The sequence below is a fragment of the Streptomyces sp. NPDC005811 genome, from assembly GCF_040630405.1.
In the GTDB taxonomy this organism is placed as follows: domain Bacteria; phylum Actinomycetota; class Actinomycetes; order Streptomycetales; family Streptomycetaceae; genus Streptomyces.
The window spans coordinates 1-57,671 of record NZ_JBEXXK010000029.1 but is presented as its reverse complement, the minus strand read 5'-3'; the positions used below and the strand labels follow the sequence as shown (position 1 = coordinate 57,671).

General features: G+C 72.2%; 40 protein-coding genes (1 of these 40 running past the window's edge). 14 read left to right on the top strand and 26 right to left on the bottom strand.

Annotated elements, in window-relative coordinates:
- The 3 genes from tilS to dacB all read right to left on the bottom strand — a co-directional run.
- Positions 1-541, bottom strand: the 5' portion of a protein-coding gene (tilS, locus tag ABZ490_RS28895) for a tRNA lysidine(34) synthetase TilS (RefSeq protein ID WP_358995997.1). The gene continues 503 nt to the left of window position 1, outside the view; the window shows 541 of its 1,044 coding nt (coding positions 1-541); its start codon is at positions 539-541; the stop codon falls past the left edge of the window.
- Between the two features lie 205 nt (positions 542-746).
- The gene (locus ABZ490_RS28890) at positions 747-1,880 is read right to left on the bottom strand and encodes a zinc-dependent metalloprotease (RefSeq protein ID WP_358995994.1); all 1,134 of its coding nucleotides are present in this window, start codon (positions 1,878-1,880) and stop codon (positions 747-749) included.
- A gap of 79 nt (positions 1,881-1,959) precedes the next feature.
- Complete coding sequence (gene dacB, locus ABZ490_RS28885) at positions 1,960-3,576, bottom strand: D-alanyl-D-alanine carboxypeptidase/D-alanyl-D-alanine-endopeptidase (RefSeq protein WP_358996207.1); 1,617 nt, start codon at positions 3,574-3,576, stop codon at positions 1,960-1,962.
- Positions 3,577-3,700: 124 nt separating this feature from the next.
- Here dacB and ABZ490_RS28880 point away from each other — a divergent pair, with 124 nt between their 5' ends.
- Entirely contained in the window at positions 3,701-4,192 is a 492-nt protein-coding gene (locus ABZ490_RS28880; RefSeq protein WP_055637912.1) for an inorganic diphosphatase, read from the top strand.
- Between the two features lie 125 nt (positions 4,193-4,317).
- On the top strand, positions 4,318-5,910 hold the full coding sequence (locus ABZ490_RS28875; RefSeq protein ID WP_358995990.1) for a threonine/serine exporter family protein: 1,593 nt from the start codon (positions 4,318-4,320) through the stop codon (positions 5,908-5,910).
- A gap of 122 nt (positions 5,911-6,032) precedes the next feature.
- On the opposite strand, the gene ABZ490_RS28870 is transcribed toward ABZ490_RS28875, so the two are convergent.
- On the bottom strand, positions 6,033-6,848 hold the full coding sequence (locus ABZ490_RS28870) for a VTT domain-containing protein (protein ID WP_358995987.1): 816 nt from the start codon (positions 6,846-6,848) through the stop codon (positions 6,033-6,035).
- Between the two features lie 138 nt (positions 6,849-6,986).
- Here ABZ490_RS28870 and ABZ490_RS28865 point away from each other — a divergent pair, with 138 nt between their 5' ends.
- Entirely contained in the window at positions 6,987-7,352 is a 366-nt protein-coding gene (locus ABZ490_RS28865) for a YbjQ family protein (protein WP_358995984.1), read from the top strand.
- A 21-nt stretch (positions 7,353-7,373) separates the two neighbouring features.
- Here the strand turns inward: ABZ490_RS28865 and ABZ490_RS28860 are convergent, their stop codons facing one another.
- On the bottom strand, positions 7,374-8,144 hold the full coding sequence (locus ABZ490_RS28860; protein ID WP_358995981.1) for a MerR family transcriptional regulator: 771 nt from the start codon (positions 8,142-8,144) through the stop codon (positions 7,374-7,376).
- A 263-nt stretch (positions 8,145-8,407) separates the two neighbouring features.
- Between ABZ490_RS28860 and ABZ490_RS28855 the strand changes: the two genes are divergently transcribed.
- On the top strand, positions 8,408-9,808 hold the full coding sequence (locus ABZ490_RS28855; protein ID WP_358995978.1) for a glutamate decarboxylase: 1,401 nt from the start codon (positions 8,408-8,410) through the stop codon (positions 9,806-9,808).
- A 15-nt stretch (positions 9,809-9,823) separates the two neighbouring features.
- Here the strand turns inward: ABZ490_RS28855 and ABZ490_RS28850 are convergent, their stop codons facing one another.
- Entirely contained in the window at positions 9,824-10,402 is a 579-nt protein-coding gene (locus ABZ490_RS28850) for a TetR/AcrR family transcriptional regulator (RefSeq protein ID WP_358995975.1), read from the bottom strand.
- An 89-nt stretch (positions 10,403-10,491) separates the two neighbouring features.
- On the opposite strand from ABZ490_RS28850, the gene ABZ490_RS28845 reads away from it, so the two are divergent.
- Positions 10,492-10,938, top strand: a complete 447-nt coding sequence (locus ABZ490_RS28845) for a DUF1772 domain-containing protein (RefSeq protein WP_358995971.1) — start codon at positions 10,492-10,494, stop codon at positions 10,936-10,938.
- A 174-nt stretch (positions 10,939-11,112) separates the two neighbouring features.
- Here ABZ490_RS28845 and ABZ490_RS28840 read toward each other — a convergent pair whose 3' ends face one another.
- From ABZ490_RS28840 to ABZ490_RS28830, 3 genes are all read right to left on the bottom strand, one after another.
- Positions 11,113-11,712 (bottom strand): PadR family transcriptional regulator, encoded by a 600-nt coding sequence (locus ABZ490_RS28840; protein WP_358995968.1) that lies wholly within the window; start codon positions 11,710-11,712, stop codon positions 11,113-11,115.
- A gap of 94 nt (positions 11,713-11,806) precedes the next feature.
- Positions 11,807-13,267, bottom strand: a complete 1,461-nt coding sequence (locus ABZ490_RS28835; RefSeq protein ID WP_358995965.1) for an aldehyde dehydrogenase family protein — start codon at positions 13,265-13,267, stop codon at positions 11,807-11,809.
- A gap of 132 nt (positions 13,268-13,399) precedes the next feature.
- Complete coding sequence (locus ABZ490_RS28830; protein ID WP_358996204.1) at positions 13,400-14,224, bottom strand: helix-turn-helix transcriptional regulator; 825 nt, start codon at positions 14,222-14,224, stop codon at positions 13,400-13,402.
- A gap of 375 nt (positions 14,225-14,599) precedes the next feature.
- Between ABZ490_RS28830 and ABZ490_RS28825 the strand changes: the two genes are divergently transcribed.
- The gene (locus tag ABZ490_RS28825; RefSeq protein ID WP_358995962.1) at positions 14,600-15,079 is read left to right on the top strand and encodes an ATP-binding protein; all 480 of its coding nucleotides are present in this window, start codon (positions 14,600-14,602) and stop codon (positions 15,077-15,079) included.
- Between the two features lie 117 nt (positions 15,080-15,196).
- Here ABZ490_RS28825 and ABZ490_RS28820 read toward each other — a convergent pair whose 3' ends face one another.
- The 5 genes from ABZ490_RS28820 to rpmG form a co-directional block, all read right to left on the bottom strand.
- The gene (locus ABZ490_RS28820; RefSeq protein WP_052183895.1) at positions 15,197-15,415 is read right to left on the bottom strand and encodes a DUF397 domain-containing protein; all 219 of its coding nucleotides are present in this window, start codon (positions 15,413-15,415) and stop codon (positions 15,197-15,199) included.
- Between the two features lie 597 nt (positions 15,416-16,012).
- Positions 16,013-16,246 (bottom strand): 30S ribosomal protein S18, encoded by a 234-nt coding sequence (gene rpsR / locus ABZ490_RS28815; protein ID WP_358995959.1) that lies wholly within the window; start codon positions 16,244-16,246, stop codon positions 16,013-16,015.
- A gap of 3 nt (positions 16,247-16,249) precedes the next feature.
- Positions 16,250-17,437: a GTP-binding protein gene (locus ABZ490_RS28810; protein WP_358995956.1), complete on the bottom strand. Its 1,188-nt coding sequence runs from the start codon at positions 17,435-17,437 to the stop codon at positions 16,250-16,252.
- Complete coding sequence (locus tag ABZ490_RS28805) at positions 17,434-17,697, bottom strand: type B 50S ribosomal protein L31 (RefSeq protein WP_358995951.1); 264 nt, start codon at positions 17,695-17,697, stop codon at positions 17,434-17,436. Before ABZ490_RS28805 ends, ABZ490_RS28810 begins: the two co-directional genes overlap by 4 nt.
- A gap of 2 nt (positions 17,698-17,699) precedes the next feature.
- Entirely contained in the window at positions 17,700-17,864 is a 165-nt protein-coding gene (rpmG, locus tag ABZ490_RS28800; RefSeq protein WP_037717627.1) for a 50S ribosomal protein L33, read from the bottom strand.
- Positions 17,865-17,926: 62 nt separating this feature from the next.
- Between rpmG and rpmB the strand changes: the two genes are divergently transcribed.
- The 4 genes from rpmB (at position 17,927) to ABZ490_RS28780 (ending at position 19,830) form a co-directional block, all read left to right on the top strand.
- Positions 17,927-18,163, top strand: coding sequence for a 50S ribosomal protein L28 (rpmB, locus tag ABZ490_RS28795; RefSeq protein ID WP_358995948.1), 237 nt, complete (start codon positions 17,927-17,929; stop codon positions 18,161-18,163).
- A gap of 16 nt (positions 18,164-18,179) precedes the next feature.
- On the top strand, positions 18,180-18,485 hold the full coding sequence (rpsN, locus tag ABZ490_RS28790; protein WP_358995945.1) for a 30S ribosomal protein S14: 306 nt from the start codon (positions 18,180-18,182) through the stop codon (positions 18,483-18,485).
- A 191-nt stretch (positions 18,486-18,676) separates the two neighbouring features.
- Complete coding sequence (locus tag ABZ490_RS28785; RefSeq protein WP_358995941.1) at positions 18,677-19,189, top strand: hypothetical protein; 513 nt, start codon at positions 18,677-18,679, stop codon at positions 19,187-19,189.
- A gap of 98 nt (positions 19,190-19,287) precedes the next feature.
- Positions 19,288-19,830 carry a DUF4232 domain-containing protein gene (locus tag ABZ490_RS28780; protein WP_358995938.1) on the top strand — a complete coding sequence of 181 codons (543 nt, stop codon included), beginning with the start codon at positions 19,288-19,290 and terminating at the stop codon, positions 19,828-19,830.
- A 6-nt stretch (positions 19,831-19,836) separates the two neighbouring features.
- Here the strand turns inward: ABZ490_RS28780 and ABZ490_RS28775 are convergent, their stop codons facing one another.
- Positions 19,837-20,946, bottom strand: coding sequence for a DUF2786 domain-containing protein (locus tag ABZ490_RS28775; RefSeq protein WP_358995935.1), 1,110 nt, complete (start codon positions 20,944-20,946; stop codon positions 19,837-19,839).
- Positions 20,947-21,043: 97 nt separating this feature from the next.
- On the opposite strand from ABZ490_RS28775, the gene ABZ490_RS28770 reads away from it, so the two are divergent.
- On the top strand, positions 21,044-21,778 hold the full coding sequence (locus ABZ490_RS28770) for a Clp protease N-terminal domain-containing protein (RefSeq protein ID WP_358995932.1): 735 nt from the start codon (positions 21,044-21,046) through the stop codon (positions 21,776-21,778).
- Between the two features lie 80 nt (positions 21,779-21,858).
- Positions 21,859-23,580: a bifunctional 3'-5' exonuclease/DNA polymerase gene (locus ABZ490_RS28765; protein ID WP_358995929.1), complete on the top strand. Its 1,722-nt coding sequence runs from the start codon at positions 21,859-21,861 to the stop codon at positions 23,578-23,580.
- Here ABZ490_RS28765 and ABZ490_RS28760 read toward each other — a convergent pair whose 3' ends face one another.
- From ABZ490_RS28760 to ABZ490_RS28745, 4 genes are all read right to left on the bottom strand, one after another.
- Entirely contained in the window at positions 23,581-27,375 is a 3,795-nt protein-coding gene (locus tag ABZ490_RS28760; RefSeq protein WP_358996199.1) for a BTAD domain-containing putative transcriptional regulator, read from the bottom strand.
- A gap of 276 nt (positions 27,376-27,651) precedes the next feature.
- The gene (locus ABZ490_RS28755) at positions 27,652-28,545 is read right to left on the bottom strand and encodes a glycosyltransferase (RefSeq protein ID WP_358996195.1); all 894 of its coding nucleotides are present in this window, start codon (positions 28,543-28,545) and stop codon (positions 27,652-27,654) included.
- A gap of 118 nt (positions 28,546-28,663) precedes the next feature.
- Positions 28,664-29,107 carry a DUF3052 domain-containing protein gene (locus tag ABZ490_RS28750; protein ID WP_358995926.1) on the bottom strand — a complete coding sequence of 148 codons (444 nt, stop codon included), beginning with the start codon at positions 29,105-29,107 and terminating at the stop codon, positions 28,664-28,666.
- 299 nt (positions 29,108-29,406) lie between these two features.
- Positions 29,407-30,444 (bottom strand): LuxR C-terminal-related transcriptional regulator, encoded by a 1,038-nt coding sequence (locus ABZ490_RS28745; protein WP_358995923.1) that lies wholly within the window; start codon positions 30,442-30,444, stop codon positions 29,407-29,409.
- Positions 30,445-30,683: 239 nt separating this feature from the next.
- On the opposite strand from ABZ490_RS28745, the gene ABZ490_RS28740 reads away from it, so the two are divergent.
- Both ABZ490_RS28740 and ABZ490_RS28735 read left to right on the top strand, forming a co-directional pair.
- Complete coding sequence (locus ABZ490_RS28740) at positions 30,684-30,878, top strand: hypothetical protein (RefSeq protein ID WP_358995920.1); 195 nt, start codon at positions 30,684-30,686, stop codon at positions 30,876-30,878.
- Between the two features lie 29 nt (positions 30,879-30,907).
- Positions 30,908-32,800: a BTAD domain-containing putative transcriptional regulator gene (locus ABZ490_RS28735; protein ID WP_358995917.1), complete on the top strand. Its 1,893-nt coding sequence runs from the start codon at positions 30,908-30,910 to the stop codon at positions 32,798-32,800.
- 43 nt (positions 32,801-32,843) lie between these two features.
- Here ABZ490_RS28735 and ABZ490_RS28730 read toward each other — a convergent pair whose 3' ends face one another.
- The 7 genes from ABZ490_RS28730 to ABZ490_RS28700 form a co-directional block, all read right to left on the bottom strand.
- Positions 32,844-33,767, bottom strand: coding sequence for a TauD/TfdA family dioxygenase (locus tag ABZ490_RS28730; RefSeq protein ID WP_358995914.1), 924 nt, complete (start codon positions 33,765-33,767; stop codon positions 32,844-32,846).
- Positions 33,768-33,835: 68 nt separating this feature from the next.
- A complete protein-coding gene (locus tag ABZ490_RS28725) occupies positions 33,836-34,771 on the bottom strand; it encodes a TauD/TfdA family dioxygenase (RefSeq protein WP_358995911.1) in 936 nt (311 codons plus the stop codon).
- Between the two features lie 55 nt (positions 34,772-34,826).
- A complete protein-coding gene (locus ABZ490_RS28720) occupies positions 34,827-35,627 on the bottom strand; it encodes an alpha/beta fold hydrolase (RefSeq protein WP_358995908.1) in 801 nt (266 codons plus the stop codon).
- Positions 35,624-36,397, bottom strand: a complete 774-nt coding sequence (locus ABZ490_RS28715) for a class II aldolase/adducin family protein (protein ID WP_358995905.1) — start codon at positions 36,395-36,397, stop codon at positions 35,624-35,626. The genes ABZ490_RS28720 and ABZ490_RS28715 overlap by 4 nt, the downstream gene beginning before the upstream one ends.
- Complete coding sequence (locus tag ABZ490_RS28710; RefSeq protein WP_358995902.1) at positions 36,394-38,076, bottom strand: MFS transporter; 1,683 nt, start codon at positions 38,074-38,076, stop codon at positions 36,394-36,396. The genes ABZ490_RS28715 and ABZ490_RS28710 overlap by 4 nt, the downstream gene beginning before the upstream one ends.
- Positions 38,073-39,053 (bottom strand): ornithine carbamoyltransferase, encoded by a 981-nt coding sequence (locus ABZ490_RS28705; protein WP_358995899.1) that lies wholly within the window; start codon positions 39,051-39,053, stop codon positions 38,073-38,075. The genes ABZ490_RS28710 and ABZ490_RS28705 overlap by 4 nt, the downstream gene beginning before the upstream one ends.
- A 120-nt stretch (positions 39,054-39,173) precedes the next feature.
- Entirely contained in the window at positions 39,174-57,665 is an 18,492-nt protein-coding gene (locus ABZ490_RS28700; protein WP_358995896.1) for an amino acid adenylation domain-containing protein, read from the bottom strand.
- Positions 57,666-57,671: the final 6 nt, after the last annotated feature.

Genomic DNA, 57,671 nt, shown 5'->3' with positions numbered 1-57,671 from the left:
CGGCCCCCGAGACCGCGGCCATTCCGGACAGGGAGCGGATGCCGGAGCCGCGGGCGAGTCCGAGGAGGACCGTCTCGGCCTGGTCGTCGCGGGTGTGGCCGAGGAGGACCGCGGCGGCGCCGTGGCGTTCGCTGGCGGCGTCGAGGGCGGCGTAGCGGGCGTCGCGGGCCGCGGCCTCGGGTCCGCCGTCGCGGCCGACGGTCACGGCGGTGGACTCGACGGGGTCGAGGCCGAGTTCGCGCAGGCGCAGGACGACTTCCGCGGCGCGCAGGTCGGAGCCGTGCTGGAGGCCGTGGTCGACGGTGACGCCGCCGGCGCGGATGCCGAGCCGGGGGGCCTCGAAGGCGAGTGCGGAGGCGAGCGCCATGGAGTCGGCGCCGCCGGAGCACGCCACGAGGACGAGGGGCGCGGTCGGGTGGGTGTACGGCGCCGGTACGAGGGCGCCGGTGGCCGGGCCCGCGGGCCGGTGGTCGTTGAGGATGTCGTGGAGGACGCGGCGGACCGCCAGGCGTATCGCCGCGACCGCTGGATGGGGACCCATGTCCGGTTCCCTTCAAGAAGAGTTCGGGGGGTGAGCCCGAGGTCGGTCACGCAGAGTGTGTAGATGGTGACAGAACCGGGCCGCTCCCCGAGCATCGCACGCCTGTCGAGGGCTCACGGTCCCTCGGACGGGTGATTGAAGGGGCGTTTGCCTGCCATGGGCCGCGTCCGGCCCCCGGTGGTCCGCCGGGGCGCGCGGTACGGGGTCAGGAATCGGCCTTGCGGTGCACCCGGGAGACCCAGTCCGCGGGTTTGGCGATCTCGGCCTTGGTGGGGAGGGTGTTGGGGGAGGTCCACACGCGGTTGAAGCCGTCCATGCCGACCTGGTCGACGACGGACCGGACGAACCGCTCGCCGTCCTTGTACTGGCGGAGCTTGGCGTCAAGGCCGAGCAGTTTGCGCAGGGCGATGTCGAGGCGGGAGGCGCCCTTGGCGCGGCGCTGCTGGAACTTCTCGCGGATCTCGGAGACGGTCGGCACGACGTCGGGGCCGACGCCGTCCATGACGAAGTCGGCGTGGCCCTCCAGGAGGGACATCACGGCGGTGAGGCGGGCGAGGATCTCCCGCTGGGCCGGGGTCTGCACGAGTTCGACGAGGGAGCGGCCGCCGTCGTCCTCCTCGCCCTCGGGGCGTCCGCCGGCGAGGGACTGGGCGGCCTCGCGGATGCGCTCCAGGAAGGTCGTGGGGTCGACGTCGGTCTCCCCGAGGAAGGCCTGGATCTCGCCCTCCAGGTGGTCGCGCAGCCAGGGCACGGCGGAGAACTGGGTGCGGTGCGTCTCCTCGTGCAGGCAGACCCAGAGGCGGAAGTCGTGGGGGGCGACGTCGAGTTCGCGCTCGACGTGGACGATGTTGGGCGCGACGAGCAGCAGCCGGCCGCCGTTCTTGGCGCCGGCGGGGAGTTCGCGGGTGGCGGGGGCGAAGGTCTCGTACTGGCCGAGGACGCGGGAGGCGAGGAACGACAGCAGCATGCCGAGTTCGACGCCGGTGACCTTGCCGCCGACGGCGCCGAGGACCGCGCCGCCCGCGCTGGTGCCGCGGCGCTCCTGCATCTTGTCGAGGAGGGGCTTGAGGATCTCCCGGAAGCCGGCGACGTTGGCCCGGACCCAGCCTGGACGGTCGACGACGAGGATCGGCGTGTCGTGGGTGTCCTCGGTGCCCATGCGGGTGAAGCCGCGGACGTGGTGCTCCGAGGCCTTGGCGTGCCGGCGCAGTTCCGCGACGACGGTCCGGGCCTCGTCCCGGCTGACCTCGGGGCCCGGTCGCACGAGCCGGGTCGCGGTCGCGACCGCGAGATTCCAGTCGACCATCCCAGCAGAAGCAGCACCACCGATGCTCGTCATGCGTCAACCGTACGTGCTCTGTCCCGGTTGGGGCAGGCCGCGAGGGGTGGATCAGGGATACGTCAGGGTCGGGCGGCGCTCAGCGGCAGCCGCAGCCCGCGAGGGCCGTCGCGGCCTTGTCCAGGGCGGTCTGGGCCGCGGTCGGGTCGGTGGTGTCGGAGGTGAGCAGGGCGAAGGCGAGGAGGCGGCCGTCCTGGTCGACGACGGTGCCGGCGAGGGTGTTCACGCCGGTCAGGGTGCCGGTCTTGGCCCGTACGACCCCGGCGGCGCCGTCGGTGTAGCGGGTGGCGAGGGTGCCGGTGAAGCCGGCGACGGGCAGTCCGGTGAGGACGGGGCGCAGGGCGGGCAGGCCGGGGTCGCCGGCCTTGGCGAGGAGGGCGGTGAGCAGGTTCGCGGTGAGGCGGTCCGCGCGGTCGAGCCCGCTGCCGTCCTTGAAGACGGCTCCGGTGACGGGCAGGCCGAGCTTGTCGAGGCGGGCGCGGACGGCCTTGCCACCGCCGGCGAAGTCGGCGCGGAGGCCGGTCGCGACGGCGGTCTGGCGGGCGAGGGCCTCGGCGATGTCGTTGTCGCTGTTGGTGAGCATGCGTTCGATCACCGTGGACAGCGGGGGCGAGGAGACGGTGGCGAGTGTCTGCGCGCGCGTGGTGGCCTTCGAGGGGCCGGGGGCCGAGGACTTGACGCCGGCGGCCGCCAGGAACGCGGCGAACCTGCGGGTGGCGTCGGCGGCCGGGTCGTCCACCCGGGCCACGGGTCCGCTGGTGGAGTCGTCGGTGCGGCCCTCGTCGGCGCTCAGCGCGGTGACGGGCGCGAGGTTGGGGTTGACCCCGATGGGGTGAATCTGCGCGCCGGCGAAGAGGGTCGTGTCGTACGAGAGGGTCACCTGGGTGATGCCGCGTGCCTTGAGGGTCTTGGCGGTGGCCGTGGCGAGGGTGCGCAGGCTGGCCCAGCCCTGGGCGTCCGCGCGGGCGGTGAGGGTGGGGTCGCCGCCGCCGACCAGGACGAGTTCCCTGGTGTCGGGTTCGAGGGCGGTGCGGGTGGTGAGGCGGTGGTCGGGGCCCATCGCGGAGAGCGCGGCGACGGCGGTGGCGATCTTGGTGGTGGAGGCCGGGGTGAGTGCCGTGTCGGCCCCGGAGCCGTACAGGCGCCTGCCGGTGGCCACGTCGACGACGGCGGCGGTGTGCCGGGCGCCGAGGGCCGGGTCGGCCAGCAGGCGGTCCAGGACGGTCTTGAGGCCGGTGGTGGTGGGCAGGGCGTCCGGGGCGGACTGCACGGTGCCCGCGGCTCCGCCGAGGCCGGCGAGGACGGCGGCGGCGCTGGGGGCGGGCTTCGGCGCCCCGGCGGCGGAGGAGGACTTACCGGACGAATCATCCTTACGGCCGTGATCTGCGCCACCCGTGCGGTCCAGGGCGACTGCCCGGTCCCGCTCGGCCGTACGCTGACCGGTGCCGTCCCAGGGGCCGGCGGCGGTCACCACGCCCGCGGCCAGCGCCAGACCGGCGGTCGCCGCACCCGCGGTGTAGCGCCAGGAACCGGCGTGCGGTCCGGCCTTCGTGATCCGCGCGAGCCGGGGACCGGCCAGCCGCGTCAGCCGTGCGACCTGCGGCGCGGTGGCCCCCGCGACGCGCGCGAGTGAGGGTCGTACGATCCCTGCGGCACGTGCCAGACGCGGTCGTACGGCGTCCGTGATCCGCACCACATGCGGTCTCGCGGCTCGCCAAGGCCTCAGCTCCGGCACGACCACCAGCCCCTTTCGCGATCACACACCGGCGTGAGGGACACTTAATCACCAGAACTATGTGCTGATCATGGAGGAGCCACCGGTGGAGTTCGACGTCACGATCGAGATCCCGAAGGGTTCGCGCAACAAGTACGAGGTGGACCACGAGACGGGTCGGATCCGCCTGGACCGTCGACTCTTCACCTCGACCGCGTACCCGACCGACTACGGCTTCGTCGAGAACACCCTCGGCGAGGACGGCGACCCGCTGGACGCGCTCGTCATCCTGGACGAGCCCACCTTCCCGGGCTGTCTGATCCGCTGCCGCGCGATCGGCATGTTCCGGATGACGGACGAGGCCGGCGGCGACGACAAGCTGCTGTGCGTCCCGGCGACGGACCCGCGCGTGGAGCACCTGCGCGACATCCACCACGTGTCGGAGTTCGACCGCCTGGAGATCCAGCACTTCTTCGAGGTCTACAAGGACCTGGAGCCCGGCAAGTCCGTCGAGGGCGCCGACTGGGTCGGCCGTACCGACGCCGAGGCCGAGATCGAGCGGTCGTACAAGCGCTTCAAGGACCAGGGCGGTCACTGACCCGGCCTGATCCACCCCGCGTCGAGGGGCCGCACGCGCATGCGTGCGGCCCCTTCGCGTGTCCGTGCGGCTGCCCATGCGCATACTGAGGCACACGGAAGGCGTCGTTCAGGGAGCGTTTCGCAGTGACGGAGGCGGAGGACCGCAAGCCGCAGTCGGACGAGGCGAGGGGGTCCCACGACCCCGAGGTGACCTCCGAGTTCGCCGTACCGGCGGGGGTGGAGGTGCCGCCCGCCCCGGAGGCGGAGGGCTCGGCGTTCAGCCGCCCGAGCACGTACAGCGCGCGCGGTGCGCCGCCCGCGTTCACACCGCCGGGCGGGATGCCGACGGTGAGTCTCGCCAAGGACGTGCCCTGGCAGGACCGGATGCGCACGATGCTGCGGATGCCCGTGACGGAGCGGCCCGCGCCGGAGCCGGTCGGCAAGGCCGAGGAGGGCGGTCCGGCCGTCCCGCGCGTGCTCGACCTGACGCTGCGCATCGGTGAGCTGCTGCTGGCGGGCGGGGAGGGCGCGGAGGACGTGGAGGCCGCGATGTTCGCGGTGTGCCGCTCCTACGGCCTGGACCGCTGCGAGCCGACCGTCACCTTCACGCTGCTGTCGATCTCGTACCAGCCCTCGCTGGTGGAGGACCCGGTCACGGCGTCCCGGACGGTGCGCCGCCGGGGGACCGACTACACACGGCTGGCGGCCGTGTTCCGGCTCGTGGACGATCTGAGCGACCCGGAGACCCAGGTCTCCCTGGAGGAGGCCTACCGGCGGCTCGCGGAGATACGGCGCAACCGGCACCCGTATCCGACCTGGGTGCTGACCGGGGCGAGCGGGCTGCTCGCGGGGGCGGCCTCGGTGCTGGTCGGCGGTGACGCCGTGGTGTTCGTGGCGGCCCTGGTGGGCGCGATGCTCGGCGACCGGCTGGCCTGGCTGTGCGCGGGGCGCGGGCTGCCGGAGTTCTACCAGTTCCTGGTCGCCGCGATGCCGTCGGTCGCGATGGGCATCGTGCTGACGCTGACGCACGTCGATGTGAAGGCGTCGGCGGTCATCACCGGCGGGCTGTTCGCGCTGCTGCCGGGGCGCGCGCTGGTGGCGGGCGTCCAGGACGGGCTGACGGGCTTCTACATCACCGCCGCGGCCCGCCTCCTGGAGGTCATGTACCTGTTCGTGGGGATCGTCGTCGGGGTGCTGGTGATGCTCTACGTCGGCGTCCAGCTCAACGCCCGGCTCAACCCGGACGCGGTCCTGGGCGGCAGCGACCGGCCGCTGTGGCAGATCGGTTCCTCGATGCTGCTGTCGCTCACCTTCGCCGTCCTGCTCCAGCAGGAACGATCCACCGTCATGGCCGTCACCCTGAACGGGGGTGTGGCCTGGTGCGTGTACGGCGCCATGCGCTACACCGGCGAGATCTCGCCCGTGGCGTCCACGGCCGTCGCGGCGGGCGTGGTCGGCCTGTTCGGGCAGCTCCTCGCGCGGTACCGGTTCGCCTCCGCGCTGCCGTACACCACCGCCGCGATCGGGCCCCTGCTGCCGGGGTCGGCCGTCTACTTCGGGCTGCTGGCGATCGCTCAGAACGAGGTGGACACCGGGCTCGCCTCGCTGACCAAGGCGGCGGCGCTGGCGATGGCGATCGCGATCGGGGTGAACCTGGGGGCGGAGGTGTCGCGCCTGTTCCTGCGGATCGGCTCCGCCGAGAAGCGGCGGGCCGCCAAGAGGACGCGGGGGTTCTAGTGCCGGGCGCCTACTCATTCGGTGCGTCCGGCACGTCGGCGGGTGCGGGTGCGATGTGGCTTGTCGCGCCCACGCGGCGGAGCCGCATATCGATGCAGCCCCGCGCCCCTTTGGGGGCGCTGTCAGTAGCCCTGGTTCTGGTTGTGCGGGTACTGCTGCTGGCCGCCGTAGTAGTCGTTGCCGTAGGGCTGCTGCTGGGAGTAGTAGTCCTGGTTCGGCTCGATGCGGCGGAGCTGGGTCGTCGCGTCGTCCATGACCGGGTACGAGGGCTGCTGCTGCTGGTACTGCTGCTGCTCGGGGGCCTGGGGCGGGTTCTTCTTGGCCTGGGAGCGGGCCCGCAGGAACTCGATGACGATCGGGATCACCGAGATGAGGACGATCAGGATGAGGATCGCCTCGATGTTCTTCTTGACGAACTCGATGTTGCCGAGCCAGGAACCGAGGAGGGTCACGCCCGCGCCCCACAGGACGCCGCCGATGATGTTGAAGACCAGGAACGAGCGGTACTTCATGCCGCTGACGCCGGCGATGATCGGCGTGAACGTCCGCACGATGGGCACGAAGCGGGCCAGGATCAGGGACTTCGGGCCGTGCTTCTCGAAGAACTCGTGCGCCTTGGTGACGTTCTCCTGCTTGAACAGGCGGGAGTCGGGGCGGCTGAAGAGGGACGGGCCCACCTTCTTGCCGAACATGTAGCCCGCCTGGTCGCCCAGGATCGCGGCGACGCAGATCAGCGCGACCGCGCCCCACAGCGGGAAGTCCAGCTGGTCCGAGGTGATCAGCAGACCGGCGGTGAACAGCAGGGAGTCGCCCGGCAGGAAGAACCCGATGAGCAGACCGGACTCCGCGAAGACGATGAGCAGCAGGCCCCAGATGCCGAAGTTGTCGAGCAGGGTGTTGGGGTCCAGCCAGCTCGGTCCGAGGGCAAGGGTCGTCACGGTTCCGGGCTCCTGAGGGGTGAGGGCGGTCGGTGCGGCGGCGGGACCGCCCCAAACTATCAACGCAGCGCCACAGGACCAGGTTCCCAGGGCTTCCCCCAGGATGCACTGTGCCCCTCCTCGGTCAAAGCTGTGAACATGGGCATCGATGATTTCGGCGGCGGCCAGGGGCCCGAGCCGGACGTACTGGTCGTCACCACCAACGATGTGCCCGGGTTCCGGGTGCAGGAGGTCCTCGGCGAGGTCTTCGGGCTGACCGTGCGCTCACGGCACATCGGCAGCCAGATCGGCGCCGGTCTGAAGTCGATGATCGGCGGCGAGCTCAAGGGGCTGACCAAGACGCTGGTGCAGACCCGCAACCAGGCCATGGAACGGCTCGTCGAGCAGGCACGCGCGCGGGGCGCCAACGCGGTGCTGATGTTCCGCTTCGACGTGACCGAGGCGGCGGACGTGGGCACCGAGGTGTGCGCGTACGGGACCGCGGTGGTCCTGGCCCGGGACTGAGGCCCCGGGCCGGGACGGGCGTCAGCCGCGCGGGCCGCCGTTGCGGTCCGCGTTCGCCCGGATGGCCTGCTCCAGGTGCTCGGCGAGACCGGGCCGCAGGGAGTCGTAGAACGCCTTGAACCGCGCGTCGGAGACGTACATCTCCCCCAGTCCGCGGTGCATCTCGTACGGGCAGTCGAAGTACCAGGTGCCGATGTGGCGCCGGTGCTCCTCGGCCAGGTCCATCGCCGCCTCCCCGGTGGGCGGCTCACCGGCGGCCATCAGGGCGGCGTACCGCTCGTTCCAGGCCTCGACCTCGGCCTGGATGCGTTTCCAGTCGTCCTTGGTGTAGCGGGCGGCGCGGCGCTGCGACTCGGCGTAGGTCGCGGTGCCGCCCCAGCGTGCCTCCGCCTCCTCGGCGTACTGCTCGGGGTCCTTGTCGCCGAAGACCTCGAACTTCTCCTCGGGTGTGAGGTTGATGCCCATCGTGCGTGCCTCCATGGCGTGTTCGACGGCCGCCGCCATCTGCTGGAGCTTCTCGATCCGGGCGGTCAGCAGGGCGTGCTGCCGGCGCAGGTGCGCGCGGGGGTCCGCGGCCGGGTCGTCGAGCAGGGCGGCGACCTCTTCGAGCGGGAAGCCGAGCTCGCGGTAGAACATGATCTGCTGGAGCCGGTCGAGGTCGGCGTCGTCGTAGCGCCGGTGGCCCGCGTGGCTGCGGTCGCCGGGCACGAGCAGGCCGATCTCGTCGTAGTGGTGCAGGGTGCGCACCGTGATGCCGGCGAATCCGGCGACCTGTCCCACGGAGTAGCTCACGTCCTCCGCTCCTTCCGTTCCTTCCGTGTGCGTCCGTACGGGTTCCACGGTGGGTCCTCACGTCGCGTGAGGTGCAAGCCCGGGGCACGCGGGCCGGGCGGGCGTCCCGTCACAGCCTGTCACCCGTCCGGATGTCGCGTCCGTTTCGTCCGCTTATCGTGGGCCCGTGGCCCCGGGCCGCCCGGGCGCCGCCGGGGCGCCGATGTCCGGTGCGGACGGAACTCCGGTCCACCGCCACCCGTTCGACCTTTCAGGAGGCCCCCATGGCGTTGCACAAAGGTCCCGAGAAGCCCGACGAGCGCCCGCTGTCCGTGAACCCCTTCTACGGCGAGGCCAATCCGGTCAGCGGTATGACCGAGGCCCCGCCCAAGCACCGGCTGCCCGACAACCCGCTGGCGCCGATGGCGGCGTACCAGCTGGTGCACGACGAGCTGATGCTGGACGGCAACTCCCGGCTCAACCTGGCGACCTTCGTCACCACCTGGATGGAGCCGCAGGCCGGGGTGCTGATGGCGGAGTGCCGCGACAAGAACATGATCGACAAGGACGAGTACCCGCGCACCGCCGAGCTGGAGCGCCGCTGTGTGGCGATGCTCGCCGATCTGTGGAACGCGCCGGACCCGTCCGCGGCCGTGGGGTGTTCGACGACCGGGTCGAGCGAGGCGTGCATGCTGGCCGGAATGGCGCTCAAGCGCCGCTGGAGCAGGCGCCGTCCGGACTCCGGGGTCCGGCCCAACCTGGTGATGGGGGTCAACGTCCAGGTGTGCTGGGAGAAGTTCTGCAACTTCTGGGAGGTCGAGCCCCGGCTGATCCCCATGGAGGGCGAGCGCTACCACCTCGACCCGCAGGCCGCCGCCGACCGGTGCGACGAGAACACCATCGGGGTCGTCGGCATCCTGGGCTCCACCTTCGACGGGTCCTACGAGCCGATCGCCGAGCTGTGCGCGGCCCTGGACGCCCTCCAGGAGCGCACCGGTCTCGACATCCCGGTGCATGTGGACGGCGCGTCCGGCGCGATGGTCGCGCCCTTCCTCGACGAGGACCTGGTGTGGGACTTCCGCCTCCCGCGCGTGGCGTCGATCAACACCTCCGGGCACAAGTACGGGCTGGTGTACCCCGGGGTCGGCTGGGCGCTGTGGCGCGACAAGGAGGCGCTGCCCGAGGAACTGGTGTTCCGGGTCAACTACCTGGGCGGCGACATGCCGACGTTCGCGCTGAACTTCTCCCGGCCCGGCGCCCAGGTGGTCGCCCAGTACTACACGCTGGTGCGGCTGGGCCGTGAGGGCTTCAGGACGGTGCAGCAGACCACCCGGGACGTGGCCCGGAGCATCGCCGACAAGGTGGAGGCCCTCGGCGACTTCCGGTTGCTCACCCGCGGCGACGAGCTGCCCGTCTTCGCCTTCACGACGGCGCCGGACATCACGTCGTACGACGTGTTCGACGTGTCGCGGCGGATGCGGGAGAGCGGCTGGCTGCTCCCGGCGTACACCTTCCCGCCGAACCGGGAGGACCTGTCCGTGCTGCGGGTGGTGTGCCGCAACGGCTTCTCGGAGGACCTCGCGGACCTGTTCGTGGAGGACCTCACCCGGCTGCTGCCGGAGCTGCGCCGCCAGTCGGGTCCGCTGGACCGGGACAAGACCGCGGCGACCAGCTTCCACCACTAGAACGCGGAGAGCCGGTCAGTACACGGCGAGCCGGTCCACCAGCAGCTCCACCCTCGGTCCGGTGTCCTGGGGCGGCAGCCGGCCCGCCCGGGTCAGGGTGGCCAGCCCGTGCAGGGAGGCCCAGAACGTCTCGGTGAACAGCCCCGGGGGGACGCCTTCCCCGGCGACCTCGCCGAGGCACTCCAGCAGCGCGGCGAAGGCGTCCTTGAGGGGTTCCGGGGTGTCCTCCCGCGCGTACGCCAGACCGCCGTCGAGCTGGAAGATGGCGTCGTAGACCGCCGGGTTGCGTTCGGCGAAGTCGAGGTAGGCGCGGGCGAGGGCGTACACCCGGGCGCGCGGGCCGTCCGCGGCGGCGGTCGCGGCCCGCACCGCCGCGGCCATCTCGGTGGCGCCCTGGAGGGCGACGGCGCCGATGATCTCCCGTTTGCCGCGGAAGTGGCTGTAGAGGACGGGCTGGCTGTACTCGATGCTCTCGGCGAGCCGGCGGGTGGTGACCGCGTCCCAGCCCTGCTGCTCGGCGAGTTCGCGGGCCGTCGCCACGATGAGGCGCTCGCGCTCCGCCCGTTCCCGCCGCTTGCGTTCCTGTACCGACATGTTGCGATCCTAGCACCGCTAGACAAAAGAGCGGCAGTAGAACTAGCGTTGCCTCAACATCTAGCAACACTAGATATCAGGGGGTCGTCATGCTCAACGCACTCGAGATCGTCACCACCGTGGTCGTCGGCCTGATGGTGGGCGTGGAGTTCTCCGTCGCCTTCGTCATGAGCCGGATCCTCAACGCACTCCCCGGCGACGCCGGCCAGCTCGGCCACGCCCACGGGGGCCGGATGCTCGGCGCCGTCATGCCGGTCTGGTACATCGGCTCGCTCGTCCTCGCCGGGGCCTGGGCCGTCGCCGGAGGGGACCGGCACGGCGCCGGTCTCGTCGTCACCGCCGCCGGGCTGCTGATCCTCAGCGTGGTCATGTCGGTCCTGCTGCTCGTCCCGATCAACGACCGGAACAAGACGTGGACCCCCGAGAACCGGCCCGCCGACTGGAAGGAACAGCTGAACCGCTGGGAGCGCTGGCACTACGTCCGCGTCGCGCTCATCATCGCCGCGTTCACCCTGCTGGTCACCGCCCTCGCCTGAACCGTCCCGGCCGGGGCGCCCGGGGCCGGTCCGGCGGATCCGGTCGGGCGTCGCGGCGACGGGGGTCCCTCCCGCGCGGGCGCGGCCGAGCGTGGGGCGAGTCGGCAACCGGCGGCAGCGCGGCAGACGGGCGCTCCCGGCCCCGGGGCTGCGGCGTGGGCCGCCGGGGCGGTCCTATGCGGGTCGGTCCGGCAGGACGTCGGCGAACGGTTCGCCCTCGCCCGCGAAGGTGTAGGCGCCGGTCTCGATGCGGTCGATCAGACCGTGGGTCCACTCGGCCTCCGCGTCGGCCGTGTGGACCCAGAGGTTCATGATCTCGCCGATGTGGCCGAGCTGCTGGGGGCCGCCCTCGGGGTCGTAGTGCTCGACGACGGTGGAGCGCCACCGTTCGATCCGGCGGATCCGCTCCTTGAGCAGGGTCACGGCCTCGGCGCGGGGCAGGTCGACGACGAAGCCGATGGCCGCCGACTTGACGTCGGTCTTCTGGTCGTACGACGTCAGCGCCTCGCGCAGCAGCCGGAAGTACTCCTCGTTGCCCGCCCCGGTGATCTCGTACTCGGTGCGGGGCGGGCCGCCGGCCGTGGAGGGGGCCGTCTCGTGCTCGTGCAGCATCCCCTGTTTCGCCAGTTGCCGCAGGGCGTGGTAGATCGAGCCCGGCTTGGCGTTGGACCACTCGTGGGCGCCCCAGTACTCCAGGTCGCCGCGGACCTGGTAGCCGTGGGCCCGCCCGTGCAGACGCACCGCGCCCAGCACGAGAAGACGGATTGCTGACATGGGCCCCAGGTTATGACCCGGGGCCCATGGACCGGGACTCGGCTCTGGCCGGCGACCGGCTCAGGCCGGCACGCGGCTCAGAAGGGGAAGCGGCTCAGAAGGGGAAGCGGCTGCGGCCGTGCTGCACGGAGATCCACTTGGTGGTGGTGAAGGCCTCCAGGGTCGTCTCGCCGTTCAGACGGCCGACTCCGGAGTTCTTCTCGCCGCCGAAGGGCACGATCGGCTCGTCGTGGACGGTGCCGTCGTTCACATGGAACATGCCGCTGTCGACCTGCTTGGCGAAGGCGACGCCCCGCTCGACGTTCCCGGTGTGGACGGCGCCGCTGAGGCCGTACGGGGTGTCGTTGACCAGGCGCAGCGCCTCCTCCTCGCCGTCGAAGGGGACGAGGAAGACGACGGGGCCGAAGACCTCCTGCTGGAGCAGGGCGGAACCGGCGGGGACGCCGGTCAGGACGGACGGCTCGACGAGGTTGCCCTCGGTCGTGCCGTGCAGCAGGGCCGTCGCGCCCTCGGCGATCGCCTGCTCGACGACCGAGGTGAGCGACTCCGCCTGCTGGGAGTTGATCACCGGGCCGATGACGGTCTCCGGGTCGCGCGGGTCGCCGGCCTTGAGGCCGCGCACCTTGGCGACGAACTTCTCGGTGAACTCGTCGGCGAGCGAACGGTCGACCAGGACGCGGTTGGCGGCCATGCAGACCTGGCCCTGGTGGACGTAGCGGCTGAAGACGGCCGCGTCGACGGCGTAGTCGACGTCCGCGTCGTCGAGGACCACGATCGCGCTGTTGCCGCCCAGTTCGAGGATGGAGCGCTTGAAGTGCGCGGCGCAGACGGTGGCCACGTGGCGGCCGACCTTGTCGGAGCCGGTGAAGGAGATCACGCGCGGGATCGGGTGCTCGATGAAGGCGTCGCCGATCTCCGCGATGTCGGTGACGACGACGTTCAGCAGACCGGCGGGCAGCCCCGCGTCCTCGAACAGCTTGGCGACCAGGGTGCCGCCGACGATCGGGGTGTTCTGGTGCGGCTTGAGCACCACGGCGTTGCCGACCGCCAGGGCCGGGGCGACCGACTTCACGGACAGCAGGAACGGGAAGTTGAAGGGGCTGATCACACCCACGACGCCGACCGGCACCCGGTAGAGGCGGTTCTCCTTGCCGTCGACCGGCGACGGGATGATCTTGCCCTCGGGGCGCAGCGCCAGGCTGACCGATTCCCGCAGGAACTCCTTGACGAGGTGGAGTTCGAAGGCGGCCTTCAGCCGGGTGCCGCCCAGCTCGGCGATGATGACGTCGGCTATCTCCTGCTCGCGCTCCTCGACCAGGCGCAGCGCCTTCTCGAATATCGCGCGGCGGGCGTAGGCGTTGGTCTCGGCCCACTCCTTCTGGGCGCGGGCGGCGGCACGGTAGGCCTCGTCGACCTCGTCGACCGTGGCGATGGTGATCGAGGCGAGCTTCTCGCCGTCGTAGGGGTTGAAGTCGATGATGTCCCAGGACCCCGTCCCTGGACGCCACTTCCCGTCGATGTACTGCTGCGCCAGGTCCGTGAAGTAGGACGACATGTGATCCCTCAATCCCCTGCTGCGATCGACGTCACGATCTGATCACGCGTCATCGTACGTGTGTTTCAAAGGGGTTGGGGTCTTCCCCGGTTTCTCGAGGGGAAACCCTCAGGAACCGGCCACGGGAGCGGGCTACGACAGCTGGATCAGGCCGCGGAGCAGGTCCCGGCTCTCGTCGGGTCCGGGGCTGTCCTGCTGGAGCTCCTTCAGCGCGTGCTCGTACTGCGCGACGTCCTCGTGCTTGTCGAGGTAGAGGGCGCTGGTGAGCTGCTCCAGGTAGACGACCTCCTTGAGGTCGGACTCCGGGAAGCCGAGGATGGTGAAGGAGCCGGACTCGCCGGAGTGCCCGCCGAAGCTGAACGGCATGATCTGCAGCCGTACGTTGGGCCGCTCGGAGATCTCGATCAGATGCTGGAGCTGACCGCGCATCACCTCGCGGTCGCCGTAGGGCCGGCGCAGGGCGGCCTCGTCGAGGACGATGTGGAAGTCGGGGGCGTTCTCGGCGACCAGGTACTTCTGCCGCTCCAGGCGCAGTGCCACGCGCCGGTCGATGTCGGCGACGCTCGCGCCCTTCATGCCGCGGGAGACGACGGCGTGGGCGTAGGCCTCGGTCTGGAGCAGACCGTGCACGAACTGCACCTCGTAGACGCGGATCAGCGAGGCCGCGCCCTCCAGGCCGACGTAGGTGGGGAACCAGTTGGGCAGGACGTCCGAGTAACTGTGCCACCAGCCCGCCACATTGGCCTCGCGGGCGAGTCCGACCAGGGCCTGGCGCTCGATGTCGTCCGTGATGCCGTACAGCGTCAGCAGGTCCTCGACGTCGCGCGTCTTGAAGCTCACCCGGCCCAGTTCCATCCGGCTGATCTTCGACTCCGACGCCCGGATGTGGTAACCCGCCGCCTCCCGCGTGATGCCGCGCGCCTCACGCAGTCGCCGTAGTTGCGAGCCGAGCAGCATCCGCCGCACCACCGATCCGGGCTCTCCCGCGCTCACGTTCGCCAGCCTCCCCAACGGTCCTCTGGGCCCGCAGTCTGCCACTAAAACACTTCGAGCAGTACTCGTCCGATTACAGAGATGGAAAGAAGCCAAAGGATACGCACAGAGCTACGCGAGGGAAGGGTGAGGAGAAAGGAAGGAAACGGGCCCCGAACGACGAGAAGATGGCGGAAAAAATGGCCAAGAAGCGGTACGGGCGGGTCCATTTCGGTCACGTGCACGTGCATCTGCCCTTGCATCCGCCGTGCGCATCGGAAACCATGGTCTCGCGCCACCGCTGCATCGCAACGACCGCGAATCCCGGGAGTGCCTCGCATGGGGACGAATGGATCGACCATGCTCGAGCCGTTACGGCAGGGCCTTCCGCCGCTTGATCCCGCGGCCGTGTCCAACGCCGCGTCCTGCGCACTGCCCGCCCGCTTCGAAGCGGTGCGCGAGGCCCGCCAGTTCACCAGAAGAACCCTGGGCCAGTGGGACGTGGGCGACCGCTTCGACGACATCTGTCTGGTCGTCTCGGAACTGGTGACCAACGCGCTGCGGCACGGACTGCCCGAGACGGGCCCGCTCCCGGCGGACGGGAGCCCGTCGGTGCGGCTGCATCTGATGCGGTGGACCGAGCGACTGGTGTGCGCGGTGCGCGACCCCAGTCACGACAGCCCGCTGCCCCAGGAGAGCGAGGACTTCTCGGCGGAGTCGGGCCGCGGCCTGTTCCTCGTCGACTCCTTCGCCGACGGCTGGGGCTGGCACCCGCTGTCGGGCAGCCTCGGCGGCAAGGTGGTCTGGGCGCTGTTCCGGCTGCACACGCCCACCGAATGACGCACCGCGGCGCACTTCGGCGCCGCGGTTCTACGCGCGTTGTGACCCCATTGATACGGTTTTGACCCCGCGAGTGCGGGTGAGGTGACCGACCCCGTGGCGTGGGCGGCCGGGGCGTCAGCTCGCGATGAGGTGGTCGAACTCCCCGTCCTTGATGCCCAGCAGCATCGCCTCGATCTCGGCCCGCGTGTAGACGAGCGCGGGGCCGTCCGGGAAGCGCGAGTTGCGCACGGCCACGTCTCCGCCGGGCAGTCGCGCGAACTCCACGCAGGATCCCTGCGAGTTGCTGTGCCGGCTCTTCTGCCAGGCAACCCCGTACAGCTGTGTGGCCGTCATGCCGTTGTACACGTCGTGCCCCCCGTCAACGTGGTGGTCCACAGGTCGCTCCCTGGTGGTGCACTGGCTCGTGTGGCCATTGGTGCCGTGGTCAACTGTCCCGGATCATAACCCCGTTCATGTGCAGTTGCATGAGCAGATGCACGTGCACGCCGGGTGGTGACGCGGTTACAGCTTTGACGCGCGCTTTACCCGGCCGGAAAGTAGTCCGGATCGAACCACTCGTGCACTAGGAACAGACGCTCGGCACGCCCGTCATGTTCCATCGGCACCCCTGACCAGCACCGTTTTCCTCCGTTTCGGGCGGTCCTGGAAGGCGGACGCCCGCGCTCCGGTCCATCCGGTGGACGTACCTCCGGACGTGTGGGTTCCGCGGGTCCCGCCCGGAGGATCCGGAAATGGCCCTGCCGTGCGCCGAGCGGGCACGGAAAGCGCTCGCCCCCGTGTACGACCCTGACGGTCGTACACGGGGGCGAATCCGGCCGGACCACAGGGGCGGGCCGTCTCGGCCGTCCGGCCGAGGCGCGGGAGGAGCGATGTCCAGACATCCTGGACAGGTCGACCGGTTTCCCTCGTACGGCTGCGAGCGCCTCCGGCTCAGCGGCTGCCGTACGGCAGCAGGGCCATCTCGCGGGCGTTCTTGATCGCGCGGGCCAGCAGCCGCTGCTGCTGGGCGGAGACCCGGGTGACCCGCCGGCTGCGGATCTTGCCCCGGTCGGACAGGAACGTCCGCAGCAGGTCGGTGTCCTTGTAGTCGATGTACTCGACACCGGCCCGGTCGAGCGGGTTGGGGCGGGCCTTGGCGGGCTTGCGGTCGGCCTTGCGGGGCACGGGTCAGACCTCCAGGAGGGTGTCGAAGGCGGGCGGCAGCCGCTTCCAGGCGTCGCGGCCGCCGGCGTACTCGGCGTCGGTGAGCAGACAGGTCTCCAGCAGCCGTTCGAGCCCGTCGCGGTCGAGGCCGGGGGAGGTGAAGACCAGGTGCTGGCAGCAGTCGCCGTGCTCGGGGTGCCAGTCCAGCGCGGCGGCGGCGCGGCGGACCGGCGGCACCAGCTCCCAGGCCGCGTCCGGGAGCGCGGCGAGCCACGGGCCGGCCGACTCCACGCAGAGGGCGCCGCCGGCCGCGTCCCAGTGCAGCAGCACATCGGGCCGGTCGGCGAGCCAGAACCGGCCCCGGCTGCGGGCGGCGGCGCAGGTCAGGTCCTCCAGCGCCGCGTACAGCCGCTCCGGGTGGAAGGGGCGGTTCCGGTGCCAGACGAAGGTGGCGACCCCGTGCGCGTCAGCCTCGGCGGGGAGCAGGGCGCAGGCGGGGTGCTGTGCGGCGGCGGCCGCCTCGACGTCGAAACCGGCGAGGGCGGCCGCCGTCAGCCCGCACGGACGAGAAGAAGTGCCGGACGCATATGCACGTGCGGATGCATCCGCTGCGGGGTGGCCGTCCGGGACGGGGATCCGGCGGGCGGTCGGATGCAGCTGGGCGAGCAGCTCCCGGTCCTCGTCGTCGGCCTCCGGGGAGTCGACGACGGCCAGCACGGGGGCGTACTCCAGCTGCCGGGCGAAGGTGTCGGCGACGGTCCGCCGGTCGGTCGCCGCCGCGGCGAGGCCCACGTCGGCGAGATCGTCGCCGTTGCCGAGGTACGGCAGCAGGAGCGCGGGGTCGACGGCGGTGATCACCGCGGTGACGGTGAGGCCGCCGGCCACGACCACCTCGGTCATGGCCTTGGGCTCCACGGAGTCCCACAGCTCGACGATCGCGAGCCGGGTGGTGCCGTCCTGCGCCAGCCGGCGCAGCTCGGGGACCAGGTCCTCGCGCAGCGCGCAGCAGGCGCAGTCGTCGATCAGGGGCGTCTCGCCCGCGGAGCGGACTCCGCGGGCGTCGCGGACGGTCCGTACGACCGTGCCGGCGGCGGCCGTCGCGAGGTCGTGGTGGAGTACGACGCCGTCCGGGACGTCGGCGAGCAGGTGCGCCACCGTCGCCCGGCGGGCGTCGGCGTGCAGCCCGCCGACGATCACGACGGACAGGCTCACGAACCGCCCCGCTTCCCGTACCGGCGCTCGAAGCGCTCGACGCGGCCGGCGGTGTCCAGGACGCGGGCGGTGCCGGTGTAGAAGGGGTGGCTGACGTTCGAGATCTCGACGTCGACGACCGGGTAGGTGCGGCCGTCCTCCCACGCGATCGTCCTGCCGCCGGCCGTGGCCGACAGGGTGGAACGGGTGAGGAAGGTGTAGTCCGCGGCACGGTCACGGAAGACGACCGGGCCGTAGGCCGGGTGGATCGACTCGCGCATGGTCAGCGCTCCTCTCGGAAGTCGACGTGGCGGCCGGCGACGGGGTCGTACTTCCTGAGGGTCATACGGTCCGGGTCGTTGCGGCGGTTCTTGCGGGTGACGTACGTGAAGCCGGTCCCCGCCGTGGACCGGAGCTTGACGACCGGGCGGAGTTCGTTGCGTGCCATGCTGGTATCTTACTGAAAATGACATCCATTAGCGATAGCTGGCAGAGAGAGGTACGTCACCCATGTCCGCGCACTGCATGCTGACCGGTGCCCAGCCCGGGTTCGGCAACCGGATCTCGCACTCCCACCGGCGGACGTCCCGCCGTTTCGACCCCAACGTCCAGTCCAAGCGGTACTGGCTGCCCGGCGAGGGGCGACGGGTACGGCTGCGGCTGAGCGCGCGGGGGATCAGGACGGTCGACGCGATCGGCGTCGAGGCGGCGGTGGCGCGGATCCGCGCCCGTGGCATCCGGGTCTGAAAGGGGCTGAGGCTCGATGGCGAAGAAGAGCAAGATCGCGAAGAACGACGGACGGCGGGAGACCGTCGCGCGGTACGCCGAGCGGCGGGCCGAACTGAAGGAGATCCTCCGGCACCCCTCGTCCACGGAGGCCGAACGACTGGCCGCCGCACGGGAACTGCGCCGCCAGCCGAGAGACGCGAGCGCGACACGCGTACGCAACCGCGACCAGGTGGACGGCCGCCCCCGCGGCTACCTCCGAACCTTCGGCCTGTCCCGCCTGGGCCTACGGGAGCAGGCACACGCGGGGTATCTGCCGGGGGTGCGGAAGGCTTCCTGGTAGGGGGATGGATTCCGCGGTGGGCCTGCGATGGGTTCAGCCGCGGGTCCCCGTCCAACCCGTCGTGAGGCCTCCGGCGTTTCTGTGGTCACAGGTGGGGGCTTGGAGGTCACAGGTGGGCCTCAGGGTTTTTGGTGGGGGTGCTGGTAGCTTGCTGCGGTCCTTGTCGTTCGGCTTCAGTTGGGGAGCTTGCAGTGGCTTCGGCGATCTACTCGCGCGGTGTGTCCCGACGGGCCGTGGCGGCCGTGGCGGTGCTGGCGGGCGCGCTCGCGCTCGCCGGGTGCGGCGGCGGGTCCGACGACGACGGTTCCTCGGCGATCCCGTCCGCCAACGCCGCCACGGCGAGCGCCGGGACCGCCGAGGCCTCGGACGGTGCCACCGAGGCCGCGTCGAACGAGCTGGAGGGGAACTGGCTGGCCACGGCCGACGGCGACTCCGTCGCGCTGATCGTCACCGGGAAGCAGGCCGCCCTGTTCGCCACCGGCGGGACCGTGTGCAGCGGGACCGCCAGCGCGTCCGCGGGCATGAGGATGATCTACCTCAAGTGCCCCACCGGCTCCAAGGACCGCACGACCGGCATGGTCGACTCCCTCGACGGCGACACCATGAAGGTGACCTGGTCGGGCGCGGCGGGCAAGGAGACGTTCACCAAGGCGGAGGACGGCAAGCTGCCCTCGGGGCTGCCGACGGCCGGGACGGGCTCCTGACCCCGGGGAGCACGGGCACGGGTGGGGGCGCGCGGCGAGGTGCCGTGCGCGTACGTGATGATCCTTCCAGCACCGCCACACACCTCAGGGGACCCCTCATGCGCGCCGTTCCGATCACCGTCACCGCCCTCGCCGCGGCCCTGCTGCTCACCGCCTGTTCCAGCGACGACAGCGGCTCCGACGACGGCGGGAGCAAGGCCTCCGCGTCCGCCGGCACGGCCGCCGGTGCCGCCTGTTCCTTCGACGGTCTGGGCCAGGAGGTCGGCCCGGTCGACGCCGCCCCCGCCGCCGGGGACACCGGCAACGTCACCGTCACCCTCACCAACAAGGGCGCCGAGTGCACCCTGGACGGCTTCCCCACCGTCGGCCTCTCCACCGGCGGCGACTCCGTGAGCGTGCCGCAGGACCCGGCCGCCCAGAAGCAGAAGGTGACCGTCCCGGAGCAGGGCACGGTCACCTTCACGATCACCTACGTGCGCGGCGAGAGCGGCGACAAGAGCCTCGCCGTGAAGACGGCGGAGTTCGGCCTGCCGGGCTCCGAGAAGACCGAGAGCTTCCCCTGGTCCTACGGCGACGTCTCGCTGAAGAGCGCGGGCAAGCCGGACGCGTCGGTGGGCTCCTTCACGCAGGCCGGCGACTGACCCGTCTCACGGGAGCCGCGGCCGGGCGGCGACCTGCGCCCGGTCGGCGGCCTCGGCCCCCTCGGTCCAGCCCGCCTCGTCGGTGACGCCGCGCAGCCTCGTGGTGACCGTGTCCGGGAACATCCGGTCGGTGGCGGCCGTGACGGCGACCTCCCGGGTGGCGAGGACCGGGAGCAGATCCCGGCCCGCCGCGCTCTCGGTGGCGGCCGCGACCTCGGCGAGCCGCGCCCCCACCCGATGGGCGTACGCGGCGAGGAAGGACTGCCGGAAGGTCTTGGTCCGCCTGCGTCCGCCGGCCCGCTGCGCGGCCTCCGCCTTCACCATCGCCGACTGCGCCTGCACCAGCAGCGAGGTGTGGAGCAGCTCCACCGCCACCAGATCGGCCTCGAAGCCGACGACCGTGGAGAAGCAGAAGGGCTCGTTCCACACGGCGCGGCAGTGGTTGGCGGACGCGACCGCGTCCAGCAGCATCGCCTTGGCCTGCTCGTACGGCGGCTCGACCCCGATCCGGCAGGCGGCGGGCGCGTCCGGGTCGGGGGCCCCGGCGTCGAGCAGCGCCTCGTCGACGCTGTGCCGGGCCATCAGTTCCTGCGCCTTCGCCGTGAGCGCCTCCGCCTCCTCCGGATAGCCGGTGGCCTCCGCCTTGGCGAGCAGCGCGCGGATCCGGGTGAGCATGCGGGAGTCGGAGCGCCGGCCAGGACCCGGCCGGGGCTCCTGGAGGGGTTCGAGGGAGGGCAGGCGCAGCAGCAGGCGGTAGAGCTCCAGGACCGTGGTGGCGTACGAGAAGCGGTCGGCGCGGGCCGGGACCTCGGCGGGCAGTTCGGTGAGCTGGCCGGTCCAGCGGGGGCCGCGTGTCTTGTCGTCCGGTGCCTGGGCGCGGATCAGCGCGGCCAGCACGCGTACGTGGACGTCCTCCAGCTCCCGCCGCACGAACCGTACGAGATCGGCGGGCTGCCAGCCGCGCTGCCAGGCCGCCGCCACGAACTCCCGGCCGCGCCGGTCGAGTTCGGCGTCCGCGGCGGGGTCGGCGGCGAGGAGGGAGGCGCCTGCGTCGAGGGCGGTGTCCACGGTGTCGTAGAGGGCGGTGCGGAAGGCGGTGTCGACGGTGCTGCTCACCGTTCGATCGTGTCACGCGCGCGGGGAGGACGAACACACCCCCACCTACTGACAACCCGAGGTTGACACTCGGGGAGTGTCAACTTATGGTTGACGCATGACGACGAACCCCAACATCACGTCATCCGTACGGCTCGACGAACTCATCGCGGCCATCAAGAAGGTCCACCCCGAACCCCTCGACCAGCTCGAGGACGCGGTGATCGCCGCCGATCACCTCGGTGAAGTGGCCGACCATCTGATCGGGCACTTCGTCGACCAGGCGCGGCGCTCGGGCGCCTCCTGGACGGACATCGGCCGGAGCATGGGAGTCACCCGGCAGGCCGCGCAGAAGCGGTTCGTGCCCAAGGAGTCGGCCGATCTCGACCCCAGCCAGGGTTTCAGCCGCTACACCCCGCGGGCCCGCAACGTCGTGATGGCCGCCCACAACGAGGCCGTCGCCGCCCGCAACACCGAGGGCCGCCCGGAGCACCTGGTGCTCGGCCTGCTGGCCGAACCGGAGGGACTGGCCGCCAAGGCGATCACCGCACAGGGGGTCCTCCTGGACACCGTCCGCCAGACCGCGGGCGCCGCGCTGCCGCCCGCCGCCGAGGAGATCCCGGAGCTGCTCCCCTACGGCTCCGACGCCAAGAAGGTCCTGGAACTCACCTTCCGCGAGGCGCTCCGCCTCGGCCACAACTACGTCGGCACCGAGCACATCCTGCTGGCGCTGCTGGAGTTCGAGAACGGCACGGGCGTCCTGTCGGACCTCGGCATCCGCAAGTCCGCCGTCGAAGGGTGGGTCGCCGAGGCCCTGGCCCTGCTCACGGTGGAGCTGCCGGAACAGGACTGAGGGACCTGCCGAGGGGTGGTGCGGGGGCGGCGCCAGGGCGGCGCGAGGGCGTTGTCAGACCCTGCTGCGACACTCGCCGTATGACCGACCGGTGGGCCCTCGCCCCGGCCGAGGACGGCGGCGCCGAGCTCGCCCCCCTCGGTCCGGACGGGCTGCCCGCCGGGCCGGTGCTGCGGGAGGACGATCTCGCGCGGGCCGTCCGCGAGCGGCCCGGCGTCACCCGCTGGGTCTGGCGCTCCACGGCCGAGGTGTACCCGCGCCTGCTCGCCACGGGGGTGCGGGTCGAGCGGTGCTACGACGTCGAGGACGCCGAGACCCTCCTCCTCGGCCACGAGGGGCGGTACGGCGAACCCCGCTCGGCCGCCGCCGCCCTGGCGCGGCTGCGCGGCGGCCCCGTACCGCCGGACCCGCCGCAGCGCTCCGCCTCGCCCGGCGCCCAGGCCCAGCCCTCGCTGTTCGAACCGCGGTCCGTCCAGGCCGCCGCCCTGCCGCTGGCCGACCTCGCCGAGGTCTACGCCGAGCAGCAGCGGCGGCACACGCGCGCGGAACACCCCGAGCGGATGCGGCTGCTGACGGCGGCCGAGTCGGCGGGCATGCTGGTCGCCGCCGAGATGAACCGCGCGGGCCTGCCGTGGAGCGCCGAGACGCACCGCGCGGTGCTGCACGACCTCCTCGGGGAGCGGTACGCGGGCGGTGGCGAGCCCCGCCGGCTGGCCGAACTGGCCGGCGAGGTGTCCGCCGCGTTCGGCCGCCGGGTCCGCCCCGATCTGCCCGCCGATGTGATCAAGGCGTTCGGGCAGGCCGGGATCCGGGTGAGGTCGACCCGCCGCTGGGAGCTGCAGTCCCTCGACCATCCGGCGGTGGAACCGCTCATCGCGTACAAGAAGCTGTACCGCATCTGGGTCGCGCACGGCTGGTCCTGGCTGCACGACTGGGTGCGCGAGGGCCGCTTCCGCCCCGAGTTCCTGCCGCACGGCACGGTCACCGGCCGCTGGGTCACCAACGGCGGGGGCGCCCTCCAGATCCCCAAGGTCATCCGGCGGGCCGTGGTCGCCGACCCCGGCTGGCGGCTGGTCGTCGCCGATGCCGACCAGATGGAACCCCGGGTCCTCGCCGCGATCTCCCGCGACCCCGGTCTGATGGAGGTCGCCGGCCAGGAGGACGACCTCTACCAGTCCGTCTCCGACCGCGCCTTTTCCGGCGACCGCGACCAGGCCAAGCTCGCCGTGCTCGGCGCGGTCTACGGCCAGACCTCCGGCGACGGCCTGAAGCACCTCGCCGCGCTCCGCCGCCGCTTCCCGCGCGCGGTGGCCTACGTCGACGAGGCGGCCAAGGCGGGCGAGGAGGGCCGGCTCGTACGGACCTGGCTGGGCCGGACCTGCCCCCCGGCGGCCGGCGCGGGCGAGACGGGCACGGACGAGGCCGGCATCCCGGTCGACCCCGTCGCCCCGGCCGAGGACACGGAACCGGAGGAGGGCCGGCCGTGGGTGCCGGGGTACGCCTCCTCCGACGCCCGTGCGCGGGGCCGCTTCGCCCGCAACTTCGTCGTCCAGGGCAGCGCCGCCGACTGGGCGCTGCTGATGCTCGCCGCACTGCGCCGGACCTGCGCGGACATGGCCGCCGAACTGGTCTTCTTCCAGCACGACGAGGTGATCGTGCACTGTCCCGAGGAGGAGGCGGAAGCGGTCGTCGCCGCGATCCGGGAGGCGGCCGGCCTCGCGGGGCGGCTGACCTTCGGGGAGACGCCGGTGCGGTTCCCGTTCACGACGGCGGTGGTGGAGTGCTATGCCGACGCGAAGTGATCACCCGGACGGGCCGAGCAGCCCCTCGATCTCGGCCACGACGGCGGTCTCGTCCGTCCCGGCCAGTGCCTCCAGGGCCGCCCTCCACTGGGCGCGCGCCTCGTCGGCGCGTCCCTGCTCGCGCAGCAGCAGACCGTGCTGGTGCCGGGCGAGGCCGCCGGTGTAGCGGTCGGCGCGGGCGTCGGCGCGGCGCAGCAGTTCGGCGCACTCCCCCGCGGCGCGTCCGGTCCGGCCCAGCAGCCGCAGCGCACGGACCAGCCCCAGCCGGGTCTGCGACTCACCGTGCCAGTCGCTGTGGCCGCCGAGGACGCGCAGGCTCTCCTCGAAGTGCGGGAGGGCGGCGGCCGGTTCACCGAGGGTGAGTTGGGCGTAGCCGATGTTGCAGTGCGCCGAGTGCTGCACGATCACGGCGCCGGTCCGGTCCCCGAGGGCCAGTGAGAGGCGGTGCTGCTCGATGGCGGCGCGCGGGTCGGTGTGCTCGTACAGGTTGCCGAGGTGGCTGTGGGTGACGGCCTCGCCGTGCGGGTCGTTCAGCTGGCGCGAGTACGCGAGGCTCTCGCGCAGGGCGTCGCCGGACTCCTCGTAGCGGCCGAGACTCTCCAGCAGCAGCCCGCGGTTGTTGAGGCAGCGGCGGATCCACGACAGCCGGTCGAGCCGCCGCCAGATGGTCAGGGCACGGCCGTTGAGGGCGAGCGCGTCCTGGAGCCGGCCGGTCAGGAAGTGCAGACCGGCCAGGTCGCCGAGGGCGTACGCCTCCGCCGTCGCGTCCCCGAGCCGGCGGGCCGTGCGCAGCGCGACCCGCCCGAGCACCTCCATCTCGGCGACCCGCCCCCGGCGCTGGAGGCAGGGGAAGAGGAGCCGCAGGAGGGTGGAGACGAGCGCGGCCTCGACGTCCGCGTCACCGCCCTCCGCCGAGGCCGGCCCGGCCAGGGCCACGATGTTCTCCAGCTGCGTCTCGGCCCAGGCGAAGGCCTCCTCCGGCCCCGGGAAGGCCGGTACGTCCCGGACGTACGCCGCGTGGGCCGCCGCCGGCTGGGCGGAGGTGGGCCGGCGCCGGTCGTCCTGGTCCAGCCCGGGTTCGAGCACGGCGACGAGGGCCTGCTCGGCTACGGCGGCGTACCAGTGCAGGGCGGTTGTCCGGGGGGTGGCTGTCGGGCCGGTGGGAACGGGTGGGTCAGTCCTGGTCGGCGAGCCCGCGCCCGTCCGCGGGGCGGCGGTCGTCGGCGGGGCGGTGCGGCTCGCCAGTTCGCGGGCGAAGTCCCGTACCAGGTCGTGGGGGGTGTAGCGGCCGTAGGTGGTCTCCTCGAGGAGGGCCACGTCGACGAGCCGGTCCAGGGCGGTCTCGGCGCGACGCTCGTCGGTGCCGGTGAGGCGGGCGAGCAGCGGGGCGCCGTACGAGGGCAGGTCCAGGGCGCCGACCCGGCGCAGGGCGAGGGCGGCGTCCCGGTCGGCCTCGCGCTCGGAGGCGGCGAGCGCGTCATGGGCGACGGCGAGGGAGCGGCGCACGCTCAGATCGTCGTACTCGAGGTGGTGCAGCCTGCCCTGAGTCGCGGTCAGCTGCCCGGCGAGCGCGTCCGGGGTGAGGGCCCGGCGGGCGGCGAGGCGGGCGGCGACGATCCGCAGGGCCAGCGGCAGGCGGCCGGTGAGGTCGACCAGGGGGTGGCGCGCGTCGAGGCGGTCGCCGTCGTCCGCGTCGTCCCGGCCGGAGAGCGCGCGCAGCAGGGCCGCGCTGTCCTCGGCGGACAGGGGCGCGAGCGGGAAGCGGTGGGCGCCGTCCAGGGCGGTGAGCGGGGAACGGCTGGTGACGAGCACCGCGCAACCGGGTCCGGCCGGCAGGAGCGGGCGGATCTGGGCGGCGGAGGCGGCGTCGTCCAGGACGAGGAGGGTGCGGGTGGGCGCGAGGAGGGTCCGCATCAACGCAGCCGCCGCGTCCGGGTGTTCGGGGATACGGCGGGGCTCGGTGCCGAGGTCGCGGAGGAGCGCGGCGAGTGCCTGCGGCGCGGGGAGCGGGGTCATGCCGGGGGTCGCGCCGTGCAGGTTGAAGTAGAGCTGGCCGTCGGGGAAACGTTCCCGCAGGATATGGGCCAGGTGCAGGGCGAGGGCGCTCTTGCCGACGCCGGCCATGCCGGTGATGACGGCGAGCGCGGGGCGGCCGTCCGACGAGGGGACCGAGAGGAGGTCGGCGAGACGACGGAGGGTGCGGTCGCGGCCGGTGAAGTGGGCCGGAGGTGGAGGGAGTTGGGCAGGCCCGGGGAAGGGTGGGGTGGTGGCGGTGTCGGGGATACCGGGGTCGGGGATGCCGGGGTCGGGGGCAGAGGCGGGGGTGCGGGCGTCGCGGGGCTCGCCGCCGTTCGGGGCCAGCCCGTGGGCATGCCCTTGGGCATCTCCGCTCGCCTGCCCTCGGACCTGCCCGCTCGCCTGCCCGTAGGCCTGCCCTTGGGCCTCCCCGCGGGCCTGCCCGCTCGCCTCCCCTCGGACCTGCCCGCTCGCCTGCCCTCGGACCTGCCCGTAGGCCTCCCCTTGGGCCTCCCTGCGGGCCTGCCCGCGGGCCTGCCCGTAGGCCTCCCTGCGGGCCTCCCCGCTTGCCTCCCCGCGGGCCTCCCCGCTCGCCTCCCCGCGGGCCTGCCCGCTCGCCTGCCCTTGGACCTCCCCGCGGGCGTCTCCAAGGGCCTCCCCCCGGGCCTCTCCCCGGGCTTGTCCATCGTCCCCTCCCCGGGTCGGCGCATGGCCCCGTCCCCGGGTCGGCGCATCGCCCTCTCCCCGGGTCGGCGCATGGGCCCCTCCCCGAGTCGGCGCATCGCCCTCTCCCCGAGTCGGCGCATGGGCCCCTCCCCGAGTCGGCGCATCGCCCCCTCCCCGAGTCGGCGCATGGGCCCCTCTCCGGCTGGGCCCATCAGTCCCTCTCCGGCTGGGCCCATCAGCCCTTCCCCGGGTCGCCCCATCAGCCCCTCCCCGGACCTGGCCGTCCGCCTCCGTCTCCGCCTCAAGTACCCCGCGCAGCACCTCCACATGGGCCTCGCGGACCGCCGGGCCCGGTTCGGCGCCGAGTTCCTCCACCAGGTGGGTGCGCAGGTCGCGGTGGACGGCGAGGGCCTCCGCCTGGCGGCCCGTGCGGTGCAGGGCCAGCATCAGCTGACGGTGGTACGCCTCGCGCAGCGGATGCTCGGCGGCCAGTGCCGTCAGTTCCGGCACGATCCGGGCCACCCGGGTCACCCCGTCCGACCCGTGCACCCCACTCCCTTCGTCCATTCCTCCTCCGCCGAGGGCGAGTTCGGCGTCGTAGCGCCACTCCAGCAGGAGCAGCCGGGCCTCCCGCAGGCGTCGTACCAAGGCATAGCCGCCCAGGTCGGCCGGGAGACCGGTGAGCGGGGTGCCGCGCCACAGCGCGAGCGCGGCGGCGCACTCGGCGATGACGCGCTCCCAGTTACGGGCGGCGTGTGCCCCGCGCGCGGTGGCGAGGTGCCGTTCGAAGACATGGACGTCGAGTTCGCCCTGTTCGACGCGGAGCCGGTAGCCGGGCGGCTCGGCCCGCAGCCGCTCCGGGTCGTCGAGGAGCCGGCGCAGCCGGGTGACGTGGTTGTGCAGGGAGGCGTGCGCGGAGGCCGGGGGCGCGCCGGCCCACAGGGCCTCCTTGAGCGCCTCGACGGGGACGATCCGGTTGGCGTCGAGGAGGAGGGCGGCGAGGAGGGTGCGGAGTTTGGCGCTGCGGATCGTCCGGGGGTTTTCGTCCGGCGGGCCGGGGCAGTGGAGGACGGTCGGTCCCAGCAGTCCGAACCGCAGCCCGTCCTGCCGCATCACGTCCGCCATCGCCTTTCCGTCCATGTGCAAACCTTCGCGGCAGACCGTCTGACCAGCGACGACATGGACACCCGTTGGCAATATGTTAGCGATCCGTTGGTGCCGCCTGATGTGATCACAACATCGGAGCCGGCCCGACGGTGCGCGCGTGTGAACGCGGTACTCGGGGGAGTGTCGCCGCCGCGGCCGGATCCGGGGGCGCGTCGGGCCCCGGTCGGCGGAGGTGAACGACCGGGGCCCGCGCCTTGTTTCTGCCGCGTTTCTGCCGCGGGCTCAGATGACGGGCGGTCGGCCGAGGCGGGTCAGGCGCCACACCGTCCGCCACCGCATGGGCCGCCGGGGACCGGCCGGCTTGCGCACGCCTTCCGCGAACCCGCCGAACCAGGCCTTGAGGCCGCCGAGCGAGCGGGTGCGCAGCAGGGTGACGGCGATCCACACGCCGAGGTGGACGGGGATGAGCGGCAGCGGCAGGTTGCGGCGGACGAGCCAGACGCGGTTGCGGGCGGTGACGCGGTGGTAGATGGCGTGCCGGGCCGGTGAGGTCTTGGGGTGCTGGAGCAGCAGTTCGGGCGCGTAGAGGATCTTCCAGCCGGCGTCGGTGGCGCGCCAGGCGAGGTCGGTCTCCTCGTGCGCGAAGAAGAACTCGGCGGGCCAGTCACCGGTCTCGGCGAGCATGGCCATGCTCAGGCCGTGGCCGCCGCCGAGGAAGCCGGTGACGTATCCGCCCTCCATCGGGTCGGCGGCGCCGACGCGCGGGACGTGCCGGCGCTGGGTCTCGCCGCTCTCGTCGGCGATCCGGAAGCCGACGATGCCGAGGCGGGGGTCGGCGGCGTACAGGTCGCGCACCCGGCGCAGCACGTCGGGGTCGACGAGCAGTCCGTCGTCGTCGAGTTCCACGACGACGTCGATGTCGCCGAACGCGCGGAGCCGTTCGAGGCCGACGTTGCGGCCACCGGGGCAGCCGAGGTTCTCGTCGAGGTCGATGGTGGTGACCTCGCCGGGCAGGGCGAGGCGTTCGGCGAACTCGGGGAGCAGGCAGCCGTTGCCGACGACGACGATCCGGGCGGGTGCCAGGTCCTGCTTGGCGACGGACTCCAGCAGGGCGTCGACCTCGGCGGGCCGGTTGCCCATGGTCACCACGGCAACAGCGATCCTCGGCTCCACCACGTCGCTCAACCTCTTCACTCCGTCCGGCCGACGACGGCACTCTCCCGCGCTCCCGTCGCGCGACGCCCGTCATTCACCAAGATGTTGCCTCAGATACGGAGGTTGCCCGAACACCGGTTCACTTTGCGTCGCTTTTACGACGATTTTCCCGCCTTCGGACGAACTTCAGGCCGGACCAGTCCTCCCCCAGCGCGGCGACCTTCACATCGACGAGACCGAGGGGCAGGAAGAGGTCACGGAGGCCGTTCTCGGTGAGGTCGCTGACATGTCCGGCGGCCTTGCGGGGCCAGGCGATCCAGAGCATGGCGTGGTCGGCGAGGTCGTGGGCGAGGGTGTCGCCTTCCGCGGCGAGATCGGCGTACGACCGGTAGAAGGCGACGGTGATGTCGGCGCCGAGCGGGCCGCCGGGCGCGAGGTCGAGGTCCTCGGGGAGGCCGGGTACCGCCCAGCCCGGCTCGGCGTGCAGCAGGCGCAGCCGCTGCCCGTGTCCCGGCCTGACGCCGAGTTTCCTGGCGAGGGGGGTACCGGAGTGGCCGCCGCCGCTCGCCGAGGTGTCGCTCACCGTCCCACCGTAACCTCGCCGGCACGGAGCGCACGCCCGCCGGCGGGTGGATGTGCAGGGCATGCATGTGCTCGGGGGAGAAACGAAGGAGGCGAGGCGGAATTCCGCTAGGGAATCCGCCGTCCCCCACGGCGGGTTTAGGACACCCCGTGCCAGGTCGCGCCCGCCGCGAGCTTTCATCTCTTTCGCCGTACACGAATTGCATTCCTGGCGTGAACGCATCAGGTGGCCGGGCGAACACCCGGTGTCCCACGTCCGTCGCGGACAGTGACGCCAAGGGGTGTGCGCTGCGGAGATGCTCAGTCCTGCCCTTCGTCCTCCACGGATTCGGCGGCATCCAGTGCCCCGCACGGCGTGAACCATCCGCGTGCCATCGCGAGCACTCCGGCCTGGAATCGACTGCGCGCCTGGAGGCGCTCCATCAGATCGGCGGTGATCCGGCGCCCCGTCCGCACCGAGATACCGAGCTTTCGGGCCACCACCTCGTCGGTATGTCCGGCTCCGAGAAGTTCGAGCACCACCCGCTCCCGGGGCGAGAGCCCGCTGCCGTCCGGGGTCTGGTGCGCGCCCAGCGGATCGGCCTGCTGCCAGACCAGGTCGAACAAGGCGGACAGAGCGGGCGCGACCCCTGTGCCGCTGTGCACGAGAATGCCTTTGGAGGCGACCTCGGGATCCACCGGGACAATAGCGGTCCGGCCGTCGTAGAGAATCATCCGCAAAGGGAGTTGCGGGAATATCCGCACCTCGCCGCCGTGATCCAGAAGCCATTGCGCATACTCGAGAGTCAGGGCGTCGTTGCGTAAACTCTCAAGATATACATAGCGAACTCTTACCCCGCGCTCGAGCGCTGCCAGATCGAGCGGTCTTGCCATATCGAGCGCCTTGGGCGACTGCGCCCCGCGCGGCGCGAATACCGAAACCTCACTCACGCAGGTGTGCGCGCACAACTCGATCTGGGTGGATATGGCGTCCATTCCCATGAACTGCTGGACACTGGAGGTCAACGCCGTGTTCTGCGCGCTGTACTCGGCGATCATGCGGGCCGCCCGCACCCGCGAGGAGGCCAGTGCGGCCTGACCTGCCTGAAGCTCTTCCTCCCAGCTCAGGAGCAACGTCTCGAGGCCTACCTCAGGGTTGACCAGGCGCAGTTTTCCGGGTTCCTCGACGGAGGGACAGACGAGCGACAACCTGGTCAGATCCGCCAGCGCCGCGGAGACCCGACCGACGCTCCACCCCAACTCCTCGGTGATGTCCTCGACACCGGCTCTGGGTCTGCTCAGCAGAAGTGAATAAACGGCCTCGCCGTCCACCCCCATTCCGCCAAGACCCTGCATCATGACACCTCCCCCCGGAGTCTCGAAACGTCCACACGATCATAACGAATTGAGCCACCGCACCGGAAGGCCTGTCCACGGATGTCAGCAGCCTGCCACCGCAGGACGCTGACACACAAAAGGGCTGACTCGGCCCCTGTGGGCTGGCAAGAATCCTTCTCGTCCGGCAGGACAGCGGGCTCCGGAGCACAACCCCGAGCCCGTCACGCTTCGTCAACATGCAATCTTCACAGGGGGACACGATGCGGAACTCGGCTCTGAGAATCACCTCGCCCGCCCGGCGCTCGCTCGTCACCGGCCTCGGTATCGCCTGCCTGGTCGGCCTCGCCGGCCTCACCCACACCGCCCAGGCCGACACCGGCCGGCTGCCCGTCGCCGTCGCCGAGGCGGCCGTCGCGACGGAGGGCGCGCAGCCCGGCAACACGTGGGGGGACTGAGCGGCGGACAGCGGCAGCAGGGGGCTGCCGTGGAGACGCAGGGGGCGGACGTCGAGGTGCGTGTCCTCGGTCCGGTGGAGGCACTCCGTGACGGTGCGCCGGTAGCGCTCGGCGGCGTCAAGACACGCACCATGCTGGCGGCGCTGCTGCTCGCCCGGGGACGCGTGGTCGCGGACTCCAGGCTCAGCTTCCTGCTGTGGGGCTGGGACCCTCCCGCCACCGTGAACGCGCAGATCTATTCGTACGTCTACCGGCTGCGCAAGCTGCTCGGTCCCGGCGTCGAACTGGTCCGCAGGGCACCCGGATACGCGCTCGGCCGGTCCGGGGTGCGCACCGACCTGGCCGCGTTCGAGCGCCTGGACACCCAGGGCGCCAGGGAACTCGCCGACGGCCGGATCTCCGAGGCGGACACCCGGTTCCGCGCGGCACTGGACCTGTGGCGGGGATCCGCGCTGGCCGATGTCTCCCCGTACCTCGCCGAGTTCGAGCGGGCGGGTCTCGAGGAGGCCAGGGCGGCGACCCTGGAACGCCGGATCACGGTGGACCTCGCGCTGGGCCGGCACCAGCAGCTCGTCCCTGAGCTCACCGGGCTGCTGACGGCCTCTCCGGTCCGGGAGAGACTGCGCGGTCAGCTGATGACCGCCCTGCACCGGTCCGGCAGACAGGCCGACGCCCTGCGCGTCTACCACGAGGGGCGCGCGGTGCTGGCCGAGGAGCTCGGGGTGGACCCGGGTCCCGAACTGACCGCCGTCTTCCAGACGGTGCTCCGCGGTGACCCGGCACCCGGCGGACCTTCACCGCGCCCGCGCGCCGTCCCGGAAGCGGGTCCGGCACGTCCGGCGTCGGCGCGTCCGGCGTCGGCCGGGGCGGCGCCGACCGGGGCGGCGGTCCCCGCCATGCTGCCGTCGGTGCCGGGCGACTTCACGGGGCGGACGGACGAGCTGGGGTCACTGCTGTCCCGGCTGGTGCCGCTGCCGGAGGGCGGGCGGTCCGGCTTCCGGCCCCGCCGGCTGCTGATCACCGGGATGGCCGGGGTGGGGAAGACGGCGCTCGCGCTGCACGCCGCGCACACCCGGCTGCGGCATTTCCCGGACGGTCAGCTGTACGCGGATCTGTGCCACCCGGACGGCAGCCGCAAGGATCCGTGCAGGATCCTGCCGCCGCTGCTGCGGGCGCTCGGCGAGCCGGCCGATGTCGTCCAGCGCAGGAGCGACGATCTGGACGAGCTGGTGCGCCTCTTCCGGGCCAGAACCACCGGGCGGCGCCTGCTCATCGTGCTGGACAACGCGGTCGGCGACCTCCAGCTCGATCCGCTGCTGCCGAGCTGTCCGGCACCCGCGCTGCTGATCACCGGCCGGCGCAGGCTGGCCGCGGTGCCCGGCAGCCACACGGTGTCGCTCGCCCCGCTGGACGAGGAGACGGCACTGGCCGTGCTCGTCGCGATCGCGGGGCAAAGGCGGTTCACCGCGGAGCCCGAGGCGACGCGGGAGCTGCTGCGGCTGTGCGCGGGGCTGCCGCTGGCGCTGCGGATCGCGGGCTCTCGGCTGAGCGCCCGGCCGCACTGGCCGGTGTCCCGTCTGGTGCGCGTGCTGGCGGACCCCGCGCAGCGGCTCCGGGCGCTGCGGTTCGGCGACCTCGATCTGGCGCCGCGGCTGCGTCAGTCGCTGCGCCAGCTGGAGCCGGACGGTCCCCGGCTGCTCGGCCCGCTGGCCGAGTGCGGAGAGCGGTCCTTCTCGGCGGGGGCGGCGGGCGCGCTGCTCGGGCTGCCCCGGGACAGGGCCGAGCGGTTCCTGGAGGACCTGGTGGACAACGCGCTGCTGGAGACGGAGGGTCTGGACCGGGCGGGGCAACCGCTCTACCGGTTCCACGCGTGGGTGCTGCGGTTCGCCGAGTCGCTCACCGCGCGGACCGTCGCGCCCTGAGCGCGGGGGCCGAGGCGCCGCGGGCGGCGCCTCGGCGTGGCCCTCACGCGTGCGACGGCTCGGCCATCGCCACGGCGATCTTCCGGGGGCCGGTGAACGGTTCCCGGGCGTGGGCGGCCAGCATGTTGTCCACGACGAGCACGTCGTCGCGCTGCCAGTCGAACCGGGTGGTCGCCGCCCGGTACGCGGCGCGGAGATGGTCCAGCACCTCGTCCGGGATGCGCGCGCCGTCCCCGTAGTAGGTGTTCGTGGGGAGGTCCTCGTCGGGGAAGATCTCCCGCAGCCCCTCCCGCACCTCGGGGGCGAGCGAGGTGACGTGGAAGAACGTCGCGTGGTTGAACCAGACGGGCTCGCCGGTCACCGGGTGCGGGTGGACGGCCTCGCGCACGGCCGTGGTGCGCAGCCCGCCGTCCGGACGCCAGTACGGGTCCAGTCCCCTCTCCTTGCAGTACACCTCCACCTCGCCGCGGTCCTCCGTGCCGAAGGTCTCCTGCCACGGCACGCCGAAGTCGGCGTGGAAGTTGCGCACCACCTGCCAGCCTCTGCGCTCGAACTCCTCGCGGATCCCGGGGTCGATACGGCGGTACACCTCGCGGATGTCCGCGAGCGGCGTCGCGCCCTGGGTGTGCGGGGGCTCCACGCAGTAGAAGTACAGCGTCTTCGGCCAGACGGCCTGATAGGAGTTCTCGTTGTGCAGGAAGATCTCCTCGTCCGGCGGGTAGTCGGTCGAGGTGTACACCTGCCCCTTGATGGTGGAGCGCGGCGAGGAGCGCTCGGAGTAGGCGAGCGGGGCGCTGCCGGAGAGCGCCCGCACCACCCCGTCGAAGCCGTCCACTCCGCCGATGGTGAAGCCGCGCAGCAGCACCGACCCGTGCTCCACCAGGAGCTCGCGCAGGCGCCGCCGGTTGGCCTCCACATAGACGTGGACGTTCTTCTCGGGCTTTCCCGTGATCGTGAACGTGGTCATGGATCGCTCCTTCGTACAGCTCGGGGTGGGGGGAGGAAACGAGGGATCGCGGAGGGGACGGCGGCCGGTCAGTCGGACATCGCCACGAGGACGCGGCGGTCGCCGGTGAAGGGGCGGCGGCCGTGCGCCAGCAGCAGGTTGTCGATGACCATGACGTCGCCCGCCCGCCAGTTCACGTCCACGGCGTTCTCCAGCCCGCGGTCGCGGATCTGGAGGACGTACTCGGCGGGGATGGGGCTCCCGTCGGCGAAGGTGACGGTCTGCGGCAGGTCCTCCTCGGGCAGGATCTGGGCGAGCGCGGCGGCCGTGTCGTCACCGAGGCCGGCCGGGTGCCACTGGTCCGCCTGGTTGAACCAGACCTCGGCGCCGGTGACCGGGTGACGGACGGTGGACGGCCGTACGGCGGAGATCCGGATGCCGCCGTCGGCCTTCCACTGCCAGGTCGCCCCGGTGCCGTCGAGGAACGCCTCCACCGCGCCGCGGTCGGTCGTCTCGAACGTGTCCTGCCAGCTCTTGCCGAGGCCGTACCCGTCGTGCAGGTTCTGGACGTAGCGGACGCCGCCGGCGAAGGCGTCGCGGACCTCCCGGTCGAGGGAGTCCAGCCACAGTTCCGCGTCGAGGACCGGGGTCGCCCCGCCACCGCCGGGCCGGATCTCGCAGTAGAAGGCGAGCCGGGCCGGCCAGGCGTGGGCGTAGCTCATCTCGTTGTGCATCGAGATGGTGAACTCCTGCGGGTACTCCGTCGAGGTGTAGACGTTGCTGCCGACCTTGGTGCGCGGGGAGTTGCCGTGCACATAGGCGAGGCGGTGGGGGAGCAGCCGGTCCAGGACGCCCCCGAGGGTGTCGGGGGTCACGCCGAAGCCGCGGAAGACGATGGCCTTCTCCTCGGTCAGCAGCGCGTCCAGCTCGTCGCCGAGGGCGGTCAGCCGGGAGACGAGTTCGGACGCGCCGCCCAGCCCCTCCATGTCGATCTCCAGCGGCACCCAGCTCTGTGTCTTCGTCATGTCGTTCTTCCTGTCGTCGCGAGAGGGGGGTGGTCAGGGGTGGTCCGGGGGGTGGTCAGGGGAAGGTCCGGAGCCGGTGGGACGAGCGGACCGTGGCGAGCCGGGCCGTGACGTCGGCGACGAGTTCGGCTTCGCAGGGCGCCAGGTAGAAGTGGTCGCCGGGGAAGGAGATCACCTCGCAGCCGGGGCGCCGGGTGAGTTCGGCCCAGGCGGCGACATCGGCGAGCACCCGGCTGGAGCCGGGGTCCCGGTCCCCGACGTACGCGGTGACGGGGGTGTCGAGGATCTGCGGTGCGGTCACCTCGTAGCGCTCGATGAGGCGGTAGTCGGCGCGCAGGGCCGGCATCAGCAGTTCGCGCAGTTCGGGGATGTCGAAGACGGAGGAGCCGAGGTCGCCGAGGGCGCGGGCCGCCGAGATCAGCGCCTCGTCGTCCGTCAGGTGCAGGGTGGTCCGGGGGGTGCGGTGCGGTGCGACACGGCCGGAGACCAGCAGATGGGCGGGGACGACACCATGGCGTCCCTCCAGACGGCGGGCCACCTCGTAGGCGACCGAGGAGCCCATGCTGTGGCCGAACAGTGCCACGGGGCGGTCGGTCAGTGGCAGTACGGCCTCGGTGATCCGGTCGGCGAGCTCGTCCATGTCCTCGATGCACGGCTCCGCGAGGCGGTCCTGGCGGCCGGGGTAGCGGACGGCGAGCAGTTCGACGTCGGACGGCAGCCGGGCGGGCCAGCCGGCGAAGAGGTTGGCGGTGCCGCCGGCGTGCGGCAGGCAGACGAGCCGTACGCGCGGGTCGGCGACCCCTCGGAAGCACCGGAACCAGGTTCCGGTGGCCTCTCGGGTGGAGGTGGTGGTCATGGTGTGGTCTCCAGCAGGTCGGGCTCGATGCGCAGGATGTGGTCGTGGATCGGCTGGAAGTTCATCCAGCCGATGAGGTCGTCGCCGACCTCGCGGTAGGTGTGCGCGGCGTTGTCGTGGTCGATCGGCACGACCTTCCCGGCGGCCTTGGCCAGCAGCTGGACCTGGCAGGAGCGCTCCATGGTGATGAACCACCAGGCGGCTGCGTCGACCGTGTCGCCGACGGTGAGCAGGCCGTGGTTGCGCAGGATGACCGCCTTGTGCGGGCCGAGCGCCCGGGCGACACGGCGGCCCTCCGACAGCTCGACGACGGGACCGGTGTAGTCGTCGAAGAGGCCCTGGTCCTCGTAGAACGCGCAGGCGTCCTGGGTGAGCGGCTCCAGGGGCTCGGCGAGGGTGGACAGCGCCCGGCCGTACGTCGAGTGGGTGTGGGCCGCCGCGATCACGTCCGGCCGGGCCTCGTGGATCTGCGAGTGGATGGCGAACGCGGCCCGGTTGACGTGGTGCCGGCCCTCGACGACCCGGCCCTCGCTGTCGACGAGCAGCAGGTCGCAGACCCGTACGAGCTTGAAGGACAGGCCGAAGGGGTTGACCCAGAAGTGGTCCTCCAGCTCGGGGTCTCGGGCCGTGATGTGCCCGGCGTTGCCCTCCTCGAAGCCGAACCGGCCGAAGATGCGCAGGGCCGCGGCCAGTCGCTGTTTGCGGTGGGCCCGCTCCTCTTCGAGGGTGTCGAAGAGGGGCGGTTCACTGAGGATGAGCCCGTCGCTCATCGGGCGGCTCCTTTCTGGTGGGTGGCGTCCGCCGAGTCCTCGGAGGCACCGGCGGGCGTGGAGGCTTCGGCGGGCCCGGGGACTTCGGCGGGCCCGGGGACTTCGGCGGGCCCGGGGACTTCGGCGGGCCCGGAGACTTCGGCGGGCCCGGAGACTTCGGCGGACGCGGAGACTTCGGCGGGCCCGAAGGCTTCGGCGGACGCGGAGACTTCGGCGGGCCCGAAGGCTTCGGCGGACGCGGAGACTTCGGCGGACGCGGAGACTTCGGCGGGCCCGAAGGCTTCGGCGGACGCGGAGGCGCCCGTGAGCCCGGAGGCGCCCGTGAGCCCGGAAGCGTCCGTGGGCGCGGAGGCGCCCGTGAGCCCGGAGGCGTCCGTGGGCGCGGGGAGTGCGCTCGGTGAGCCGGGGAGTTCGAGTTCGGTGCGCAGGGACGGCATCAGTACGGCCGCCAGGGCGATGACCCCCATCGCCGCGCCCGTCGCCAGCAGGGACGCGCCCGCTCCCCAGGCGGCGAGGACGACACCGCCGGCGAGGGCGCCGAGCGCGTTGGTGCCCGAGCCGAGGAGGCCGGAGACCGCGGCGACCCGGCCCTGGAGCGCGTCCGGGGTCGTGTGCACCTGGTACACGGCCGCCACGACGTTGAAGACCGCGCCGACCAGTCCGGCGCCCGCGAACAGCGCGCCGAGCAGATAGGGGTTGCCTCCGGTGAAGGCCATCGCGGTGATCAGGGCGGCCCAGGCGGCGACCCCGCCGGCCAGGATCGTGCGGACCCGCAGCCGCTTCTGCCACCAGCCGGCGGTGAGCGCGCCGGCCATCCCGCCGACACCGCCGATCACCACGATCACGGCGAGGCTGGACTGGGCGCGCCCCTCCTCCTTGATCAGCAGGATCAGCGCGAGGCCGACCACCTGGAACAGCACGTTGCTGGCGGCGACCAGGGCGAACGCGCCGCGCAGGAAGGGCTGGCGCCACAGCCAGCGGAACCCCTCGGCGAGTTCGGCCCGCAGATCGGGGCGGGCGGGCCGCTCCCCCGCCGCGTCCCCGGCGGGCTCCAGGGCGCGGGGCTCCTGGAACCTCGCCCGGACCAGCAGCAGGGAACAGAACGACACCAGCGAGGCGAGCGTCGTGAACAGGAACGGCGCCCAGCGGGCCAGCGACTGGAGCAGGATGCCGGCGGGCTGCCCGAGCAGACCCGTGGCCCGCCCGCGCGCCTCGTTCTGCGCCAGCGCGCGCCCCAGGTGCTCGGGGTGCACGACGTTGCGTACCGCTCCCCGCTCGGCGAGCCGGTACACCAGGGCGAGCGCGGCCTCGACGAACGCGACGGCGGCGATGTGCGCGACCCGCACATGACCGGCCAGGACGGCGGCCGCGACCGAGCCGAGCGCGACCGCGCGTCCCGCCTCGCAGACCAGCATCAGACGCTTGCGGTCCCAGCGGTCGACGAGGACCCCGGCGGGCAGCTGCACGAGGAGGGTAGGCAGCAGTGCCGCGAAGGCGACGACCGACATGGCCAGCGGGGAGTCGGTGGTCCACAGCACCACGAGCGGGTAGGCGGCCGCCGTCACCCGGGTGCCGAGGAGGGAGAGGGCGGCGCCGGACCACAGCAGCAGGAAGTCGCGGTTCCTGCGCAGCGGCGGCGGGGGGCCGGCGACGGCGGGGGTCTCCTGGAGCAGGCTCACGCGTGGCTCTCCGCCCCGGTCGTCGTGGTCGCGAGGACGGTGCGGGGCGTCCCGCCCGGGAGGGCGCCGCGGCACCACTCCAGCACCGCCATCGCGCTGTGCATCTTGTTCTCGGCCTGGTCGAAGGCGATGCTCGCGGGACCGTCCAGCACCTCGGCGGTCACCTCGTCACCGCGGTGCGCCGGGAGGTCGTGCATGAAGGCCGCGGTGGGGCTGTCCTCCCAGATCCGCCGCGTCACCTGGAACGGGGCGAAGACGTCTCGCCAGTCCGGGTCGGCCTTGGCGGTGCCGGTGGTCTGCCAGCGGGTCGTGTACACGACGTCCAGACCCTCGGGCAGCTCCGCCATGTGGTGGGCCTCGCGGAACGTCGCGCCGTGGCGCCGCGCCTGCTCGGCCGCCCGTTCCCGGTAGGCGTCCTGGAGGCCGTAGCCGTCGGGGGTACGGAGTTCGAGGTGGACGCCGGGGAACCGGGTGAGCGCGAGCGCCAGCGCGGAGGCGGTGTTGTTGCCCTCCCCGACGTAGAGGATCCGCAGGCCCTCGATGCGGCCGAAGCGGCGCAGCAGCGTCGTCAGGTCGGTGAGCGCCTGGGTGGGGTGCTCGGTGGCGCTCATGGCGTTGACGACGGCCATCCGGTCCTGGGCGGCCCAGGCGCGCATCTCGGCCTCGTCTCCCGCGGTGCGGGCCACGAGGACGTCGAGCATCCGGGACATCACCCGGCCGGTGTCCTCGCTGGTCTCGCCGGTGTTCAGCTGGAGGTCGCCGGGGCCGTACGTGACGATCTGGGCGCCGAGCCGCAGGGCTCCGGCGGAGAACGCGGTACGGGTGCGGGTGGAGGTCTTGCTGAAGTAGACACCCACGACGTCGCCGTCGAGGGGCCGGTCGACGGGGCGTCCGGCGGCGGAGAGTTCGGCGCCGCGGGCGACGAGGGCGCGCAGGTCGTCGTCGGTGAGGTCGTTGATGGAGATGAGGTGCCGCATGGTGCCGCTCCTTCGGAGACAGAAAGCAGAGGAGGGAGAAGGGGGGGAGGAAGGTCCGGGCCCCGGCGGGGGGGTTGAGGGCCCGGACCTTCCGTTCGGGGGGGGCGGGGGCGGGGGCGGTCAGGCCCGGGGGCCGGCCGCCCAGGCCTCGGCCATCCGGCCGGTGGCGAAGGCCGCGTCGTGCTCGCGCAGCGACTGGCCGACGGCCTTGACGACCTCGCGGCCGCCCGCGCCGTTGGTCAGGACGACGAAGCCGGTGCCGTCCGTGATCCGGCCGAGCAGCATGTTGCGGTAGCCGTGCGGTTCACCGCCGTGCCCCGCCTCCAGGTCGGGGGCGATGCCGTCCACGACCGCGCCGAGCCCGTAGAAGCTGTCCTCGCCCGGGGTCAGCATCTGCTCGGCCAGCTCCCGGGAGAGGAACGCGAACGGCTCTCCCCGGTAGGAGCGGCGCAGTTCGCCGACGACCTTGGCGAGGTCGGCCGCGGTGGACCACAGTCCGGAGGCGGCGACCTGGGGGCGGACCCGCCAGCCGCCGTCCACGACGCGGCCTTCCTCGTCGTGGCCGGCCGCGGCGGAGCGTCCGCCGGTCTGCGGGAAGTCCTGCTCGAACCCGCTGGACGCCATCCGCAGCGGCTCGAACACGGTCGCGCGCATCAGCTCGGGGAACGGCCGCCCCGTGACGTCCTCCAGCACCTGCTGGATCACCATGTAGTTGGTGTTGGCGAGCTGGAACCCCGCCCCCGCCGGCCGCTCGGCGTGCACCGGCGCGTTGTCCGCCTCGGGTGAGCCCGTGAGCAGGTCCAGCACCGTCGGCAGCGCGTCGCCCGGACGGTATCCGGCATTGGCGACGAGGGTCAATCCCGAGCGGTGACTCAGGAGTTGACGGAGCGTCACGGCAGCGGGGGTGCCGTCGGGCGTGGTGATCCGCCAGGAGGTGAGGTACGTGTCGACGTCCTCGTCGAGCCGCAGCACGCCCTGGTCGACCAGGCGCAGGACGCCGAGCGCGGTGACGTGCTTGCTGATCGAACCGGTCTGGAACAGCGTCTGCGGGGTCACCACCTCCTCGCCGTCGGCGCGCAGCACGCCGTACGCGGAGACGCTCGCCACCTCGCCGTCCCGGATCAGCGCGACCACCGCGCCGGGCACCCGGTGCTCCCGCATGGACGGCAGCGTGGCGGGAGCGGGAGCGGCGCCGGAGGCCTTCCGCGCACCCGCCGCCCCACCGGCGTTGGCCCGTACGGCCGCGCTGTGGGCGTCGACCGCGGCGGCCAGTTCACCGAGGGTCTCCGTCTGGTACAGCATCTGGAGCGAGACGGGCAGCCGCTTCTTCCGGGCGGCCGCCATCACCTTGATGATGAGCATCGAGTGGCCGCCCAGGGCGAAGAAGTTGTCGCCGGTGCCGATCCGCTCCGCGCCGAGGAGCTGGGCCCAGATCCCGGCCAGGGCCTTCTCCGTGTCGGTGACGGGTTCCGCGACCGTGCGGCCGTCCTCGCCGGTGGCCGAGGTGTCGGGCGCGGGGAGGGCACCCCGGTCGACCTTGCCGTTGGGGTTCAGCGGCAGGGCGGCGAGGTGGGTGAAGACCGCCGGGACCATGTGGTCGGGCAGGGCCGCCGCACAGTGCCCGGCCAGCTCCGGCACGGGCCGGCCGCCGTCACCGGTGTAGTAGGCGATCAGCCGCGGGCTCCCCGGCACGGGCTCGTCGGTCGTGACGTACGCGGCCGTGACGTCCGGATGCCCGGTCAGCACGGTCTGGATCTCGCCCGGTTCCACCCGGTGGCCGCGGATCTTGACCTGGTCGTCGGTGCGGCCGAGGAACTCCACGGCGCCGTCCGGCAGCCGTCGCACCAGGTCGCCGGTGCGGTAGAGACGGCCGCCCGCCGCTCCGTACGGGTCGGGCACGAACCGCTCGGCGGTCAGGTCGGGCCGTCCGCTGTAGCCGCGGGCGAGGCCCGCGCCGCCGACGTACAGCTCACCGGTGACCCCGGTGGGCACCTTCTGGAGCCGCTCGTCGAGGACGTGCATGGCCATGTTCGGCAGGGGGGAGCCGATCGGCACCACCGCCTGGGCCACCTCGTCCGGCACCGGGTGGATGCTGGTGCCGACGGAGGCCTCGGTCGGACCGTACTCGTTGATCAGCCGGGTGCCGGGCGACAGCGCCCGCCAGGCCTGGACCGTCGCGCTCGTCAGCGGTTCGCCCGCCACCACGATCAGCGGCGCGAGAGCGGCCGCCTGCGCGTCGGTGAGCTGCTGGGCGAGCAGGTCGAGGTGGGACGGCGTGAGCTTGACGAAGCTGTACGGCGCCCCGTCGGCCAGCCGCTTGCCGAGGTCGGCCACGGTGGTGTCGGCCGGCAGCAGGGTGAGCGGCTGGCCGGTCACCAGGGGCGCCCAGATGTTGGGCACCGGCAGGTCGTAGGCGTGCGAGGAGAGCAGCGGCGCCCCGGTCGTCCCGGCTCCCGCGAGGGCGGACGCCGCCCAGTGCAGGTGGTTGGCGAGGCCCCGGTGCGGGATCTCCACACCCTTGGGACGGCCGGTGGAGCCGGAGGTGAAGATGATGTAGGCGAGGGTGTCCGGGTCGTCGTCGCGGTGCGGCGCGGTGTCCGGGTGTCCGGCGAGCAGCGCCGGCTCGGGCAGCCGGTCCAGCAGGAGGCCGGCGCCCGCGGTGTCCATCATGCGGGCGACGCGCTCGGCCGGGTAGCCGGGGTCGATCGGTATGTAGGCCGCCCCGGCCTTCCACGCGGCGAGCATCGCGACGACCAGGTCGCAGCCGCGCTCCAGCCGGATCCCCACCCGGGTCTCGGCGGTGACGCCCTGGTCCCGCAGATGGTGGGCGACGCGGTTGGCCCGCGCGTCCAGCTCGCCGTAGGTGACGGGGGGACCGCTGTGCACGAGGGCGACGGCCTCGGGGTGCTCGGCGGCGCGCGCCTCGAACCACTGAAGGACGGTGCCGGGCGCGACCGGTGTCGTGGCCGGGTTCCACTCCGTGGTCTCCGGCAGGCGGGCGGCCTGGGCGTCGCCCTCCGGGTCGGCGGCCATGGCCTCCAGGACCAGCCGGAACATCACCGCGATCCGGTCCAGGGACTCCTGCCCGAGCTGCTGCCCACTGGCGTTGAGCCCGACGATCCCGCCGACGCCCGAGACCCGCAGGCCGAACTCCAGGGCGCCCTCGCCGACGGTCGCCCCGGTGTCGATGCGGTCGTGGTCGATCTGGTGGAAGTCCTGGTAGGTGAACATCACGTCGATCAGCCGGCGGCCGTCGTGGAACTCCCGCTGGATCTCCGGCATCGGGAAGCTGCGGTGCTCCCACAGGTCCACCTCGCGGGCGTGGGTCCGCTCGACGAGCTCGCGCCAGGTGCGGGCGAGCCGGTCGTGGAGGAACGGCAGGGTGTTGAGGTGCATCCCGAAGACCCGGTCGGCGCCGCGCGCCTCGGGCCGGGCGTTGGTCACCAGGCCGGTGAAGAAGGCCTGTTCGTCGGTGAGCTGGCTCATCACCTTCAGATGGGCCGCGTGCAGCACGCCCTTCAGGGTGGAACCGGCGCGGGCCGCGAGCGCCCGCAGGCCCTCCTCCAGATCGTCGTACGGGACGGTGGTGTAGGAGGTGGTGCGCTCGCCGTCGGCCGGGTCCCCCCAGCCCGCGGGGAGTTCGAACTTGGCGCCGCCGGCGACGACCGAGCCCCAGTACGCGCGGTCCTGGTCGGAGGCGAGGGAGGCCAGTTCGGCGGCGACGAAGTCGGCGAACCGGGTGGCGGGCCGGTCGTACGGGGTGACGGGTGCACCCGTGCGCAGCTCGCGGTAGAGGTCGAGGACCTCCATCACCAGCGAGAAGGTGCTCCAGCCCTCCATCACCACATGGCACTCGGTGAAGGCGAGCCACCAGGCGCCGTCCCCCTCGTCGTGGGCGGCGACCCGCATCAGCGGGGCGCTGCCCACGTCGAAGAGCCGGGCCCGCTCCTGCGCGGTGAACTCCCGCACCGCCCGCTCCACGCCCGCCCGGTCCAGGCCGCGCAGGTCGCGCACCTCCAGGTCCACGTCCACCTCGGAGTGGACGATCTGCAGGGGCACGGAGTAGGTGGTCAGGTCCACGGACGTGCGCAGGACGTCGTGACGGGCGAAGATCCGCCGCGCGGCCTCCCCCAGCAGCTCGGTGTCGAGCGGCAGTTCGTCACGGATCCGCATGGAGAACACGTTGTGGTACTCGTTGCGGCCGCTGCCGGCCTGCATCTCGACGAGCATGCCGAGCTGGGCCTGGGAGAGCGGGTAGGCGTCGTCGGTGCCGGCCGGGAGCAGGCCGCGGTCCTCGGCGGAGATCAGCGCGTACGGCTGCACGGCCGCCATCGCCTCGATCGCGCCGCGGCCGGCGACCAGCTCGGCCAGCCGGGCGACCGTACGGTGCTCCAGGACGTCACGCACGGCGAGGTCGAGCCCCTCCTCACGCAGCGCGCCGACCAGGGTGAGCGCCCGGATGGAGTCGCCGCCGAGGTCGAAGAAGCTGTCCTCGACCCCGACCTTCTCCAGCCCGAGGACCTCGCGCCAGACGGCCGCGATCCGCTCCTCGGTCCCCGTCCGGGGCGCGGTGTAGGCGGCCGAACCGCCCAGCGCGTCCTGGCCGGGGGCGGGCAGGGCCCGCTTGTCGAGCTTGCCGTTCGTCGTCAGCGGCAGCGCGTCCAGCACCACGAACGCCGACGGGATCATGTACTCCGGCAGCCCCGCCGCGAGCGCACCCCGCAGCTCACCGGGCACCGGAGCCTGCTCCCCCGCCGTCAGATACGCGACCAGCCGCTTCTCCCCCGGCTCGTCCTCGCGTACGACGACCACCGCGTCGCGCACCAGCGGCTGCGCCGCCAGCGCGGTCTCGATCTCCCCCAGCTCGATGCGGAAACCACGGATCTTCACCTGATCGTCGATCCGCCCCAGGAACTCCAGCTTCCCGTCGGGCAGCCGACGCGCCAGGTCACCACTCTTGTACAGCCGCGACCCCGCAGGCCCGAACGGATCCGGCACGAACCGCTCCGCCGTCAGCTCCGGACGGCCCAGATACCCCCGCGCCACACCCGGACCACCGACGTAGATCTCGCCCGCCACACCGACCGGGACCAACTCCCCGCTCTCGTTGAGGAGATGCACCTGAAGGTCGGAGAGGGGGCCGCCGATCGGGTTGCCCGCCTCCGGGTCCAGATCGCGCTTGGTGAGACGGTGGTAGGTGGTGTGCACGGTCGTCTCGGTGATCCCGTACATGTTCACCAGGGCGGTGCGGCCCAGCCCGCGGCGCTCCACCCAGGGCTTGAGTTCGGCCACGTCGAGCTTCTCGCCGGCGAACACGACAGCGCGCAGGCTCAGTCGGCGGATCCGGCGGTCGCCGTCCCGGGCGGCGTTGACCAGGGAACGGAACGCGGTCGGCGTCTGGTTGAGGATCGTCACCTCCTCCTCGACCAGCAGATCGAGGAACTCCTCCGGCGAACGCGTCACCGCGAACGGCACCACGACCAACCGACCGCCGTGCAGCAGCGCACCCCACATCTCCCACACCGACACGTCGAACGCGTAACTGTGGAACAACGGCCACACATCGCTCTCGTCGAACACATAGTGCTCATACGCCGACGACAGAAGCCGGACGACATTGGCATGGGTGAGAGCGACACCCTTGGGACGGCCCGTCGAACCGGACGTGTAGATCGTGTAGATCAGGTTCTCCGGAGAACCGGCAACCTCCGGGTCCGACTCCGGCGCCGCCTCGAACAGCGCCGCATCCTGGTCCAAGAGCAGCAGCTCACCCTCGTACCGGCCCTCCAGCACCCCCGACAGCGCCGACGTCGTCAGGACGACAGGCGCACCCGCGTCCCCCACGATGTACGCCAGCCGCTCCGCCGGATTCGCCGGATCCAGCGGCAGATAACCCGCCCCCGACTTCAGCACACCCAGAATGCCCGGAATCAGATCCAGCCCACGCTCCAGGCACACACCCACCAGCGCCTCCGGGCCGACACCCCTGCCCCGCAGCACATGCGCGATCCGGTTCGCCCGCGCGTTCAGCTCCGCATACGACAGCTCCACACCCTCGAACGACACCGCCACCGCATCCGGCGTACGCCCCACCTGCTCCTCGAACACCTCATGCACCCGACGTGCCACGGAAGAAGCCTCCTGTTCTGTGGTGCCCTGGCCGAAGAGCCGCTCGTGCTCGCCGGCGGGCAGATAAGTGCCTCTGGCGTCGCCGCCGGGGCCTGCCTCGGCCATGGCCTCGAGGACGGTGCGGTACATGGCGGCAAGGCGTGCGGCGTTCGCCGCGCTGAGCATCTGGGAGTTGGCGGCCAGGACGATCCGGCCGGCGTTGGCGTGCACGGACAGCGCGAACTCGGTCGGCGAGTCGATCACCTTGACGCCGGTGTCGACGATGTCCGAGTCGAGCTGGTGGAAGTCGACGTAGTTGAAGAGGACGTCGACGAGACGGCCGCCGGAGCCGGCCGAGCGCTGGATGGCGGCGAGCGGGTAGCGGCGGTGCGGCCACATGCCGAGTTCGCGTTCGAAGACCTGGCGGACCAGCTCGCCCCAGGTGGCCGCGGTGTCCTCGTGCGGGAACGGCAGCGTGTTGAGGTGCATGCCGTACACCCGGTCGGCGCCGTCCGCCTCGGGGCGGGCGTGCGAGACGAGGCCGGTGAAGAAGGCGCGGTCGCCGCTGAGCTGCCCGAGGACCTTCAGATGGGCGGCGTGCAGCACGCTCTTGAGCGAGGCACCGGCCTCGGCGGCCAGGGCGCGCAGCCCTTCTTCGAGGTCCTCGAAGGAGACACGGCTGCCGGTCGGCCCGGCGGGCCTGCCCGGTGCCTCTCCCCAGCCGGCCGGGAGCGAGAACTTCGCGCGGTCCTCGACCAGGCCGTTCCAGTAGGCACGGTCCTCGTCGGAGGCCAGCGCCTCCAGCTCCCCGGCGACGAAGTCGGCGAAGCGGACGGGGGGTGCCTGGTACGGGGCGGGCTCGTCGCCGTCCCGCAGGGACCGGTAGACGTCGAGGATCTCCATCACCAGCGAGGCGTGGCTCCAGCCCTCCAGGACGATGTGCGACAGGGTGAGCCCGAGCCACCAGACCTCGTCGCTCTCGACCAGTGCCGACACCCGCAGCAGCGGGGCGGTGCCCAGGTCGAAGAGGGCGCCGCGCTCCGCGGCGATGAACTCCTTGATCTCGCGTTCCAGTACCGCCTCGTCGGCAGCACCGGTCAGCTCGTGCACCCGGACCGGGAGTCCGACGGCGGAGTGCACCAGCTGCATGGGCACGGAGTACGCGGTGGGGTGGACGGAGGTGCGCAGCACGTCATGGCGTGCGGCCACCAGGTCGAGCGCCCGCTGCAGAGCCTCGGCGGAGAACGGTTCTCCGTCCAGGACGCGGTGCGCGGTCACCGTGTGGTAGTTGCCGCTGCCCTCGTCCGCGAGGAGTTCCACGGCCATGCCGGCCTGGGTCTGCGAGAGCGGGTAGGCGTCGGTGAGGCCTTCGGGCAGCCTCGCCCGGTCGTTGGCGGAGACGAGCGCGAACGGTTCGACCGTCGTCGTTTCCGCCGTCGGGCGCTGCTGTGCGTCGGCGGTCGCCGCGGCGAGCCCGGCCACCGTCCTCTTCTCGAACAGGTCGCGCATCGCGATGTCGTGTCCGGCGGCGCGCAGCGCACCGAGGAGCGTGACGGCGCGGATGGAGTCGCCGCCGAGGTCGAAGAAGCTGTCCTCGACGCCGACCTTGTCCAGGCCGAGGACCTGCTGCCAGACCTCGGCGATGCGCTGCTCGGTCACCGAACGCGGCGCCACGAAGCGCTCCGACGCCGTGAAGGACGTCAGGTCCGGAGCCGGGAGCGCCTTCTTGTCGACCTTCCCGCTGCCGTTGAGGGGCAGCGCGTCCAGGACGGTGAAGGACGCCGGGACCATGTAGTCCGGCAGCGATTCACCGATGGCCGACCGCAGCTCCGTGACACCCGGTGCGTCGGCCGCGAGCACGACGTACGCCGCGAGCTGACCGGCACGTACGGCGACGACCGCGTCGCGCACACCCTCCTGCCCGGCGAGCGCCGCCTCGATCTCACCCAGCTCCACCCGATATCCACGGACCTTGACCTGGTGGTCGATCCGCCCCAGGAAGTGCAGCTGCCCCTGCTCGTCGTACCGCACCAGGTCACCACTGCGATACAGCCGCGACCCGCCCGGCTCCCCCTCCCCGAAGGGATCCGGCACGAACCGCTCCGCCGTCAGCTCCGGCCGGCCCAGATAGCCGCGCGCCAGACCCGAACCTCCGATGAACAGCTCACCCGGCACACCCACCGGAACCTGCCGCATGTCCCGGTCCAGGACATACAGCCGCGTGTTCGGCAGCGCCCGCCCGATCGGCGGCACCACCGCACCCTCCAGGGCATCACTCCAGGTCACGGCCACCGTGGCCTCGGTGGGCCCGTACGCGTTGACCATCCGGCGGCCCACCGACCAGGCCTCGACCAGGTCGGGGGTGCAGGCCTCGCCGCCGACGACCAGCGTCATCCCGGCGGGGAGCCCGCCGTCGGCCGGCATCACGGTGAGCGCGGTCGGCGGCAGGATGGCGTGGGTGACGCCCTGCTCGGCGGTGAGCCGCGTCAGCTCCGGACCCGGCATGATCCGCTCGGCCGGGGCCAGCACCAGGGCCGCCCCGTTCAGCAGCGCCTGCGCCAGCTCCCAGAACGCCGCGTCGAAACTGATCGACGCGAACTGGAGCACGCGGCTTCCGGGAACGGCGCCGAAGGAGTCCCGCAGCGCGTCGGCGAAGTCACCGATGCCCTGGTGGGTGACGGCGACGCCCTTGGGACGGCCCGTCGAGCCCGAGGTGTAGATGACGTACGCCGTGGACTGCGCGGACAGCTCCACCTCCGGAGCCTCCCCGGACTCGGCGGCGATCGCCTCCGCATCCCGGTCCACACACACCACCCGCGCACCATGCTCAGGCAGCCGCTCCAGCAGCCCTTCCTGCGTCAGCAGAACAGGCGCCCCGGAATCCGCCAGCATGTACGCCAACCGCTCCACCGGATACCCCGGATCCAACGGCAGATACGCACCACCCGCCTTCATGATCCCCAACAACCCCACCACCAACTCCACAGAACGCTCCATGGAAATGGCCACCACACACTCGGGACCCACCCCGACACCCACCAGATACCGAGCCAGCCGGTTCGCCCGCACCTCCAACTCCGCGTACGACACCACCGACCCCTCGAACACCACCGCCGGCGCCCCCGGCCCACGCACCACCTGAGCCCCGAACAACACCGGGAACGGAACGCCTTCCGAGCCGGTGCCGGCGCCGCCGTCCGCGAAGGCGGCCAGCGACTCCGCCTCGCCCGGCGGCAGATACACCTCCCCCGCGTCACCGTCCCCACCCCGCGAGGCCATCGACTCCAGCACCGCGCGGTACATGGCCGCGAGGCGCTCCGCGTCGGCCCGGCCGAGGGAGCGGGTGTCGGTCTTGAGGTTGAGGTAGCCGCCCAGGGTGGTGACGGCGAGCCCGAACTCGATCGCGCCGGTGCCCACTCCGGCCTCGACGTCGACCAGTTCGGTGTCGACGTTGCGGAAGTCCTGGTAGTTGAAGACGACGTCGACCAGGCGCCGGCCGCCCGCCTCCCGCTGCATGGCGGGCATCGGGTACTGCCGGTGCTCCCACGCCTCGATCTCGCGGTCGAAGGTGGCCCGGACCAGCTCCCGCCAGGTGCGGGCACCCCGCTCGTACGCGAACGGCACGGTGTTGACGTACATGCCCAGCACCCGGTCGGCCCCCAGGGCCTCGGGGCGGGTGTCCGTGACGACCCCGGCGAAGAGCCGGGCCTCGTCGGTGAGCTGGCTCAGCACCTTGAGGTGCGCCGACAGCAGGACCGCCTTGAGCGAGGCACGGGCGTCGGTGGCGAGGGCGCGCAGTCCCGGCTCCAGGTCGTGCAACGGCACCCGCAGCTGGTAGGTCTCGCGCGGCTCCTCTTCCGATCCGCCCCAGGACGGGGGCAGTTCGAACTTGGTGTGCTCCTCGACGGTCTGCTGCCAGTAGCCGCGGCTCTCCGCCGAGTCCAGCGCCTTGCGTTCGGCCGCGACGAAGTCGGCGAAGCGGACGGCGGCCGGGACGACGGCGGCGGGCTCGCGGCCGTCGCGCAGGGCGGCGTAGACGTCGAGGAGTTCCATCATCAGGGCGTGATAGCTCCAGCCCTCGGTGATGGCGTGCGACTCGGTGAGCGCCAGGCGCCAGGCGGTGTCGCTCTCGACCAGGGCGGCGACGCGCAGCAGCGGCGCACGGGTCAGGTCGAACAGCGTGTTCTGCTCCTCCGCGGCGAAGGCGGCGAGTGCCGCCTCCCGTCCGGCCTCGTCGAGCCCACGCAGATCGCGGACCGTGACGTCGACCGAGGCGGTGGAGTGCACCAGCTGCATGGGCACGGAGTACGTGTCGAGCGCGAACGAGGTGCGCAGCACCTCGTGCCGGGCCAGGACGATCCGGGTGGCCTCCTGGAGTGCCGGGGCGTCGAAGGGGTGTCCGTCGCGGATCCGGTTGACGCTGACGTTGTGGTAGCGGGCCCGGGACTCGTCCGAGAGCAGCTCGACGACCATGCCGAGCTGGACCTGCGAGAGCGGGTAGGCGTCGTCCAGGCCCGCGGGCAGGAGCGCCCGGTCGTCGGCGGAGATCAGCTCGTACGGGCGTACCGGCGCCTCGGTCGCGGCGGGTGCGGGACGGCCGGTGACCGTCTCGGCCACGGCGGCGACGGTACGGGCGTCGAAGACCTCCCGGACGCCGATGTCGTAGCCGGCGGCGCGCAGGGCGCCGACGAGGGTGACGGCGCGGATGGAGTCGCCGCCGAGGTCGAAGAAGCTGTCCTCGACGCCGACCTTGTCCAGGCCGAGGACCTGCTGCCAGACCTCGGCGATGCGCTGCTCGGTCACCGAACGCGGCGCCACGAAGCGCTCCGACGCCGTGAAGGCCGTCAGGTCCGGAGCCGGGAGCGCCTTCTTGTCGACCTTCCCGCTGCCGTTGAGGGGCAGCGCGTCCAGGACGGTGAAGGACGCCGGGACCATGTAGTCCGGCAGCGACTCACCGATGGCCGACCGCAGCTCCGTGACACCCGGTGCGTCCGCCGCGAGCACGACGTACGCCGCGAGCTGACCGGCGCGTACGGCCACGACCGCGTCGCGCACACCCTCCTGCCCGGCGAGCGCCGCCTCGATCTCACCCAGCTCCACCCGATATCCACGGACCTTGACCTGGTGGTCGATCCGCCCCAGGAAATGCAGCTGCCCCTGCTCGTCGTAACGCACCAGGTCACCACTGCGATACAGCCGCGACCCGCCCGGCTCCCCCGCCCCGAAGGGATCCGGCACGAACCGCTCCGCCGTCAGCTCCGGCCGGCCCAGATAACCGCGCGCCAGACCCGAACCGCCGATGAACAGCTCACCCGGCACACCCACCGGAACCTGCCGCATGTCCCGGTCCAGGACATACAGCCGCGTGTTCGGCAGCGCCCGCCCGATCGGCGGCACCACCGCACCCTCCAGGGCATCACTCCAGCTGGAGCAGACGGTCGCCTCGGTCGGACCGTAGCCGTTGATCATCCGACGGCCCGCGGACCAGGCCTCGACCAGGTCGGGGGTGCAGGCCTCGCCCGCGACGACCAAGGTCGTCGCGGCGGGAAGCCCGCCGTCGGCCGGCATCACGGTGAGGGCCGTCGGCGGGAGTGTCACATGCGTGATCGACTGCTCGGCGGTGAGCCGCGTCAGCTCCGGGCCCGGCATGATCCGCTCGGCCGGGGCCAGCACCAGGGCCGCCCCGTTCAGCAGCGCCTGCGCCAGCTCCCAGAACGCCGCGTCGAAGCTGATCGACGCGAACTGGAGGACCCGGCTGCCCTCGCCCACCCGCAGATGCCCGGCCTGCGCGGCCGCGAGGTTCCCCACACCCGCGTGGGTGACGGCGACGCCCTTGGGACGGCCGGTGGAACCCGAGGTGTAGATGACGTACGCCGTGGACTGCGCGGACAGCTCCACCTCCGGAGCCTCCCCGGACTCGGCGGCGATCGCCTCCGCGTCCCGGTCCACACACACCACCCGCGCACCATGCTCAGGCAGCCGCCCGAGCAACCCCTCCTGCGTCAGCAGAACAGGCGCCCCGGAATCCGCCAGCATGTACGCCAACCGCTCCACCGGATACCCCGGATCCAACGGCAGATACGCACCACCCGCCTTCATGATCCCCAACAGCCCCACCACCAACTCCACAGAACGCTCCATGGAAATGGCCACCACACACTCGGGACCCACCCCGACACCCACCAGATACCGAGCCAGCCGGTTCGCCCGCACCTCCAACTCCGCGTACGACACCACCGACCCCTCGAACACCACCGCCGGCGCCCCCGGCCCACGCACCACCTGAGCCCCGAACAACACCGGGAACGGCCTGTCGTCCGGACCCTCCACCGACCCCGCGAACCCGGCCAGCGACTCGGCCTCGCCCGGCGGCAGATACACCTCCCCCGCGTCACCGTCCCCACCCCGCGAAGCCATCGACTCCAGCACCGCGGCGAACATCGCGCCCACCCGCTCCACGGCGGGCTGGGTCAGCACGTGGTTGTTGGTGCTGATACCCAACAGGCCGCCGAGGACGGAGACGTTGAGACCGAACTCGGTCGGGGCGTCGTGGATGCTGCCGGCCGTGTCGATGACGTTCTCGTCGACCATGTGGAAGTCGAGGAAGTTGAAGACGACGTCGACGAGCCGGCCGCCGCCGGCGAGCCGCTGGATCTCCGGGTACGGGAAGTGCCGGTGGCCCCACATCGCCGACTCGTGCGCGAAGACCTGCCGGACCAGCTCCCGCCAGGTGCGGGCACCCCGCTCGTACGCGAACGGGAGGGTGTTGACGTGCATGCCGTACACCCGGTCGCCGCCCGGCACTTCGAGACGGCCGTGCGCCACGATGCCGGTGAAGAAGGACGCCTCGTCCGTGAGCTGGCTCATCACCTTCAGATGCGCGGCGTGGAACACCGCCTTCAGCGGTACGCCGGCCTCGGCGGCCAGGGCCCGCAGCCCCTCCCCCAGACCGTTCACCGGAAGGCGGACACCGGTGCGGGTGCGCGGCACCGCCGGGTCGTCGCTCCAGTGCGCGGGCAGGGTGAACCGGGCGTTGCGGGTGACCAGGTCGCTCCAGTGGGCGCGGTCCTCCGCGGAGGCCAGCGCGTCCAGTTCGGCCGCGACGAAGTCGGCGAACCGGACCGGGAGCGGCTCGGCCGTCACCCGCTCGGCCCCCTCACGGAGCGCCCGGTAGGCCTCCACCAGCTCCATCAGCAGGGTGTGGTAGCTCCAGCCCTCGGTGATCGCGTGGCACTGCGTCAGGGTCAGCCGCCAGGCGCCGTCCGAGACGAGGTGCGCGGCCACCCGGATCAGGGGCGCCTGGGCCACGTCGAACGCCACCTCGCGCTCGGCGGCGACGAACTCCCGCACCAGCGCGTCCTGCCGGTCGCCGTCCACCGCGCGCAGATCCCCGACCGTCACCGCGATCTCCGCCTCGGTGTGCACGATCTGGAGCGGCACGGAGTACGAGGTGAGGTCGAAGGACGTGCGCAGCGCCTCGTGCCGGATGCCCATGGCCCGCACGGCCCCGCGCAGTGCCGCCTCGTCGAACGGCTCCTCGTCCCTGACCAGGAAGGAGTTGACGTTGTGGTAGTTGTTGCGCGCGCTGTCGGCGAGCAGTTCGAGGACCATGCCGAGCTGCACCTGCGAGACCGGGTAGGCGTCGTCGGTGCCGGCCGGGAGCCGCTCGCGGTCCTCGGCGGAGATCAGCGCGTACGGCTCCACGGCGGTGAAGCCGGGATCGTCGGCCGCGGGCCGCCCGGTGACCAGCTCGGCCAGTCGCGCGACGGTGTTGTGCTCCATGACCTCACGGACGGAGACCCCGAAACCGTCCGCCCGCAGCCGACCGACCAGGCTGACCGCCCGGATGGAGTCGCCACCGAGGTCGAAGAAGCTGTCCTCGACCCCGACCTTCTCCAGCCCGAGGACCTCGCGCCAGACGGCCGCGATCCGCTCCTCGGTCCCCGTCCGGGGTGCGGTGTAGGCGGCCGAACCGCCCAGCGCCTCCTGTCCCGGGGCGGGCAGGGCCCGCTTGTCGAGCTTGCCGTTCGTCGTCAGCGGCAGAGCGTCCAGCACCACGAACGCCGACGGGATCATGTACTCCGGCAGCCCCGCCGCGAGCGCACCCCGCAGCTCACCGGGCACCGGAGCCTGCTCCCCCGCCGTCAGATACGCGACCAGCCGCTTCTCCCCCGGCTCGTCCTCACGTACGACCACCACCGCGTCGCGCACCAGCGGCTGCGCCGCCAACGCGGTCTCGATCTCCCCCAGCTCGATCCGGAAACCACGGATCTTCACCTGATCGTCGATCCGACCCAAGAACTCCAGCTTCCCGTCCGGAAGCCGACGCGCCAGGTCACCACTCTTGTACAGCCGCGACCCCGCAGGCCCGAACGGATCCGGCACGAACCGCTCCGCCGTCAGCTCCGGACGACCCAGATACCCCCGCGCCACACCCGGACCACCGACGTAGATCTCCCCCGCCACACCGACCGGGACCAACTCTCCCCGCCGGTCGAGCAGGCAGATCTGGAGGTCGGAGAGGGGGCTGCCGATGGGGTTGCCGGCCTGGGGGTCCAGGTCGGGCTCGGTGAGACGGTGGTAGGTGGTGTGCACGGTCGTCTCGGTGATCCCGTACATGTTCACCAGAGCCGTCTGACCCAGACCGATCCGGTCCGTCCACGGCTTCAGCTCCGCCACATCCAGCTTCTCACCCGCGAACACCACGGCCCGCAGCCGCAACCGCCCGATGCGAGGATCACCGTCCCGGGCCGCATTCACCAGCGAACGGAACGCCGTCGGCGTCTGGTTGAGAACCGTGACACCCTCCTCGACCAGCAGATCGAGGAACTCCTCCGGCGAACGCGTCACCGCGAACGGCACCACGACCAACCGGCCGCCGTGCAGCAGCGCACCCCACATCTCCCACACCGACACGTCGAACGCGTAACTGTGGAACAACGGCCACACATCCGACTCCGCGAAGCCGTAGTGACCCCGTGCGGTCGTCAGCAGCCGCAGCACATTCGCGTGGGTGAGGGCGACACCCTTGGGACGGCCCGTCGAACCGGATGTGTAGATCGTGTAGATCAGGTTCTCGGGAGAGCCGGCAACCTCCGGGTCCGACTCCGGCGCCGCCTCGAACAGCGCCGCGTCCTGGTCCAAGAGCAGCAGCTCACCCTCGTACCGGCCCTCCAGCACCCCCGACAGCGCCGACGTCGTCAGCACCACGGGCGCACCCGCGTCCCCCACGATGTAGGCCAGCCGCTCCGCCGGATTCGCCGGATCCAGCGGCAGATAACCCGCCCCCGACTTCAGCACACCCAGAATGCCCGGAATCAGATCCAGCCCACGCTCCAGGCACACACCCACCAGCGCCTCCGGGCCGACACCCCTGCCCCGCAGCACATGCGCGATCCGGTTCGCCCGCGCGTTCAGCTCCGCATACGACAGCTCCACACCCTCGAACGACACCGCCACCGCATCCGGCGTACGCCCCACCTGCTCCTCGAACACCTCATGCACCCGACGGGCGTCAGGCGCGGTCCGGGGCCGGTTCCAGTCGGCGACGAGGAGTTCGTACTCTCCGGCCGGCAGGTGCCGGAGGGTCGCGTCGCCGTCGATGCCCGACTCGGCCATCGCGGTGAGCACCGAGCGGTACATGTCCGCGAGGCGCTCGGTGTTCTCCTGGCTGAGGGCGTGTCCGGCCGCGGTGAGGATGCAGTAGCCGGAGCGGGTCGCCACCGTCAGCGGGAACTCGGTGGGGCTGTCGTCGATGCTCGCGAGGTAGTCGACCAGGTCGGTGTCGACCTGCTCGAAGTCCTGGTAGTTGAAGAAGACGTCGAAGAGGCGTCTGCCTCCGGTGCCCGCGTCGCGCTGGATGGCGGGGAGCGGGTAGCGGCGGTGGCCCCACATCTCGGTCTCGCGGTCGAACACCTGGCGGACCAGCTCGCCCCAGGTGCGGGCGCCGCGTCGATGGGCGAACGGCAGGGTGTTGAGGTACATGCCGTACACCCGGTCCGCGCCCGCGGCCTCCGGGCGGGCGTCGCAGACGAGTCCGCTGACGAAGGAGTCCTCGTCGGTGAGCCGGCTCAGCACGGTGAGGTGCGCCGCGTGCAGCACGCTCTTCAGCGAGACCTCGGCCTCGGCGGCGAGGGCGCGCAGCCGCGGCTCCAGGTCGTGGAGGGCGACGGCGCTCTGGTGGGTGGCGGCCGGCAGCCCGGCCCGCTGCTGGAGCCCGTCGGGGAGCGTGAAGCTGGGGAAGCCGGTGACGACACCGTTCCAGTAGCCTCGGTCCTCCTCGGAGTCGAGGGCGGCCAGTTCGGCGGCGATGAAGTCGGCGAAGCGGACGGCGGGGCGCCCCGCCGGGTGCGGGGTGTGCTCGTGCCCGTCCCGGATGCGGGCGTACTCGCCGAGCAGCTCCATGAGCAGCGAGTGGTGGCTCCAGCCCTCCAGGACGGCGTGGCACTCGGTGATCGTGAACCACCAGCCGTCCTGGGTCACATGGGCGGCCACGCGCAGCAGGGCGGGCGTCTCCAGGTCGAAGAGGGTGGCGCGCTCCCGCGCCATGAAGGCCCGCAGGTCCCGGTCGACGGCGGTGGCGTCGAGCGCGGTGAGGTCGCGGACCTCGACCGGCAGTTCGGCCTCGGTGTGCACGATCTGGAGCGGCACGGAGTACGAGGTGAGGTCGAAGCCGGTGCGCAGCACGTCGTGCCGGGCGGTGACCAGCCGGGCCGCTTCGCGCAGGGCCTCGGCCTCGAAGGGCCGCTCGTCCCTGATCCGGAACGTGGTGGCGTTGTGGTAGTTGTTGCCGCCCTCGTCGACCAGCATCTCGACGAGCATGCCGAGCTGCACCTGGGAGACCGGGTAGGCGTCGTCGGTGCCGGCCGGGAGCCGGTCGCGGTCGTCGGCGGAGATCAGCGCGTACGGTTCCACGGCCGACGTGGCCTCGATCGTGCCGCGGCCGGTGACCAGCTCGGCCAGCCGGGCGACCGTACGGTGCTGGAAGACGTCCCGCACCGCGACGTCGAAGCCCGCCAGACGCAGCCTGCCGACGAGGTTGACCGCGCGCAGGGAGTGCCCGCCGAGGTCGAAGAAGCTGTCGTCGACACCGACGCGCTCCAGCCCGAGGACCTCGCGCCAGACGGCCGCGATGCGCTCCTCGGTCCCGGTCCGGGGCGCGGTGTAGGCGGCCGAGCCGCCCAGCGCGTCCTGGCCGGGGGCGGGCAGGGCCCGCTTGTCGAGCTTGCCGTTCGTCGTCAGCGGCAGCGCGTCCAGCACCACGAACGCCGACGGGATCATGTACTCCGGCAGGTCCGCCGTCAGGGGAGCCCGCAGCTCCCCCGGGGTGGGCGCCTGGTCGCCGGCGGTCACATAGGCGACGAGACGCTTGTCGCCGGGCTCGTCCTCGCGTACGACGACCACCGCGTCGCGCACCAGCGGCTGCGCCGCCAGCGCGGTCTCGATCTCCCCCAGCTCGATCCGGAAACCACGGATCTTCACCTGGTCGTCGATCCGCCCCAGGAACTCCAGCTTCCCGTCGGGAAGGCGGCGAGCCAGGTCACCACTCTTGTAGAGCCGGGAACCCGCAGGGCCGAAGGGGTCCGGCACGAACCGCTCCGCCGTCAGCTCCGGACGGCCCAGATACCCCCGCGCCACACCCGGACCACCGACGTAGATCTCCCCGGCGACTCCCACAGGCACGAGCTCGCCGCGCGGGTCGAGCAGGCAGATCCGCAGATCCGGCAGAGGACGCCCGATGGGGTTGCCGGCCTGGGGGTCCAGGTCGGGCTCGGTGAGACGGTGGTAGGTGGTGTGCACGGTCGTCTCGGTGATCCCGTACATGTTCACCAGAGCCGTCTGATCCAGACCGATCCGGTCCGTCCACGGCTTCAGCTCCGCCACATCCAGCTTCTCACCCGCGAACACCACGGCCCGCAGGCGCAGTCGGCCGATCCTGGGATCGCCGTCCCGGGCCGCATTCACCAGCGAACGGAACGCCGTCGGCGTCTGGTTGAGAACCGTGACACCCTCCTCGACCAGCAGATCGAGGAACTCCTCCGGCGAACGCGTCACCGCGAACGGCACCACGACCAACCGACCGCCGTGCAGCAGCGCACCCCACATCTCCCACACCGACACGTCGAACGCGTAACTGTGGAACAACGGCCACACATCGCTCTCGTCGAACACATAGTGCTCGTACGCCGACGACAGAAGCCGGACGACATTGGCATGGGTGAGAGCGACACCCTTGGGACGGCCCGTCGAACCCGAGGTGTAGATCGTGTAGATCAGGTTCTCCGGAGAGCCGGCAACCTCCGGGTCCGACTCCGGCGCCGCCTCGAACAACGCCGCATCCTGGTCCAAGAGCAGCAGCTCACCCTCGTACCGGCCCTCCAGCACCCCCGACAACGCCGACGTAGTCAGCACCACGGGCGCACCCGCGTCCCCCACGATGTACGCCAGCCGCTCCGCCGGATTCGCCGGATCCAGCGGCAGATAACCCGCCCCCGACTTCAGCACACCCAG

Excerpts from the sequence above, each read along its gene's own strand:
- ABZ490_RS28740 (WP_358995920.1), top strand. The coding sequence starts at position 30,684 with ATGCGGAACTCGGCTCTGAGAATCACCTCGCCCGCCCGGCGCTCGCTC.
- ABZ490_RS28850 (WP_358995975.1), bottom strand. The coding sequence starts at position 10,402 with ATGTCGGTACAGGAACGCAAGCGGCGGGAACGGGCGGAGCGCGAGCGC.
- ABZ490_RS28770 (WP_358995932.1), top strand. The coding sequence starts at position 21,044 with ATGACGACGAACCCCAACATCACGTCATCCGTACGGCTCGACGAACTC.
- ABZ490_RS28890 (WP_358995994.1), bottom strand. The coding sequence starts at position 1,880 with ATGACGAGCATCGGTGGTGCTGCTTCTGCTGGGATGGTCGACTGGAAT.
- ABZ490_RS28780 (WP_358995938.1), top strand. The coding sequence starts at position 19,288 with ATGCGCGCCGTTCCGATCACCGTCACCGCCCTCGCCGCGGCCCTGCTG.
- ABZ490_RS28840 (WP_358995968.1), bottom strand. The coding sequence starts at position 11,712 with ATGTCAGCAATCCGTCTTCTCGTGCTGGGCGCGGTGCGTCTGCACGGG.
- ABZ490_RS28730 (WP_358995914.1), bottom strand. The coding sequence starts at position 33,767 with ATGACCACGTTCACGATCACGGGAAAGCCCGAGAAGAACGTCCACGTC.
- ABZ490_RS28820 (WP_052183895.1), bottom strand. The coding sequence starts at position 15,415 with ATGACGGCCACACAGCTGTACGGGGTTGCCTGGCAGAAGAGCCGGCAC.
- ABZ490_RS28825 (WP_358995962.1), top strand. The coding sequence starts at position 14,600 with ATGCTCGAGCCGTTACGGCAGGGCCTTCCGCCGCTTGATCCCGCGGCC.
- rpmG (WP_037717627.1), bottom strand. The coding sequence starts at position 17,864 with ATGGCACGCAACGAACTCCGCCCGGTCGTCAAGCTCCGGTCCACGGCG.
- ABZ490_RS28745 (WP_358995923.1), bottom strand. The coding sequence starts at position 30,444 with ATGATGCAGGGTCTTGGCGGAATGGGGGTGGACGGCGAGGCCGTTTAT.
- ABZ490_RS28830 (WP_358996204.1), bottom strand. The coding sequence starts at position 14,224 with ATGCTGCTCGGCTCGCAACTACGGCGACTGCGTGAGGCGCGCGGCATC.
- ABZ490_RS28855 (WP_358995978.1), top strand. The coding sequence starts at position 8,408 with ATGGCGTTGCACAAAGGTCCCGAGAAGCCCGACGAGCGCCCGCTGTCC.
- ABZ490_RS28760 (WP_358996199.1), bottom strand. The coding sequence starts at position 27,375 with ATGCGGCAGGACGGGCTGCGGTTCGGACTGCTGGGACCGACCGTCCTC.
- ABZ490_RS28805 (WP_358995951.1), bottom strand. The coding sequence starts at position 17,697 with ATGCGCGAGTCGATCCACCCGGCCTACGGCCCGGTCGTCTTCCGTGAC.
- rpsN (WP_358995945.1), top strand. The coding sequence starts at position 18,180 with ATGGCGAAGAAGAGCAAGATCGCGAAGAACGACGGACGGCGGGAGACC.
- ABZ490_RS28835 (WP_358995965.1), bottom strand. The coding sequence starts at position 13,267 with ATGTCGTCCTACTTCACGGACCTGGCGCAGCAGTACATCGACGGGAAG.
- ABZ490_RS28715 (WP_358995905.1), bottom strand. The coding sequence starts at position 36,397 with ATGAGCGACGGGCTCATCCTCAGTGAACCGCCCCTCTTCGACACCCTC.
- ABZ490_RS28720 (WP_358995908.1), bottom strand. The coding sequence starts at position 35,627 with ATGACCACCACCTCCACCCGAGAGGCCACCGGAACCTGGTTCCGGTGC.
- ABZ490_RS28705 (WP_358995899.1), bottom strand. The coding sequence starts at position 39,053 with ATGCGGCACCTCATCTCCATCAACGACCTCACCGACGACGACCTGCGC.
- rpmB (WP_358995948.1), top strand. The coding sequence starts at position 17,927 with ATGTCCGCGCACTGCATGCTGACCGGTGCCCAGCCCGGGTTCGGCAAC.
- ABZ490_RS28725 (WP_358995911.1), bottom strand. The coding sequence starts at position 34,771 with ATGACGAAGACACAGAGCTGGGTGCCGCTGGAGATCGACATGGAGGGG.
- ABZ490_RS28865 (WP_358995984.1), top strand. The coding sequence starts at position 6,987 with ATGGGCATCGATGATTTCGGCGGCGGCCAGGGGCCCGAGCCGGACGTA.
- ABZ490_RS28765 (WP_358995929.1), top strand. The coding sequence starts at position 21,859 with ATGACCGACCGGTGGGCCCTCGCCCCGGCCGAGGACGGCGGCGCCGAG.
- ABZ490_RS28845 (WP_358995971.1), top strand. The coding sequence starts at position 10,492 with ATGCTCAACGCACTCGAGATCGTCACCACCGTGGTCGTCGGCCTGATG.